The following is a 56,928-nucleotide window of genomic DNA, read 5'->3' on the forward strand; positions in this document are numbered from 1 at the left end:
GAACCGATATTGAGCAAAGAAGGCTTGCTGCGCGCCAACATGACGAACTGACCAAAGTTGTGCACGCCCAGACTGGGGTGTACCGAGAACACCGAGGCAATGGAGGTCAAGGCCACGATCGGCGCCAGGTCCTTGCTCGGATCTATGCGCGAGACATGGGCCAGCAGCACGGGGTTGACGGCCAGGGTACTGATGGTGCCCAGCCCGATGACGTAGCCGTCGGGTGCCGCATGGGCCACGGCTTCGGCACCGATCAGGCCGCTGGCGCCGGCGCGATTTTCGACAATCACGGCCTGCCCTAGCGGGGCCTGCATGGCATCGGCCACCATGCGGGCGATGATGTCGGCAGAGCCTCCGGGAGTGAAGGGCACGATCAGGCGCACCGGACGCTGCGGATAAGTGGCATGGCGCGCATCGATGGAGCTCTGCGCCCAGGCCGCCGGACCTGCCGAGCCCAGAATGCAGGCACTGACAACGCTAGCGAAGGCACGCCTGACCCTGGGGTATAGCTTGCTCCACTGAAGGCCTGTGGCCTGCTTCATGGCGAAAACTTCCTCATTGCAAAAATGACGACAGCCGCCCAACCCTCAGGGTTGCAGCGGCTGTCGGGATTGTCCATCAACGCTGGCGCCAGCGCGGACAAAAAGTACAGAAACCTCAGTCGTCCAGCAGCGACAGATCGCGCACGGCGCCGGTATCGGCACTGGTCACCAGCATGGCGTAGGCCTTGAGGGCTGCAGAAACCTTGCGGGGACGTGGCTTGACAGGCTTCCAACCCTTGGCGTTTTGCTCTTCGCGGCGACGGACCAGTTCTTCATCACTGACCAGCACGTTGATGGAGCGGTTGGGGATGTCGATGCGGATCCTGTCGCCGTTTTGCACCAAGCCGATCGCGCCGCCGGCAGCCGCCTCAGGCGAGCAGTGGCCAATCGACAGACCCGAGGTTCCGCCAGAGAAGCGGCCGTCCGTCAGCAGCGCGCAGGCCTTGCCCAGGCCCTTGGACTTGATGTAGCTGGTGGGGTAGAGCATTTCCTGCATGCCGGGGCCGCCCTTGGGGCCTTCATAGCGCACGATGACGATGTCGCCCGCCTTGACCTTGTCGGCCAGAATGTTCTCCACCGCTTCGTCCTGCGACTCGGTGACGTGGGCCGTGCCTTCGAACACCAGGATGGACTCGTCCACACCGGCAGACTTGACCACGCAGCCGTCCAGGGCGATGTTGCCGCGCAGCACGGCCAAGCCGCCTTCTTTGCTGAAGGCGTGCTCATAGCTGCGGATACAGCCTTCGGCGCGGTCCAGGTCCAGGCTGGGCCAGCGGGTGTTCTGGCTGAAGGCAACCTGCGTGGGAATACCAGCGGGGCCTGCCATGTAGAAGTGACGAACGGCTTCGTCTTGCGTGACGGTGATATCCCATTGGGCCAGCGCATCGGCCATGGTCTTGGCGTGCACGGTGGGCACATCGGTGTGCAGCTTGCCGGCCCGAGCCAGCTCACCCAGGATGGCCATGATGCCGCCTGCGCGGTGCACGTCTTCGATGTGGTACTTGGGCGTATTGGGCGCGACCTTGCACAGTTGGGGCACAACGCGCGAGAGGCGGTCGATGTCGGCCATGGTGAAGTCGATTTCGGCTTCCTTGGCAATGGCCAGCAGATGCAGGATGGTGTTGGTGGAGCCGCCCATGGCGATATCCAGCGTGATGCAGTTCTCAAACGCTTTGAACCCCACGGAGCGTGGCAGCACGCTGTAATCGTCCTGCTCGTAGTGCTGGCGGGCCAGCTCGACGATGCGACGACCGGCGCGCAGGAACAGCTCTTCGCGGTCAGCGTGTGTGGCCACCACGGTGCCGTTACCGGGCAGGGACAGACCCAGTGCCTCGGTCAGGCAGTTCATGGAGTTGGCAGTGAACATGCCCGAGCAGGAACCGCAAGTGGGGCAGGCCGAACGCTCGACCTGCGCGACCTCTTCATCCGAGTAGCGGTCATCTGCCGCAATCACCATGGCATCCACCAGATCGAGCTTCTTGAATTCGATCACCTTGGTATCGGGATTGGCCAGCTTGGTCTTGCCCGCTTCCATGGGACCGCCGGAAACGAAGATCACCGGAATGTTCAGGCGCATGGCGGCCATCAGCATGCCGGGGGTGATCTTGTCGCAGTTGGAGATGCACACCAGTGCATCGGCGCAATGCGCATTCACCATGTATTCCACCGAGTCGGCGATCAGATCGCGGCTGGGCAACGAATACAGCATGCCGTCATGGCCCATGGCAATGCCATCGTCAACGGCGATGGTGTTGAATTCCTTGGCAACACCGCCCGCCTTTTCGATCTCGCGCGCCACCAACTGGCCCAGGTCCTTCAGGTGCACGTGGCCGGGCACGAATTGCGTGAAGGAGTTGGCAATGGCGATGATGGGCTTTTCGAAGTCGCCATCTTTCATGCCAGTGGCACGCCACAGGGCGCGCGCACCGGCCATGTTGCGGCCGCCAGTGGAAGTTTTGGAACGATATGCGGGCATGGGGTTAACTAGGTCAGACGTTATCGTGGAATGAACAGCCAATTATGTCCCACTGCTTCCCGCATAGGTGCATGCATTGGTTTACGCGGCAGACAAACTGTCTTAAACAGTTTCGCCAGCCATCGTATTTCAAGACCCCCAGAGCGTGGATGCGTGCTCAGCGCCGGCGCGAACCGGGTGCCAACGCCTTCTTCTGGCGCTCAATACGCTCCTTCTTGCGCTGATCCATCTTGTCCATGGCCTTGCGCTTGGTATAGCCGCTGGCATCGGCCCAAGCCCACCAGGCCGCTGCAGCGCCGTAAACACCCAGGATGACCCACCAGCTCCAGACAGCCACAGGACCGATTTCTGCCACCTTGAGCAAAGACAACAGAATCGCCAGACCTAACAAATACATACACCCTCCTCACTTTTCTCAACAGTGCCTACATCAGTACATACACAATACCGCCACTACAATGCCGATGTAATCGAACTTTAACAACTGCACCCAGGATTACCTCATGATGAAGCAAACACTGATCGCCTTCGCCCTGTCCGCAGCGGCGGTGGCTCCTGCCATGGCTGACCAGGCTTTGGCTCAGTCCAAGAACTGCATGGCCTGCCACGCAGTTGATAAAAAGCTGGTCGGCCCTTCCTTCAAGGACGTGGCTGCCAAGTATGCCGGTCAAAAAGATGCTGTCGACAAGCTGGCTGCCAAGGTGATCAAGGGCGGCAGCGGTGTCTGGGGCCCCGTGCCCATGCCTGCAAACGCCCAAGTGAACGACGCCGACGCCAAGAAGCTGGTGACCTGGATTCTGACGCAGAAGTAATCACTACTGTTTGCATAGCAAAACAAAGCCGCACGGTATACGCCGTGCGGCTTTTTTGCATCTACCATCAGATTTGTGCCATGGAGCAAGCAGCCCCGCCCAAACAATAAAAAAGGCCCCTAAGGGCCTTTCATGGATCTGACCGGCGTCAAAGCGCAGATCAGGAGTCGCGGGAAGCACGCTTGCGGTCGTGTTCCTTCAGGTGACGCTTGCGCACGCGCAGGCTGGTGGGGGTGATTTCCAGCAGCTCGTCGTCTTCGATGAATTCCACGCCATATTCCAGCGACAACTCGATAGGAGGCGTGATCTTGATCGCGTCTTCCTTGCCGCTGACGCGGAAGTTGGTCAGCTGCTTGGTACGCGTGGCGTTCACCACCAGGTCGTTGTCACGGCTGTGGATACCGATGATCATGCCTTCGTACACAGGATCGTTGGCCTTGACGAACATGCGGCCACGGTCGTCCAGCTTGCCCAGGGCGTAGGTGAAAATTTCACCGTCGTCCATGGAGATCAGCACGCCGTTCTTACGGCCGCCGATGTCACCCTTGTGGGGTTCGTAGCTGTCGAAGATGTTGGCAATCAGACCGGAACCACGTGTCAGGTTCAGGAATTCGTTGGTGAAACCGATCAGGCCACGGGCCGGGATACGGTATTCCAGACGGACGCGACCGCGACCATCGGGTTCCATGTTCACCAGCTCGCCCTTGCGCTCGCCCAGGGCTTGCATCACGCCGCCTTGATGGCCTTCTTCGATGTCGACAGTCACCAGCTCGATAGGCTCGTGCTTGACACCGTCAATCATGCGCATCACCACGCGGGGCTTGGAAACGGCCAGCTCATAGCCTTCGCGGCGCATTTCTTCCAGCAAGATGGTCAGGTGCAGTTCGCCGCGACCCATCACTTCAAAGATACCGTCTTCATCGGTTTCCTTGACGCGCAGAGCCACGTTGGAACGCAGTTCCTTTTGCAGGCGGTCCCAGATCTGGCGGCTGGTCACAAACTTGCCTTCACGACCGGCCAGAGGCGAGGTGTTCACGCAGAAGTTCATGGTCAGTGTGGGCTCGTCAATCTTCAGCATCGGCAGAGGCTGGGGATTGGCAATGTCAGTCACTGTTTCGCCGATACCGATGTTTTCGATACCGCTGACCAGCACGATTTCCGAAGGACCGGCTTCGGTGGCTTGCACGCGATCGATACCCTGGAAGGTGTGAACCTGGTTGATCTTGCCGTTGTAAGCCTTACCGTCAGGGCCAGCCATGACAGCCACTTGCTGACCGGGCTTCAGAGTACCCTGGGTGATACGGCCCACGCCGATACGGCCCACGAAGGTGGAGTAGTCCAGAGCGGAGATCTGCAGCTGCAGAGGTGCAGAAGCGTCACCTTGCACCGAAGGCACGTGCTCGAGAATGGTGTTGAACAGGGCGGACATGTCCTCACCCCACTTGGCACCTGGCTCGCCTTCTTCCTTGGAAGACCAGCCGTTGATGCCCGAGGCGTACACCACGGGGAAGTCCAGCTGCTCGTCGGTAGCACCCAGCTTGTCGAACAGGTCGAAAGCGGCGTTCACCACCTTGTCGGGGTTGGCACCAGGCTTGTCCACCTTGTTGACAACCACGATGGGACGCAGACCCAGGGCCAGCGCCTTCTTGGTCACGAAGCGCGTCTGAGGCATAGGGCCTTCTTGCGCATCGATCAGCAGCACCACACCGTCAACCATGGACAGAGCACGCTCCACTTCACCGCCGAAGTCCGCGTGACCGGGCGTGTCGAGAATGTTGATGTGCGTACCTTGCCAGCTGACGGCGCAGTTCTTGGCCAAGATGGTGATGCCACGCTCGCGTTCGATGGCGTGGTTGTCCATCACGGTGTCCACGACTTTTTCGTGTTCAGCGAAGGTACCCGACTGGCGCAGCAGCTGGTCAACCATGGTGGTCTTACCATGGTCAACGTGCGCAATGATCGCAATGTTGCGGATTTGTTTGCTCATAATGTTTTCCCATTGCCGCAATTCGTTATTGCGGCGTGCCTTCCAAAATCTGTTGAATTTCGAGCGGACTGAGCAGGCGCTCGGGAATCAGCTCCCCTTGCTCCACACGGCCGACCCCCAAAAGGGCTTGCGGACGCTCACCATACACGGCCACAGCCTTGGCGTCAGGCCAAGTCCCTCTGCGACGCATGCCTGACAAAAATCGTCTTGCATCCTCTTCGGACAAAGTGACAACTGCATGGCGATGCAGCAGCGCCTGCGCAGGCAATACCTGCGCCAGACGGTCCTCTTCACTCATGGCTTCCAGCGCCTGCAATGTCACGCAGCGCGAGACATCAATGCCACCGGTTTCCACACGGCGCAAAAAACGCAGGTGTGCGCCGAAACCCAGCGCTTCACCCACGTCTTCACCCAGCGTACGGATGTAGGTTCCCTTGCTGCAGGACACTCTCATCTTGATAGCTGGATACGCTTGATCATCCTGCGTCAGCGTCAGTTCCAATGCATGGATCGTGACATTGCGTGCGGGACGTTCAACCTCTACGCCTGCGCGGGCGTATTCGTATAAAGCCTTGCCGTCTTTCTTGAGCGCACTGTGCATGGGGGGCACTTGCTGAATGTCCCCCGTGAACTGCGCCTGGACAGCTGCCAGACGCTCCGGCGTGATGGCTGCCAGATCGACAGCACGCTCGCGCACCACTTCACCTTCGGCATCGGCCGTAGTCGTGGTCTGGCCCAGTCGGGCAATGGCTTCGTATGTTTTTTCAGCTTCCAGCTGGAGCTGACTGAATTTGGTTGCAGCGCCAAAGCACAGCGGCAGCACGCCACTGGCCAGCGGATCAAGCGTGCCGGTATGCCCGGCCTTTTCGGCGCGCAGCAGCCACTTGACCTTCTGCAAAATATCGTTGCTGGACCATCCCAGCGGTTTGTCGAGCAGCAACACCCCATGCACAGGGCGCCGCTGCACCCGGGTGCGAGGGGCGTTCATGTGCTTAGCCTTCTTCAGGTCCGCGCGACGCCACTGCCTTGGCAATCAAGGCATTCATATCGGCAGCACGCTCGGTGGTGCGGTCGTAGATGAAATGCAGTGTGGGCACGGTGTGAATGTGCAGGCGCTTGAACAGGCCGTTGCGCAGAAAGCCTGCAGCCTGGTTGAGCGCCATTTGGGTTTGTTCAGGATCACCGACCAGCAAGCTGAAGAACACCTTGGCGTGGGCATAGTCAGGAGTCACCTCCACGCTTTGCAGCGTGACCATGCCAACACGCGGGTCCTTCAACTCACGGGCGATCAGCTCCGACAGATCACGCTGGATCTGGTCGGAGACTTTGAAGCTGCGGTTAGGCGCAGCAGATTTCTTACGAGTAGCCATTAGAAATTACAGCGCTCACAAGGTGCGGGCGATTTCCTTGATCTCGAACACTTCGAGCATATCGTTCTCACGAATGTCGCTGTAGTTCTTGAGCTTGATACCGCACTCGAAGCCTTCCTTGACTTCCTTGACGTCGTCCTTCAGACGGCGCAGCGATTCGATTTCACCCGAGTAGATGACCACGTTGTCGCGCAGCAGACGGAAATGTGCACCACGGGTGACATGACCTTGAGTGATGTAGGAACCAGCAATCGTACCGATCTTGGTTGCCACGAACACCGTGCGGATCTCGGCCATACCGATGATCTCTTCGCGCTTCTCGGGAGCCAGCATGCCGGACATCGCAGCCTTCACTTCATCTACGGCGTCGTAAATGATGTTGTAGTAGCGAACGTCCACGCCATTGCCTTCAGCCGTCTTACGGGCCTGGGCGTCTGCACGCACGTTAAAGCCGATCACGATGGCCTTGGAGGCAATCGCCAGGTTGATATCGGATTCGCTGATACCACCCACGCCGGAGTACACCAGTTGCACCTTGATCTCGTCGGTCGAGAGTTTGAGCAGCGAGCCGCCCAGTGCTTCTTGCGAACCCTGCATATCGGCCTTGATGATGATGGGCAGTGTCTGCACATCGCCAGCACTCATTTCGGCGAACATGTTTTCCAGCTTGGCCGCTTGTTGCTTGGCCAGCTTGGTGTGACGGAACTTGCCTGCACGGTAGGTTGCGATTTCACGGGCACGGCGTTCGTCAGCCAGCACCATGAAGTCATCACCAGCCTGCGGCACTTCGCTCAGACCCTGGATTTCCACAGGAATCGAAGGGCCAGCCGACTTGGTCTGCTTGCCGTCTTCATCCAGCATAGCTCGCACGCGGCCATAGGTCTGGCCAGCCAGTACCACATCGCCAACCTTCAGCGTACCGGACTGCACCAGCACCGTAGCCACGGTACCACGCCCCTTGTCCAGCTGGGCTTCGATCACGATACCCTTGGCAGCGGCTTCCACCGGGGCCTTGAGTTCCAGCACTTCGGCTTGCAGCAGCACTTGCTCCAGCAGCTCGTCGATGCCCATGCCGGTCTTGGAAGACACGGACACGAAAGGCGAATCGCCACCGTACTCTTCAGGCAGCACCTGCTCGGTCACCAGCTCTTGCTTGACGCGGTCTGCGTTGGCATCGGGCTTGTCCGACTTGGTGATGGCTACCACCATGGGAACACCAGCCGCCTTGGCGTGCTTGATGGCTTCCTTGGTCTGAGGCATCACGCCGTCGTCGGCTGCAACCACCAGAATCACGATATCGGTTGCCTGTGCACCGCGAGCACGCATGGCCGTGAAGGCCTCGTGACCGGGAGTATCCAGGAAGGTAACGATGCCGCGAGGCGTAGTCACATGGTAGGCACCGATGTGCTGGGTAATACCACCAGCTTCGCCCGACGCAACCTTGGTGCGACGGATGTAGTCCAGCAGCGAGGTCTTGCCGTGGTCCACGTGGCCCATGACGGTCACCACAGGAGCGCGAGGCAGAGCTTCGGCTTCCGACTGAGACACTTCGTCGTCCGTGAAGGCTTCCAGGTCGTCCAGTGCGGCAACCTTGGCCACGTGGCCCATTTCTTCCACCACGATCATGGCGGTGTCTTGGTCCAACGGCTGATTGATGGTGACCATCTGGCCCATCTTCATCAGCACCTTGATGACTTCCGATGCCTTGATCGCCATCTTGTGGGCCAGTTCGGCCACCGTGATGGTTTCGGGCACGTGCACCTCAATGGAGCGGAACTCGGCTGGTGCGTGCTGCTGGTGTTGCTGGTCGTCGCCACGGCCGCCACGACGGCCGCCCTTGGAACCACCACGCCAGTTAGAACGGGAACCCACGCCACCGGAGCTGTCGCCACGGGTCTTGATTTCCTTTTTCTTGCCGTTGGCGTCGTTGGACCAGCTCGAGGAGAGCTTGGCCGACTTGACTTCCTTGCCACCAGCATTGGCGTTGCGTGCCCCGGCGTTGCCAGAATTGGCACCTGCACCGGCAGCGCCGGTCTTGGGTGCATTCTTCTTGGCGTCCGCCGTGGTTGCAGCAGGTGCAACCTTCTTGGGCTCTTCCGGCTTCTTGGCAACCAGCACCTTTTTGGGTGCGGCCATCATGGCGCGAATCGCTTCAGCTTCAGCCAATGCCTTGCGGCGGCGGTCATCGAGGTCCTTGGCACGACCGGCTTCTTCCTCGGCCTTCGCCTTGGACTCCGCCTCAGCCTTGGCGCGAGCCTCGGCTTGTGCAGCAGCACGAGCAGCTGCACCAGCAGCATGCTCACGCTTGACTTCTTCCTTTGCAGCCTTGGCTTCAGCAACCTTGGCTACTTCTGCAGCTGCGTAGGCAGCTGCACGCTCTTCAGCTTCGCGCTCACGGCGCTCGCGCTCTTCGCGCTCTTGACGTTCTTTGGCCAATTCCACTTCCTGATGGCGCAAATGCTCTACCTCATGGCGAGCAACTTCTTCACGACGTACCAGCTCTTGAGCAGCGGCACGTTCCTGCACTGCCTTGGCCATGCTTTCAGCATTGGCCTGGGCTTCTGCGGGTGTGTCTTCCCGCTTGACAAAGGTACGCTTCTTGCGCACTTCCACCTGGATGGTTCGTGCGCGGCCAGTCGCATCCGCCTGCTTGATTTCGCTGGTGGATTTCTTGGTCAATGTAATTTTCTTGGCACCACTTCCGTGGCTGGCCTGCAGATGGCTGAGCAAGCGTTGCTTGTCGCCTTCAGTCAGCGCATCACCTGCACTGGCTATTTCCAGCCCTGCCGCCTTGAGCTGTTGCAGCAAGGTTTCAGGGGTCTTGTTGAGCTCTTTCGCAAACTCGGCAACCGTATTACTCGACATATATGCTCTGTACCTCCCTGACCTTACTCTTGCCCATCGGTGAACCAGTGCTCGCGCGCCTTCATGATCAATGCCTTGGCTTCATCTGCGGTCTGACCGGTGATATCGGTCAATTCGTCAATGGCCAGATCGGCAAGATCATCACGGGTGAGCACGCCTGAAGTAGCCAGCTTGTTCACTATTTCGGGCGTAATGCCGTCCAGTGCCACCAGATCTTCAGAAGCCTTGCTCACATTTTCCTCGCGGGCGATTTCCTGCGACAGCAATGCATCCTTGGCACGGCTGCGGAGTTCGTTCACCGTCTCTTCATCGAACGATTCGATTTCGAGCATTTCCTGCAGAGGGACATAGGCCACTTCTTCCAGGGTCTCGAAACCTTCGTCGATCAGGATGTTGGCGATATCTTCGTCCACATCCAGCTTTTCCATGAACAGGGTGCGGGCCACTACGGACTCGTCTTCCTGCTTTTGCGCCGATTCAACGGCGTCCATGATATTAATCTTCCAGCCAGTCAGCTCGGAAGCCAGGCGTACGTTCTGACCGCCGCGACCAATCGCGATGGCCAGGTTCTCTTCGTCCACCACCACGTCCATGGCGTGCTTTTCCTCGTCCACCACGATGGAAGAGACATTGGCAGGAGCCAGAGCACCGATCACGAACTGTGCGGGGTCTTCAGACCACAGCACGATGTCCACGCGCTCGCCGGCGAGCTCGTTGGTCACGGCATTGACGCGGGTGCCACGCACGCCGACGCAGGTGCCGATGGGATCAACGCGCTTGTCGTGAGAGATCACGGCAATCTTGGCGCGGGAGCCGGCATCACGTGCGCAGCTCTTGATCTCCAGCAGGCCTTGTTCAATTTCGGGCACTTCATTGCGGAAGAGCTCAACCATGAATTCAGGGGCCGAACGCGACAAGATGATGGGGGCGCCGCGCAAGGTGGCATCCACCTCCATGATCATGGCGCGCACACGGTCGCCGCTGCGCAGATTTTCCTTGGGGATCATCTCGCCACGGCGCAGACGGCCTTCCACACGGCCGGATTCGACAATGATGTCGCCCTTGTCCATGCGCTTGACGGTACCGGTGAAGATTTTGTCGCCGCGATCCAGGAACTCGTTGAGCAGCATTTCGCGCTCGGCGTCACGAATCTTCTGCAAGATGACTTGCTTGGCTGCCATGGCGCCGATACGGCCAATGGGCAGCGATTCGATCTGCTCTTCGATGTACTCGCCGACCTGAATGCCGGGCATGCGGTCTTCCGCATCCATCAGCATTTCTTCGGCTTCCGGGTTTTGCAGACCGGCATCATCGGGCACAACGAGCCAACGACGGAAAGTATCGTAGTCACCGCCGTCGCGATCAATGGCCACGCGGATGTCTACTTCACCTTGGTACAGTTTCTTGGTAGCCTGGGCCAGAGCGGACTCCACGGCACCGAACACCACATCGCGCTCCACGTTTTTTTCGCGCGAAATGGCTTCAACCAACATCAACAGTTCGCGATTCATGCGACGACTCTCCTATTTCAATCTCACAAAGAGGATTACATTGACGGCCTCTTTGTCCCAACGACTCGACACCCAAGCCAGCCTTAAACAGGCTTGGCCGCGCGCCCTTTGAAATTCACAATGGGGGCCAGACGAGCGTCCCTCAACTCATCCAGCGTAAAACCCAGAGCCTGCAACGGTGCAGGCTCGCGCTTCTTGCTGACGCGTACGCCCGGCTTGACGGGCGGCTCGTCACTCCAGACGATTTGCCAGCCACCTTCATCCGTACGTTCCAGTGTTCCGCGAAATTTTTTACGATTGGCATTGACCTGACCACCTGCAGCGCCACCAATGGGCTCCTTCAGGGTCAAATCAATCAAAGCACCGTTAAAACGGATGAAATCCTGTTCGTGACGCAGCAAGCGGTCGATACCCGGAGAGGAAATCTCCAGGCGTGCGTACTCGATGCCGTCGACCTCCAGCGCAAACTGCAGCTGACGCGTCACCTTCTCGCAATCTTCCACGGTCACGAACTGCTCGGGCAGCACAGGCGCACCTTCGACCGGTGCCTGCCAAGGCAAATCAATTGTGATGCGCAATAGGCCGCCCGCAGTGCGTTCTATTTCAACCAGGTCATAGCCCAGACCGGTCACGGTTTGTTCAACGATTTGCTGTAGTGCCACGTGTAATCAGTTCAGTCCCGAAATGTCCACCAATCCCTAAATAGCTGCTGTTGCAAGCTACTCACCAGGGAATTGCCCAAAAAAAACGGGCGGTAGTTACCCGCCCGTTTGGTCGTGAAGCAGCGATTGTAGCCGCAAACCGTTGTTTTCGCAAAAACGCTTTGCACAAAACAGGGCTCAACGCAAGACTTCGTCCAGGTCTCTGGCCGCCAGCAGCCTGTGCAGCAATTGCTGGGCTTCCAGCGCATTGGCAGCCCGGGCCGCCGGATCATTGGGCAAGGACTGCAGCATGCGCGCAAGCACCTGAATTTGCGGCAGCACCGGCCCCAGAAAACGGGCTTGATTTGCATCGTCGGCAACCAGAACCGAGGGAAAGGTTTCGATGTCCAGATCCCCGGTCACATCTTCACGATCCTCCACATCCACCCAGACAAAGCGCATCTGCGGAAACTGGGCCGCCAGCGCTTCAAAAGGCTGGCGGTACTGCTTGCAGGTACCGCACCAGTCGGCACAAAGGCAGACCACCTGCCAGCCCTGTGCGTTTGAATCGTTTTGCATTTGTGTCATTGGCAAGCCCGGCATGCAGCCCGGCGCATCTATCTGGATAGTTGCAGCACATCGCGCTGCTCTCATTGAGATGGTAACGACTATTGAATACACAAGAGGACGACCCACTTTTTCCATATCTGCCGGCAAGAGCTCTGGCAACGCCTGCTTTGGCTCTTGTCCCGCCAGGCAGGGCGAACTATGCTTTCCATAGCGTGTTTAGCGTGCTGCACTGCGGCATGAGCGCCGCCTGCGGCCTTTTCTTTCCGACGGACTCAACAATGGATGGATCCATGGATCACAAGGACTACTACCAGATACTGGGCGTGGACAAGCACGCCAGCGCTGACGACATCAAAAAGGCCTTCCGCAAACTGGCCCGCAAATACCACCCGGATATCAGCAAGGAAAAAAATGCGGCCCAGCGCATGGCCGAACTCAACGAGGCCAACACCGTGCTCTCGGACCCTGAAAAACGCGCCGCCTATGACAGCATGGCCGATGCACCGCGTTACGCCGGCGCACAAGGCGGCAGCGGAGGATTTCAGCCACCGCCTGACTGGGATCAGCATGACTTCCAGTTTCATAGCAGTACCCCTGGCAATGATGCCGACTACAGCGAGTTTTTCTCGCAAATGTTCGGTCAAGGCGCCCGTGCCAGACGCAGCCGCACCGGCAGCCGGGGCGACTTTGAGCAATCCACGCCCGATATGCGCGGCCAGGATCAGCACGCCAGCATCGAGCTGGAATTGCAGGACAGTTACCAGGGTGCGGTTCGCTCGCTGCACCTGCGTACCACCGCCATCGACGAGTACGGCCAGCCCATCTACAAGGACAAGGAGCTGCAGGTCACCATTCCCAAGGGCGTGCGCGAAGGGCAAATGATTCGGCTGGCCGGCCAGGGCGGTGCCGGCCTGGGCAAGGGCCCCGCGGGCGACATCTTGCTGGAGGTGCATTTCGTCAGCGACCCGCGCTGGTGGGCCGAGGGCAAGGATGTCTACCAACATGTCGCCCTCGCCCCCTGGGAGGCTGCCCTGGGCGGCCCGGTGCAAGTCAAGACTATTGCCGGCGAGCTGGAAGTGAACGTGCCTGCAGGCTACCGCGCCGGACGCAAACTGCGCGTCAAGGGCAAGGGTCTGCCGGCTGCCACGCCCGGCGACCTGTATCTGGTTCTGGATATTGCCATTCCCGCAGCCCAAACCGATGCCCAGCGCGCGGCCTACCGGGCATTTGCCCAGGCATTCCCCGGCTTTGACGCTCGCCAGCAAGGCCAAGGAGCATCACGATGAGCACCACACCCTACCCTTTTTATGAAGCCGCCGAGCTGCTGGACCAGGCAGCCCTGAGCCTGCAGGATCTGGCCCGACATTGCAGCACCAGCCCCGAATGGGTGATAGAGCATGTGCAGACCGGCGTGCTAACGCATGACGGCAGCACGGCATCAGGCTCCGCTGCCGAGCAGTGGCGCTTCAGCGCCCAGACCCTGGTGCGGGCCCGGCGCGTGGCCCATCTGGAGCACAGCTTTGATGCCGACCCCCAACTGGCAGCCCTGACCACCGACCTGATAGAGGAAGTCCAACAGCTGCGCCGCCAGCTCAAGGCCTTGCAGCGCTAGATCCAGGCCTAAAAAACAAAAGCCCTCGACGCATGGCATCGAGGGCTTTTATCAATCTGCGGCAACACCAGCCAACGCTGGCGCGACTGCTGATTAACCGTGGCGCTTGCCAGGGTTCTTCTTGCTGCGAGTGTGCGAACCACGCTCCAGGCTGTTGCGGTTGCCACGGCCGGGAGTAGGCAGAGTCACGCCGTTAGGAGTCTGAGGACGGGGAGTGGCCTTGCGGTCTGCTTCGGTAACGATCTTATTGCCCATGTCTGATTCTCAAGGGTAGGTTGAAAAACTTCAATTAGGCCACAGCCAGAGAATTCGCGCCGAAGAAACTCGGACTTTTGCATGGGGGTTCTTGAAAAAACCCAGAAAACCCATCAAAAACAGAGCTTAAAGCGCTTATCCCCCTTCAAGAAAGCAAGGAAATCACGGTTGATTGGATAAAAATCATGCGCTGGCAGCTATCAGTTTTGACTGTTTGCAGGCTTAAAGCGTCTGCTCCAGCACGCCGGCCGCTTCGACCAGCTTGCGGGTGTAGCTGTTTTGCGGTGCGCTCAGCACCTGTTGCACACTGCCGCTCTCCAGCACCTGCCCATCTTTCATCACCATCACCTCGTGGGCCATGGCGCGGATCACGTCCACATCATGGGTGATCAGCAGATAGGCCAGACTGCGCTCTTTTTGCAGGCGCTGCAGCAAGCTCAGCACCTGCTGCTGAATGGTCACATCCAGCGCACTGGTCGGCTCGTCAAGCACCAGTAGATCGGGCTCCACAATCAGCGCGCGGGCAATGGCCAGGCGCTGCCGCTGCCCGCCCGAAAATTCATGCGGGTAGCGCGCCAGCAGACCGGGAAACTGTGCCTCGGTCAGCCCAACGGCCTCCAGCACGGAGACGACCCGGGTCTGGCGCTGGGCATCGCTGAGTTCGGGCGCATGCACCAACAGCCCTTCGGCCACGATCTGCTCTACCGTCATACGCGGCGACAGCGAGGAAAACGGGTCCTGAAACACCACTTGCACCACGCGCCGCAGTGTCCGGTTATGCGGCAGATTGCGCATGGCCGGCTGCTGCCACTGCTGGCCTGCAATCTGCAGGCTGCCGCCAAAGGGCAGCAGACCCAGAACTGCCTGGGCCAGCGTGGACTTGCCCGAGCCCGACTCCCCCACCACCCCCAGGGTGCGACCGGGCAAGATGCGGACATCGGCAGCTTGGAGCGCCACAAACTCGCCTTGCTTGAACCAGCCTTTGATGCCGGGCAGCGGCGTGGGGTAGCTCACCCGCAGGCCCTGGCCTTGCAACACCGGCTGCGTACCTTCCGCCACTGGACCCTCCAGCACATCACGCCGGGGACGGCTGGCCAGCAACTTGCGGGTATAGGCATGGCGGGGCTGCTGCATGACCTCGGCCACAGGCCCCTGCTCCACCAGCAGACCACGCTCCATCACCGCCACCCGGTCGGCAAAGCGGCGTACCAGGTTCAGGTCGTGGGTGATGATCAGCACAGCCATACCCGTCTGGCGCTGCAGATCGCCCAGCAGATCCAAAATCTGGCCACGCAGCGTGACATCCAGCGCCGTGGTGGGCTCGTCTGCCAGCAAGAGCTTGGGCCGACTGGCCAGGGCCATGGCAATCATGGCGCGCTGACGCTGGCCGCCGCTGAGTTGATGGGCATAGGCGGCGGCGCGGCGCGCCGGCTCGGGAATGCCGGTAGTGGCCAGCAGCTCCACCGCCTGCGTCCAGGCTTGCGCCGGGCTCAGCGCCTGCTTGAGCTGCAGCACTTCGGCAATCTGCGCCCCCACCGTCATCAGCGGGTTGAGCGCCGTCATCGGCTCCTGAAAAATCATGGCGATGTCGCCACCGCGCACGGCACGCATCTGACGCTCCGACAATGCGAGCAGATCGCGCCCGTCAAACAAGGCTTGGCCTTGCAATTGAGCGTCACCCACCAGGCGCAGCAGCGCCAGCGCAGTAATCGTCTTGCCCGAGCCCGACTCCCCCACCAGCGCCAGCTTCTCGCCGGCGGCGATCTCGAAACTCACATCGCGCACCACGGGCTTGCCGGCAAAGGCCAGCTGCAGATTGCGCACGGACAGCAAGGGTTGGCTCTCTGTCATGCTCATGCGCCCTCCTTGGCTGCAGGTGTTTGCGCCGCCTTGCGCGGGTCCAGCGCATCGCGCAGCGCATCACCCATGAAAGTCAGCAGCAGCAAGGTAACGACCAGCACGGCAAAGGTGGTCAGCGAAATCCACCAGGCATCGATATTGTTCTTGCCTTGCGAGAGAAGCTCGCCCAGGCTGGGCGTGCCCGGCGGAACCCCGAGACCCAGAAAGTCCAGCGAGGTCAGCGCCAGAATGGCGGCACTCATGCGAAACGGCAAGAAAGTGACCACGGGCGTCATGCTGTTGGGCAGGATATGGCGCCAGATGATTTGCCCGTTGCCCACGCCCAGGGCCCGGGCGGATTTGACGTAGTCGAATTGGCGATTGCGCAGAAATTCGGCCCGCACATAGTCGGACAGGCCCATCCAGCCAAACAGCGACAGCAGCACCAGCAGCAGGGAAACGCTGGGCGCAAACACGGCGCTGAAGATGATGAGCAGATACAACTCGGGCATGGAGCCCCAGATTTCAATGAAGCGCTGAAAGATCAGGTCCGTCTTGCCACCGAAAAAACCTTGAATGGCGCCGGTGATCACGCCCAGCGCCACGCCAATCACCGTCAGCGCCAGCGCAAACAGCACGCTGACCCGAAAGCCATAGATCAGCTGCGCCAGCAGATCACGCCCCCGGTCGTCGGTTCCCAGCCAGTTGGCGCGGGACGGCGCTGCCGGATTGGGCTGGTCGGCAAAGTAGTTCAGCGTATTGGGCCCGTAGGGGTTGAGCGTGAACAAGGCCCAGTTGCTGCCCGCAGTGAGCTTGTCGCGAATAAAGGGGTCTAGATAGTCGGTAGGCGTGTCAAAGTCGCCGCCAAAGGTTTTTTCGGGATAGTCCTGCCACAGCGGCCAGTACATCTGCCCCTCATAGCGCACGGCCAGCGGCCTGTCGTTGCTGATCAGCTCCGCCCCCAAGCTGAACACCACCATCACGCAAAACAACAGCAGCGAGACAAAACCCAGGCGGTTGCGCTTGAAGCGCTGCCAGGCCCGCCTGCCCGGAGATACCGAAGCCGGCACGGCAGGTGCCACCGGTGGTTCAGACTCTGTTTTGATAGCTGCTTGCGCAGTCTGCACTTGCGTTTGAGCCATTTTTTAATCAAATTTCACGCGCGGATCAACCCAGACGTAGCAAAGGTCGCTGACCAGCTTGGTCACCAAACCGATCAGGGTGAACAGGAACAAGGTGCCCAGCACCACGGGGTAGTCCCGGCGAATCACGCTCTCATAGCTGAGCAGGCCCAGACCGTCGAGGGAAAACAGAGTCTCTATCAGCAGCGAACCGGCAAAGAAGGCGCCAATGAAGGCCGCCGGAAAGCCCGTGACGATGGGAATCAGCGCATTGCGCAGCACATGCTTGTAGAGCACCTGCCGCTCCGACAAGCCCTTGGCCCGGGCCGTCAGCACGTACTGCTTGCGAATTTCTTCCAAAAAGGAGTTCTTGGTCAGAATGGCGGTGACGGCAAAACTACCGGCCACCATGGCAATCACCGGCAGGGTGATGTGCCAGAGGTAGTCGGTGATGCGGGCCACCCAGCCCAGTTCTTCCCAATTCGTTGACGTCAGCCCTCTGAGCGGAAACCACTGCAACTGGCCGCCAAAAATCACCAGCAGCGCCACGCCCAGCACAAAGCCGGGTATGGCATAGCCCACCAGGATCAGCAGCGTGGTCAGCAGATCGAAGCGCGAACCGGCGCGCACGGCCTTGGCAATGCCCAGCGGCACGGCCACCAGATAGCTGAGGAAAAACGTCCACAACCCCAGACTGGCCGAGACGGGCAGCTTTTCCTTGATCAGCTCCCACACTTCCTTGTTCTGAAAAAAGCTGCGCCCCAGATCAAAGCGGGCAAACTGGCCCAGCATCTGAAAGAAACGCTCATGCGCAGGTTTGTCAAAGCCGTACAGAGCCTTGATCTGCTCAATGCGCTTGGGGTCCACCCCCTGCGCACCGCGGTAGGCCATGCCCCCGCCTTCTGCGCCGCGACCGGGACCGGCTTTGGCCTCGGCCAGGTACTGCTCCACCGGGCCGCCCGGCACGAACTGCACCACCACAAACGTCATAAGCAGCACGCCCAGCAAAGTGGGAATCATGAGCAGCAGGCGTTTGAGGATGTAGGCAAACATAGGTTCAGAAAGCAGTCACAGACAAAAAGCCAGCACCATCATGCCAGCGAATACGCCAGCCGGGCACGCTGCAGCAGGCGGCGCTTTTCAAGCACATGCGGCGTCTCTCACTTGGCGGGCGGGCCCGGCGGCTGCCTGGCCCACCAGGTGTAGATGGCCCACAGCTCGCCGGTCGAATACGCCGGGGTCTGCACCGGCCGCGCCAGCCGCCAGTCGTCATACACCATGCGGTGCGTGGTGGAGTACCACTGCGGAATCAGATAGTGGCCGTGAACGATGATGCGCTCCAGCGCATGGCAGGCCGGCAGCAGCTGCTCCTGGGTCTTGGCAGACGCCATGGCGGCAATCATGGCATCCACGGCCGGGCTCTTGAGCCCCACGTAATTGGATGCACCCTCCTGATCCACGGCGGCACTGCCAAACAGGTCGGCATACTCCTGACCCGGGTTGTGGGTGCCGGGCACGTTCAAAGAAATGATGTCGTAGTCGTACTTGTCGGCCCGCTGCTGGTATAGCGCGTAGTCCACCACGCGCAGCTTGAGCGTGATGCCCAGTTTTTCCAGATTGCGCATCCAGGGGCTGAGCACCCGCACGCTGCCTTCGCTGCTATCGAGGTACTCCAGCACCATGGCCTGCCCCTGGGCATTGCGCAGCGTGCCGTCCTTTACGGTCCAGCCCGCTTCGCGCAGCAGTTGCTGGGCACGCCGCAGATTGACGCGCAGACTGGAGTCGCCATCGGTTCGAGGCGGCTCGGCCATGGGGCCCAGGGTGCCTTCTGGCAAGCCGGACTTGAAGGGCTCCAGCAAGGCCAGTTCGGCCGCACTGGGCTCGCCACGGGTTTCGCAATCCGTGTTGCCGAACAGACCGCGCACGCGCCGGTAGGCGCCGTAGAACATCTGGCGGTTCATCCACTCGTAGTCCATGGCCAAGCCCAGGGCCTCTCGCACCCGCTGGTCTTGCAGCATGGGCCGGCGCACATTGAGAAAGTAACTTTGAAAGCCCGAGGGCAGCTGGGTCTCGAACACGCCTTTTTTCAGCTCGCCCGAGTCAAAGCGCTTGCCATAGAGGCGCCGCGCCCAGTCTCCGGCGCTGTTGAAGCGCATCAAATCGAACTCACCGGCCTTGAGCGCCTCCAGTCTGGCCGTGTTGTCCTTGTAGATATTGACCGTGATGCGCTCGAAGTTGGCAGTGCCCACCCGTACCGGCAAGGCATTGCCCCAATACAGGGGATCGCGCACATAGGTGATGTCCTTGCCGAACTTGACCGGGCCTATCTTGTAGGGGCCGCTGCCAATCGGGGTATCCATCACCACTTGATCAAAAGGCTTGGGTTTGCCCTGCTCCATGCCCCATTCACGGCTGAAAACCGGGATCGCCCCCACGATCAGCGGCAGATCGCGGTTGGGCTTTTTGAAGCGAAAACGCACCGTGCGATCGTCCAGCACGTCACAACCGGCCACCTCGATCAGCAGGCTTTGATAGGCGGGAGCCACATATTTGCTGTTGAGCGTTTCAAAGCTGTGCTTGACATCCTGAGCCTGCACGGGCTTTCCGGTATGAAAGCGCGCCTGCTTGCGCAGCTTGAAGGTGGCCGAAAGCCCGTCTGGCGCCACGGACACATCCTCGGCCAGCAAACCATAGCCTGTGGCTTTTTCATCCAGGCTGAGCGTGAGCAAGGTCTCGAACAGCATCTCCGACAGATAGGCCGGGGGCGAGCCCTTCAAGGTGAACGGGTTGTATTTGTCAAAGGTGGAGTAGCGCAGATTGCTGACCAGCCTCAGCTCGCCGCCCTTGGGCGCCTGCGGATTGACATAGGAAAAGTGGCTAAAGCCCTGCGGATACAGCGGTTTGCCCCACAGGGCATAGGCGTGATCGGCTCTGGCAGGAGCACTGAGCGAGGTGCTGGCAAGCAGCAGCGAACAAATCATCCAATGGCGCATGCGACAATTCTGCACCACACAAAGGTTTGCGTGCACTGCAAGCCGCGACGATTGCCAGGGCTGCCACCAATTGCCAGCGCCGGGCGACGCCGAATTCCACTCATCTTTTTTGGAGAACAACAATGGGTTTTCTCGCCGGTAAGAAACTGCTGATCACGGGCGTGCTGTCCAACCGTTCCATTGCCTACGGCATTGCCAAGGCCTGCCACCAGCAAGGCGCCGAGCTGGCTTTCAGCTATGTGGGCGAGCGTTTCAAGGACCGTATCACCGAATTTGCAGCCGACTTCGACTCCAAGCTGGTGTTTGACTGCGACGTGGGCAGCGATGAACAGATCGAGAAGCTGTTTGCTGATCTGGGCCAGACCTGGGGCAAATTCGACGGTTTTGTGCACTCCATCGGCTTTGCTCCCCGCGAAGCGATTGCCGGCAACTTCCTCGACGGTCTGTCGCGCGAATCCTTCAAGATCGCCCACGACATCAGCGCCTACAGCTTCCCCGCCATGGCCAAGGCAGCCATGCCTTACCTGAACGACAAGTCCTCGCTGCTGACTCTGTCCTACCTGGGCGCGCTGCGTTCCATCCCCAACTACAACACCATGGGTCTGGCCAAGGCCTCGCTGGAAGCTTCCGTGCGCTACCTGGCCGAAGCCGTGGGTCGCACGGCCGACGGCCGCGCCATCCGCGCCAACGGCATCTCCGCCGGCCCCATCAAGACCCTGGCTGCCTCGGGCATCAAGGACTTTGGCAAGCTGCTGGGCCGCGTGGCCGATGCATCGCCTCTGCGCCGCAACGTGACGATTGAAGACGTGGGCAATGTCGCAGCCTTCCTGCTGTCCGACCTGGCCTCCGGCGTGACGGCCGAGATCACTTATGTGGACGGCGGCTTCAGCCAGACAGCCGGCCTGTCTGCCGATCAGGTCTAAAAGACTCAGCCATCAAACGGGTCATCGCCCTCTGGCGACCCAGCCCCAAGGCCAAGCGCCACCGGTCCATTCCGGCAGCCCCGGCCCCCACAGCCCCGCAGCTTGCAAAGCCTGCGGGGCTGTTTTTATTTGCACGGCCTCAGGCGTATTTCAGCTCGCCACGAGCCGGCCAGGCATCAAAGACGGCGACACAGGCATTCGCCCCCCTGCTCACGCACATGCCATGGCGACTTGCGTGGTTAATATTAAATGAGAATAATTCTCATTAATGAATGGATTGTTTTCACCACTGCCTATCCATCTGAAAGAAGCTTGAGATGCAAACAGCACCTGCAATTACAGACTCCCTCTCGCCCATGCCTCAGGAATCGGCCAGCCTGCGCGCTTGGGAATATCTGGCGCAACGCGCCAGGCAGTTGGCGATCGCCGACAAGATCGAGTACGCGCTGCTGATTCAATCGCAGGCCTTGCAGCTGATACGTCGCCTGCTGTGCTGCCCCATATTGCAAACCCACCCCGACCGCTGCCTGGATGCCTGGGTGGCCAGCCACCACCATATCGCCCACTTGCTGACTAAGCGCCAGCAGCTGGCACTGGCCGCCAACTATCTGTGCGATGCCCATATGGGCTTGCTCAGCCTGATACAGCCGGACTCTCCTTGCATCGCGGTGCAGCAAGCCCTGTGGCGCCATCTGCGCGACACCCATGTCGCCCTGCTTCACTGGCAGCGCCAGCACGGCCACTCGGCGGAGGTGGATGCGGCATTGCAAGCCTCGGTGCGCGAAAGCGATGCCGCAGTTTGCCGCTGCACGGCCCGCAACAGCCGAGACTGCGATGCACTGCGCAAGGAGTCAAGCAGATCAAACGTCGAATTCACCGATTTCGCACCGATTTCGCTCCACTGACCTGCGCCCCAAAGCGGCCCTGCTTGCCTACCCTGAGATCGCCCGCCCATGAACTCTGCCTCCTCTGCTGAATACTCCTCGGACAACACGGCCCAAGATCCGGCGGTGAACCCCGGCGAGAGCGCCGCCCCTGCAGGCCGCTGTGCTTCAGCCCGCCCTCCCAGCCTGAAGGCCAGCATTCGATTGTGGATAGGCCTAGCCATCATGATGCTGGGCGCATGGGCGCTGTGCCGCCAGTTCTGGGGCTACGCCCAGAATCATCCGGTGCTGCTGCAAGCGCTGGCGGGCGGCTCGGCAGCGGCGCTGGCCACGGCACTGGGCACGGTGCCGGTGATGCTGTCCCAGCGCATGTCGGCCAGAACCCAGGACAGCCTCTTTGGCTTTGGCGCCGGCGTCATGCTGGCCGCCTGTGCTTTCTCCCTGATCCTGCCCGGCCTGGCCTCAGCGCGCGAGCAAGCCTTGTTTGGCGGCAGCGGCTGGGCGGCTGGCGGCGTCATAGGCAGCGCCATCTTGCTGGGCGCAGCAGCCCTGATGCTGATGGACAGGTTGCTGCCGCACGAACACTTCATCAAGGGCCGCGAAGGCCTGGATGTAGCCATGGCCCACAAGCTGCAACGCACCTGGCTTTTCGTGTTTGCCATCGCTTTGCACAACCTACCCGAAGGCCTGGCCATTGGCGTGGGCTATGCAGGCAACGATGGTCTGCGCGCCAATGCGCTGGCCACTGGCATTGCCATACAGGATGTGCCCGAGGGCCTGGTCGTGGCCGTGGCCTTGCTGGCTGCGGGCTACAGTCGCCGGTTTGCCGTGCTCCTTGGCATGGCCAGTGGTTTGATCGAGCCCATTGGCGCCGTGCTGGGCGCCAGCATTGTCAGCGGCTCGGCCCACTTGCTGCCCTGGGGCCTGGGCTTTGCGGCCGGTGCCATGCTGTTCGTCATCAGCCATGAAATCATTCCCGAGTCGCATCGCCAGGGCCATGAGACCTGGGCCACCGGCGGCCTGATGCTAGGCTTTGTACTGATGATGGTGCTGGACACCGCCCTGGGCTGAAGCCCAAGACCGCCATCTCCTTACAAGCGACCGGCCGCACAGCCGCTATGGTGCACGGAGAAAAGCCATTCCTAACCAGAGAAAGAGGATGACCATGCCCTACCGTTTCTTGCTTCTAGGTCTTGCCAGCGCCGCACTGGTAGCCTGCGGTACGCCCCAGCCCAAGCCGCCCCAGGCCATTGCCAAGCTGCAGGCCATCTCCGGCAGCAAGGTTCGCGGCGATGTGAAATTCACCCAGAGCGAGCAGAAAGTGATGGTCAGCGCCGTGATCCACGGCCTCAAGCCCAATTCCGAGCACGGCTTTCACATTCACGAAAAAGGCGATTGCGCGGAAAACGGCAATGCCGCCGGCGGCCACTTCAACCCGCTGGGCAACAACCATGGCAAATACGATAGCCCGCAGCACCATATGGGCGATCTGCCCAGCTTGATGGCCGATGCCAACGGAGTGACCACCGTGAACGTGGAGTCGCCAGACATCAGCCTGTTGGAAGGCCAGGGCAATATCATCGGGCGCGCGGTCATCGTCCATGCCCAGGCTGACGACTTCGTGACCCAACCCACGGGCAACTCCGGTGCGCGCATTGGCTGTGCCGTCATCACGCGCAACTGATCGCCACAGATAGGACGGGCGGTCAATCTGCCGCCAAACCACGGCCGCTGCCCAGTGCAGCGGTTTTTTCATATTTTTTGGTCTGAAGCGCTTATCAAGCAAGCGCTGAACGCTATTAAATTCATATCACATCGACAGAACACCAGCCCTTTATTAGCATCAGCGTCTAGCCTTTCCCGGAGCTTGCCATGCATCTCATGCTTCGCTGCTTGCGTCATTGCTTGTGCCTGCTGCTAGCCGCTGCGCTCTGCATCCCGGCGTTTGCGCAAAACACCGCCCCGCCGCTGATGCTGGCCCAGGTTTGGCGCAGCGGCATGCCGCTGCAAGACTACTGGGTCAGTGAAAAGCTCGATGGCGTGCGCGGCTACTGGAACGGTCATCAGCTCATCAGCCGTGGCGGCCGTGTGATTGCGGCACCGCCCTGGTTTACCCAAGATTGGCCCGCCACGCCCCTGGACGGCGAGCTTTGGGCCGGGCACGGCCAGTTCGCCCATGCGCAGGCCACCACGGCACAGGCCACGCCCAATGACGCGGCCTGGCGGCGCATGCAATTCATGGTGTTTGATCTGCCCACCGCCCCAGGCAGCTTCGATGAACGCCTTCCCCTGCTGACCCAGGCGATTGCCGCCATTAAGCAGCCATGGGTACGCAAAGTGGAGCAGCAAAAACTGAGCAGCGAAGCACAGCTGCAGGCCCTGCTTCGCAAAACCGTCAAGGCCGGCGGCGAAGGGCTGATGTTGCACAAGGGCAGCGCGGCCTATCGCAGCGGGCGCAGCGACGACCTGCTCAAGCTCAAGCCTTATGAAGACGCCGAAGCCCGCGTGATTGGCTACAAAAGCGGGCGCGGCCAATGGCAGGGCATGACGGGTGCGCTGGTGGTGCAAACCGCTGACGGCAGGCAGTTTGCCCTGGGTTCCGGTCTTGATGCGGCGCAGCGCCAGCAGCCGCCAGCCCTGGGCAGCTGGGTCACCTACCGCTACCAGGGTCTGCACGAAAAAACCGGCCTGCCGCGCTTTGCCCGCTTCATACGGGTGCGCGATGAACTCGATTTTCAGCCCCCGCAATAAGACCGGGCACAAGCCTTGCTGCGCCAAAGAGATTCTCGAATTTCATAGCAATCTGCGCTTTCTCTTAAAGCGCTTCAGGCAGTTTTCATTCAAATCACCGATTTTTGAATACCGTACTCGCGACTTAAGACGAGGGCAGCAGCGCACCCAGCTCCCGCGCCGCCGCCAGCACGTTTTTCACATAGCGCTCGTCATAGCGGTGCACCGGCATGGTCAGCGTCAGCGCGGCCGCCAGATCGCCATCACGGCGAAACACCGGGGCGGAAATCCCGGCAATCTCGCTATGGCGGTCGCCCACCAGGGCCTCGTAGCCGTCGGCGCGCACCCGCGCGTAGTGGGCTCGTTCCTTCTTGAGCCAGTCGCCCAGTTCCGGGTCAAAAGCCACCAGCACCCGACCGCCAGCGCCTTTGCCCAACGGTAACAAATCGCCCGCCCGCGCGTGGTCGCGCACGGGGTGGGGGGAATCAACGCGGTACAGGCACAGCCTCTCCTTGCCTTGGCGCACGTGATAGGCCGCACTCTCGCCCGTGGCCTGCACCAGGGCTTTGAGCACCGGCATGACCACGCTGTCCAGCGAGAAGTTCTGCGCATACACCATGTGCAGCCGCGCCACAGCCGGCCCCACGGCGTAGCGGCCATCGTCCAGCCTGGAGATCCAGCCGCCGTGCTCCAGCGACGCCAGCAGACGCAACACCGTGCTCTTGTACAAGCGCGTGCGTTCGGCCAGCTGGGCCAGACTCAAGCCGTCATCGCCGGCGCCAAAAGCCGCCAGCAAGCTCAAGGCGCGGTCGACCGCCGCCACACCACCCGGCGCGGCATTTTCGTCGGCAAGAGATTCCGTTTGGGATTTACGCGGCATGCAAACTCCGGCCCTGCCGCTTGACAGGAGATCAAGACGCAAGGCAATATTTCAACAGAGAGAACTTAGTTCTATTAGATAGAACTCATTACAACATTACCGCTGCTGCAAAGCAAGCATTGATTTCAGGTCAGGCACCCCATGTCATCTCAACCCCGTTTCGACGTCTTGATCAGCGAAGTCGGCCCGCGCGACGGTCTGCAATCGGTCTCCGCCACCATGAGTACGGCCCATAAATGCGCATGGATAGATGCTCTGGTTGCCGCAGGGCTGCAGGAGATCGAAGTCGGCTCCTTTGTCTCGCCCAAGCTCTTGCCGCAAATGGCCGATGCCGCAGAGGTCGTCGCCCATGCCATCGGGCACAGCGGCGTTACCATCATGGCGCTGGTGCCCAACCTCAAAGGGGCCGAAGCAGCCATGCGCGCCGGCGCGCACAAGATCACCCTGCCCGTATCGGCCAGCCCGGCCCACTCCATGGCCAATGTGCGCAAGACGCCGCAGCAGATGGTCGAAGAAGTGCGCTCCATTGCGGCGCTGCGCGATGCAATCGCACCGCAGGTAAATATCGAAGCCGGCATCTCCACCGCCTTTGGTTGCACGCTGCAAGGCCTGGTACCCGAGGACGACGTGATTGCGCTGGCCGTTGCCTGCGTCGCAGCGGGCGCCAATGAATCTGGCCTGTCGGACACCACAGGCATGGCCAACCCGGCCCATGTCAAGCGCTTGTTCACCCGCTTGCGCAGCGAGCTGGGCGACAAGGCCGGCGCCGCGCACATGCACAACACGCGCGGTCTGGGTCTGGCCAATTGCCTGGCCGCTTACGAAGCGGGCGTGCGCACCTTCGATTCGTCGCAGGCTGGTTTGGGCGGCTGCCCCTATGCGCCCGGCGCTTCGGGCAATGTGGTGACCGAGGATCTGGTCTTCATGTTTGAAGCCATGGGTCTGCGCACCGGCATTGATATTGAGCGATTGCTTGCTGCACGAAATGCGCTGGCCGCTGGCCTGCCGGGCGAAGCTCTCTACGGCATGCTGCCACCTGCAGGCCTACCCAAAGGGTTTGTGCCGCATCCGTATTTCACGCACTGACCCGAAAACAACAAACGAGATTCACATGCACTCTTCCAAGCAATCCCCCAGCTCTGCCACAACCCTGCCCTATTCAGGCATTCGCGTGGTCGAATTCACCCATATGGTCATGGGACCCAGCTGCGGCCTGATGCTGGCCGACCTGGGAGCCGAAGTCATCAAGGTCGAGCCCGTCGGCCACGGCCGCTCGGGCGATGCCACACGCAAGCTGCTGGGCTCGGGCTCGGGCTTCTTCCCACTGTTCAATCGCAACAAGAAAAGCCTGACCCTGGATTTGCAGACCCCCGAAGGCAAGGAAGCCGCCCTCAAGCTGATTGCCACGGCCGATGTAGTCACCGAAAACTTCAAGCCCGGCACCATGAAAAAGCTGGGCCTGGACTATGAAAGCCTCAAGCAGCAGTTCCCTCGCCTGATCTACGTGAGCCACAAGGGCTTTCTGCCAGGCCCTTACGAGCACCGCACGGCACTCGATGAAGTGGTGCAGATGATGGGCGGCCTGGCCTATATGACGGGACGCCCCGGCGATCCGCTGCGCGCGGGCACCAGCGTCAACGACATCATGGGCGGCATGTTCGGCGCCATGGGTGCCATGGCGGCGCTGGCCCAGCGCGAGAAAACCGGCCTGGGCCAGGAAGTGCAAAGCGCCTTGTTCGAGAACAATGTGTTCCTGATTGCCCAGCACATGATGCAGTACGCCGTCACCGGCAAGCCCGCCGCCCCCATGCCGGCGCGCATCTCGGCCTGGGCTATCTACGACGTGTTCGAAGTCAAGGACGGCGAGCAGATCTTTCTGGCCGTGGTCAGCGACGGTGCCTGGCGCGAATTCTGCAATGCCTTTGACCTGGGCGAGCTGCACAGCGACCCGCGCCTGAACAGCAACAACGACCGCGTCCAGGCCCGCGACTGGCTGATGCCGCTGCTGCGCGAAAAAATGGCGGCCTACAGCGCCGCACATATCGCCCAGGTATTCGAGGAAAAAGGCCTGCCGTTTGCGCCCATTGTGCGGCCCCATGATCTGCTGGACGACCCGCATCTGAATGCCACGGGTGCACTGGCACCCATCACCTTGCCCGATGGCCGCGACAGTAAAACCGTGTTGCTGCCGCTGACCCTGGACGGCAAGCACCTGGAAGTGCGCCTGTCGCCACCCAAGCTGGGCGAGCACAGCCTGGAGATTCTGACTGCCCTGGGCTATAGCCAGGAACAGGCGCAGGAACTGGCACAAGGCCAGGCCGCCTGAGCAAACCCCGTCAGTGAAAAGCGGGTGATGCCACCACAGCTGAAGCACCCGCGTCACTGAAAACCGCGCGAGCCCATCGCGCTCCCCCAACCCAACCCTTGAACAGGACGCTTGCCGTGCCTGAAGGGATGGCTATTACCCAAAATTTCTAGATCTCAGGAGACAAGACCATGAAGCGCAACGCCTCTTCTCACCTCATAACACCTGGCATCAGCCGCCGAAAAGCACTGGTTGCAGCCACCTTGATGGCTATTGCCGCCGGTTCTGCACTGGCCCAGAGTGCTCCATGGCCCGTCAAGACGATCCGCATGGTCGTGCCCTACACCCCGGGCGGCGGCACCGATGCGGTGGCCCGCCTGATCAGCGAGCGCGTAGGCACAGCCAACCACTGGACGCTGGTGGTGGACAACAAGCCCGGTGCCGGCGGCAATATTGGCCTGGACGCGGTGGCCAAGGCAGCACCCGACGGCCATACCTTCGGCATGGGCCAGACGGCCAATCTGGCCATCAACCCCGCCCTGCTGCCCAGCATGCCCTTCAATCCCAAGACGGATCTGCTGCCCGTAGCCCTGGTGGCGGCACAGCCCGTGGTGCTGGTGGTGCCCACCGATTCGCCATGGAAATCCATACAAGATCTGATCAAGGCCGCCAAGGCGGACCCCGGCAACATCAAACAAGGTCTGGCTTCCACCGGCACCGTGGGCCATCTGGCGGGCGAAATGCTGTCCTTCAAGGCCGGCATCAAGGTGCTCAATATTCCCTACAAGGGCGCAGCGCCGGCCGTGACGGACTTGCTGGGAAAGCAGACGCATTACATGTTCGGCACGCCGCAGGCGGTCTACCCTTTGCTCAAGGGCAAGCGCCTGCACGCGCTGGCCGTCAGCTCGGCCAAGCGTCTGTCCATACTGCCTGAGGTACCCACCGTAGCCGAATCCGGCTTTCCCGGCTTTGAAGCCGTGGACTGGAAGCTGATCGTCGCTCCCAAGGGTACGAATGCCGAGATTGCCAAAAAGCTCAATGCGGCCGTCAACAAGGCCTTGCAGGATCCTGCCGTGCTCAAGCAACTGCAGGAAGAAGGCAGCACGCCCATGGGCGGCAGCATGCAGGATGCGCTGAACTATCTGCAAAAAGAACAAAGCAGCTGGGCCACGCTGATTCGCGACGCCAGGATTCAGCTGGAGTAATGCTCTGGCCTGACTCATCAATCCATAGCTAGCAGCGTCAAACAGCAATGGATTTCAAGCATCAAAGACCTTGAAATCCATTATTTACATGCGCCAGCTGCTGGCTTTTACAGAAAACCTCAATCAATTTTTTGACTTCACGCCTTGGTTTTTGTCTTGCTTTGCACGCATGACATTGCCGCCTGCCAGAACCCCACAGTCAAGCCGGCACCGGTCGCATTGGCCAAGGCATCAATCCATTCAGCGCTACGCGTGGCCGTAAACGCCCATTGCAAGCCTTCGATCAAGGCGCCAAAGCAGGCACAAAAAACCATGATCTTGAGCGCATCTCGCCCGCAGCCGAACTTATGCATAGCGCGCAAGCGCAGAAACTGACTCCACCACAGCAGCGTTGCCAACACCGCATGCAGGCCACCATGCACCAGCTTGTCGGTATAGGCAAAGTCCGCCAGAAAAGGCAACAGGCGCAGCACCAGTCCGCCACTGGTCCCTGACTCATTGAGACAGCCCCAGAGCATGAAGACCATCCACAAAAGGCTGGCAACGGCCATGAATTGCCATGCTCTCGAGCCGCTGGCATTTGAATGTTCGCAGTGCGTCATGACAGGGTATGAAAGCGCCGCCCACACAGAGCAGCCAGATGTGAAAAAGCCCGAAGCTTTAAGACTTCGGGCTGAGTGCGCATGGCGAATTATCACAGGGACTGGCCCTGCTTCTTACTCTGCCTTAACGCTCTTTTTACTGACCTTTTTTGCAGCAGCGGCTGGCTTGGCTGCAGGGCTCTTGGCCACAGCCTTGGTCGCCGATGCAGCCGGCTTCTTGGCAGCGGGCTTGGCGGCCGCAGTCTTGGCAACAGAAGCCTTAACCGCGGAGGCCTTGTCAGCCGACACTTTGGCAGACACAGTTTTGGCAACAGGCTTTACCGCCACTTTCTTGGCGGCAGGCTTTTTCGCAGCCGGCAGCTTCTTCTGAGCCACAGGCTTGCTTTCGGCCACGCAGTCGGCGTAGTAGCGGATTTCTCCGTGCTGGTCTTCCAGCTCCACCAGGCCGTGGATATCGGTCTCAAAGCCTGGAGCCAGCTTGGCAAATTCGCGCGCGAACAGCAGGTAATCCACGATCTTCTTGTTGAAGACTTCGCCGGGGATCAGCAATGGAATGCCGGGTGGGTAAGGCGTGACCAGACCCACGGTGGTGCGACCGACCAAGTTGTCGATCTCCACGCGCTCGGTCTTGCGCTGGGCAATATGGGCGTAGGCATCCGAGGGCTTCATGGCGGGATTGAGATCCGACAAATACATCTCGGTCGTCAGGCGCGCAATGTCGTACTTGGCATACAACTCGTGCACGTGCTGGCAAAGGTCCTTCAAACCCATGCGCTCGTAGCGACGGTGCTGCTGAATGAACTCGGGCAGGATGCGGGCCAACGGCTGATTGCGGTCGTAGTCGTCCTTGAACTGCTGCAGCGCCGTCAGCATGGTGTTCCAGCGGCCCTTGGTGATGCCGATGGTGAACATGATGAAGAACGAGTACAGACCCGTCTTTTCAACCACCACGCCGTGCTCGGCCAGGTATTTGGTGACGATGGAGGCGGGAATGCCGGTGTCGTCAAAGTCGCCATCCAGATCCAGACCGGGCGTGACGATGGTGGACTTGATGGGGTCCAGCATGTTGAAGCCGTCGGCCAGATCGCCAAAGCCGTGCCAGTTGTCGAACTCCTTGCCGCTCTTCTTGGCACGGGTCTTGGTCGATTCATCCGTACCCCGGATGATCCAGTCCTGAGCCCGGCCCACGCCTTCTTCGGCCAGCGCTTCGGGGCCCCAGACTTCGAACCACCAGTCGTCGTCGCCAAATTCTTCCTCCACCTTGCGCATGGCACGGCGGAAATCCAACGCTTCCAGAATCGACTCTTCCACCAGCGCCGTGCCGCCGGGCGGCTCCATCATGGCTGCCGCCACGTCGCAGCTGGCAATGATGCTGTACTGCGGGCTGGTCGAGGTGTGCATCAGATACGCCTCGTTGAACAGCGGGTGGTCCAGCTTTTCGGTCTGCGAATCCTGCACCAGCACATGCGAAGCCTGGCTGATACCGGCCAGCAGCTTGTGGATGGACTGGGTGGCATACACCACCGAGTGCACGGGACGCTTACGCTTCTTGCCCATGGCGTGATAGCTGCCATAGAAGGGGTGGAAAGCTGCATGGGGCAACCAGGCCTCATCGAAATGCAGATTGGCCACATAGCCGTCAAGCATGCCCTTGATGGTTTCGGTGTTGTAGAGCACGCCGTCGTAGGTGGACTGCGTCAGCGTCAGCACGCGCGGCTTGACGGTCTTGGCATCCACGCCCTTGAGCAGCGGGTTGGCCGCGATCTTTGCCTGGATGGACTCGATCGAAAACTCGCTCTGTGGAATCGGGCCGATGATGCCGAAGTGGTTGCGCGTAGGCTTCAAAAACACCGGAATCGCACCCGTCATGATGATGGAGTGCAGGATGGATTTGTGGCAGTTGCGGTCCACCACCACCACGTCGCCCGGGGCCACGGTGTGGTGCCAGACGATCTTGTTGGAGGTCGATGTGCCGTTGGTCACGAAGTAGCAGTGATCGGCATTGAAGATGCGGGCGGCATTGCGCTCGGACTCGCCAATCGCACCGTTGTGGTCCAGCAGCTGACCCAGCTCTTCCACGGCATTGCAGACGTCGGCGCGCAGCATGTTCTCACCGTAGAACTGGTGGTACATCTGGCCCACAGGGCTCTTCAGGAAGGCCACGCCGCCTGAGTGACCGGGGCAGTGCCAGCTGTAGGAGCCGTCTTCGGCGTAATCGAGCAGCGCCTTGAAAAACGGCGGCTGCACGCCTTCCAGATAACCCTTGGCTTCGCGGATGATGTGCTTGGCCACAAATTCGGGAGTGTCCTCGAACATGTGGATGAAGCCATGCAGCTCGCGCAGGATGTCGTTGGGCAAGTGACGGCTGGTCTTGGTCTCGCCGTAGATATAGATGGGCACATCCTCATTCTTGCGACGCACTTCACCGATGAAGCTGCGCAGGCTGTGAATGATGGGGTCCTTGTCGCCACCCAGAGTGAACTCCTCGTCGTCAATCGACAGGATGAAAGCACTGGCGCGGCTTTGTTGCTGGGCAAATTGAGAAAGATCGCCGTAACTGGTCACACCCAGTACTTCAAAGCCTTCTTCTTCAATGGCTTGAGCGAGGGCGCGAATACCTAGACCCGAGGTGTTCTCGGAACGATAGTCCTCGTCGATGATGACGATGGGAAAGCGAAATTTCATGGACAGCCTCCGTACCAACCGGGCCTAAAAAACGAAACAGCCGCGAAGTGTAAGGAATATCCTTATTGCGGCTTTGAAAGCGGGTGTTTTTAACCCAGAATGTGGTGCACTAAACACACGAAAAGCAAGGGAGTCAAGGTATGGAATATTCCACCTTCTGGTGGTTGCTCGCAGGATTGCTGGTGATTGCAGAGTTGCTGACCGGCACGTTCTATCTTCTCATGCTCGCCCTGGGTGCCGTGCTGGGAGCCTTGACCGCCTATGCAGGCCAGACCCTGACCACCCAGATCGTGGTGGCTGCCGTACTGGGCGCAGCCGCCGTCTTTGCCTGCCACCTGCTGCGCAAGCGCAGCCCCAGCCGCCAACCGGCCTCCAGCAATCGCGATGTCAACATGGACGTGGGCGAAACCGTCATGGTGGAGCAATGGAACTCCGACGGCACGGCCCAGGTTCGCCACCGTGGCGCCATCTGGACTGTCATCGGGCGCCCCGGCGGCATGCCCACGCCGGGCCCGCATCGCGTTGCCGAAGTCATTGGCAACCGCCTGCTGGTGGACAAAGTCTGACGATTCGCTCGCTCTTTCGCCCTCTCATGTGCAACCATGCTGCACCAAGGCATGCAAGCACCCGCCTGGCAACACTTGCCTGTTTGTACGACCCTAGCCAATGCCCTCGCGGGCAGGAGACACCATGGAATTTGCCATCCCCATTGCTATCGCCATCATTGCCATCATCTTTATCTCGCGCTCCGTCAAGGTCGTGCCCCAGCAGCACGCCTGGGTCAAGGAGCGCTTGGGCAAGTACGCAGGCACACTCACACCCGGCTTGAATTTTCTCGTGCCCTTTGTGGACCGTGTGGCCTACAAGCACAGCCTCAAGGAAATTCCACTGGATGTGCCCAGCCAGGTCTGCATCACACGCGACAACACCCAGCTGCAGGTGGACGGCATTCTGTACTTTCAGGTGACCGACCCCATGCGCGCCAGCTACGGCTCATCCAACTACATCATGGCCGTGACGCAACTGGCGCAGACTTCGCTGCGCAGCGTGATCGGCAAGCTGGAGCTGGACAAGACCTTTGAAGAGCGCGACATGATCAACGCCCAGGTGGTTTCCGCCATCGACGAAGCGGCGCTGAACTGGGGCGTGAAAGTGCTGCGCTACGAGATCAAGGATTTGACGCCCCCGGCAGAAATCCTGCGCTCCATGCAGGCCCAGATCACCGCCGAGCGTGAGAAACGTGCACTGATTGCCGCCTCCGAAGGCCGCCGCCAGGAGCAGATCAATATCGCCACCGGCGAGCGCGAGGCTTTCATCGCCCGTTCCGAAGGTGAAAAGCAGGCCGTGATCAACAAAGCCATGGGTGAGGCCGAATCCATCAAGGCCGTGGCCGAAGCCACGGCCACCGCCATTGAGCGTGTCGCCACGGCCATCCGCCAGCCCGGCGGCGAGCAGGCCGTACAGCTCAAGGTGGCAGAAAGCGCCGTGCATGCCTATAGCAAGGTGGCAGCAGACTCCAACACCACCCTGGTGGTGCCGGCCAATATGACCGAAGTCTCGGGCCTGATCACCTCTGCCATGAAGATGATGCAGGTCGGCAAGAGCGCCTGATGAAGCCACCACAAGCAAGATGCTGCAAAGAACTTGTAGCACTTTGCTTTTGAGGCTCAAATTTCTGGTTAGAATAGCGGCTTCATCACACGGAGCGGTGGATGAGTGGTTTAAGTCGCACGCCTGGAAAGCGTGTGTGGGTTAATAGCCCACCGCGGGTTCGAATCCCGCCTGCTCCGCCAGGTTTGGAGACCAAGCTGAAAAGCTTGGTTTTTTGTTTCCCCTCCAAAGGAAGCAAGCGTTAGTTGTTGATGTGGAGCGGTGGATGAGTGGTTTAAGTCGCACGCCTGGAAAGCGTGTGTGGGTTAATAGCCCACCGCGGGTTCGAATCCCGCCTGCTCCGCCACAGATAAAAAGGTCTTGAGAAATCAAGACCTTTTTTGTTTTGTGCCGTCAATTTCAGCCCCTGACTTCACAGTTACGGACGACTCAAACAGCTTTGATACAGTTTTAGCGGGTATTGGGCTTTAAGCTTTCAACTTCCTGAATTCCCTCCCGCAGAACAATGAAGATATCGAATTTTCTGGCACTGTGTCTGCCATTGACCTTCGCGCTCGCTCCTCTGTCGGCCCTGGCGGACCGCGACGATGACGACCGTCACCATCATCACCGTCATCACCACCACCGCAAGCACAGCTACAAGCAGGAGTTCTGGGACGGTCACTGCAAAGTGGAGCGCAAATGGAAAAACGGCAGCTACAAGGAAAAGCGCAAGTGCCGGGAGCAGCCCATGGGCTACTACGCGCCGCCCCAGCCAGTCTATATCGCGCCTCAGCCACAAGGCCTGATCATCAACTCGCAAATCCATATCCGCCCCTGATCGAAGCAACATTGCATGCAGCGGCCGAGCCTGCGGGACAGCTTGGCCTGGTTTTTTGACATCAAGCTTCAGAAGCTGTGATTGAATGGGCGCTTTGTTTTTCGCAGAGCTTCCAAAAACGATGTCGCGCCCCCGTTTTCTCCCAGACAACTTCACCCTGACCCTGATGGCAACCGTTGCGTTGGCCAGCCTGCTGCCGGCCACCGGCCACTTTGCCGCGTATATGGAATACGCCACCACAGCCATTGTCAGCGTGCTTTTCTTTCTGCACGGCGCCAAGCTGTCTCGTCAGGCTATCTGGGCGGGCATAGGCCACTGGAAACTGCATCTGTGGATTTTCCTGGCCACTTTTGTGATGTTTCCGCTGCTGGGCCTTGGGCTGCGCCCCGTGCTTGAGCCTCTGGTAACGCCCGAGATGTATATCGGCGTGCTCTTTCTCTGCGCCCTGCCGGCCACCGTGCAGTCGGCAATCGCCTTCACCTCGATTGCGCGCGGCAATGTACCTGCCGCCGTATGCAGCGCCTCGGCATCCACTTTTCTGGGCATTGTCTTCACGCCCATTTTGGTGAGCCTGCTGCTGCACAAGAATGCCGAAAGCGGCGGCGCCTTGCAGGCCATTGGCAAGATTTCTCTGCAACTGCTGCTGCCCTTCATCGTCGGCCACCTGCTGCGCCCGGTGATCGGCGGTTTTCTGACGCGCCGCGCATCCATCATCAAACTGGTGGATCAAGGCTCCATCTTGTTCGTGGTGTATTCAGCTTTCAGCGCTGCCGTCATCAGCGGCCTGTGGAAGCAAACCCCCCTGCCCGCGCTGTTCGGTCTGATTGCCCTTTGCTGCATCTTGTTGGCCGTGGTGCTGGCAATCACCACGTTTGGAGCCAGACGCCTGGGCTTTAGCAAGGAAGACGAAATCACCCTGGTCTTTTGCGGCTCCAAGAAAAGCATGGTCAGCGGCATTCCCATGGCCAATGTGCTGTTTGCCAGCAGCGCCGTCGGCGCGGTGGTGCTGCCGCTGATGCTGTTTCATCAGATTCAGCTCATGGTCTGCGCCGTGATGGCTCAGCGTTATGCCAAGCGAGCCCAGAGCATCGCCCAGGAATAAAAAATGGCGCGTAATGCGCCATTTTTGATGGAGAAAAAGCAGCCGCCTTTGAACTGCCAGGCACCGCAGCGCATGGCTATTGCAGTGCCAAACGCATGGTGATGTGGGGAATGCCAGCTTCCTCATAGGGCTCGCCCACGATGGAAAAGCCCGCGCGCAGATAAAAGACTTCGGCGTGGCGCTGAGCGTGCAACACGACCTCCTTATCCCCGCGCTGACGCGATGCCTCAACCAGGCTATCGAGAACCATACGCCCCCAACGGCCACCACGCACGCTGCGATCCACAGCCATGCGGCCGATGCGACCCACGCCCGGCGCATCGCTGACCAGACGCCCCGTAGCCACCGGCTGATTCAAGCCGTTGAACAGGACCACATGGCGTGCCACAGGATCGAGTTCATCGATTTCTATCTCACGCGGCACGCCTTGCTCTTGCACAAACACCGCCAGGCGCAAGCGCTCGGCGTCACGCATCAGATCGTTCCAGCTACCCGATTGCAGTTTCACCACTTCCTGCCCCGCCTCATAGGCGGTCACCACATCGCGCAGCGCTTGCGGCACAGGCTTAGGGGTTTGCGCCCGGGCATCGGCAAAGACATAGACCAGCTCCACTGAATTGAGCAGCTGCATGCCTCTGAAGATACCGGCCTCGAACACCAGCGAGGTATTGCCCTGCTTGACGCAGCGAATACCCACATCCAGCACATCACCCAGAGTCGCCGATCCGTGATAGGTGGTCGTGGCTTTTTTCACAAATAGCTCTCCGCCCAGGGCCGAGAAACCGCTCTCATAAGGAATGGCCAACTGACGCCAGTAGCGGGTGATGGCCACATCGGCGTACATCAGATAGTGAGCGTTGAACACAATCTTCTGCGCATCCACCTCCGCCCAGCGAACCTCGATACGTTGAAAACTCTGGAAATCGTCTCTTTGCATAGTTGCCATCTTTTTTCTTTAAAAATTCAAGCCAGACCGAAGGCCGAGCGCAGCGCTGCCGCCATGTGGGCATGGGCCTGGCGGGCCTCGGCTATCACCCGCCCCATTTTGACAAACTCATGCGTCACACCCTTGTAGATTTCAAGCTCCACGGGCACGCCGGCCATTCGCAGCTTGTCCGCATATTCCACCCCTTCGTCCACCAGCGGGTCGCACTCTGCCAAACCTATCCAGGCGGGAGCCACATTGTCCACATCGGCGGCCAGCAAAGGGGCAAAGCGCCAGTCCTCGCGATCTGCAGGATTGGTAATGTATTGGGCGAAAAACCAGGTAATGGCCGGCTCATCGAGCACCAGGCCATGGGCGTAACGACGATGGGACTCCGTATCCTGATGAGCCGTGGTGCCCGGATAGATCAGCAGCTGCAAAGCCAATGCCAGCCCGATATTGCGCGCCTCTATGGCACACACAGCAGCCAGCGTGCCACCTGCGCTATCGCCCCCCACAGCAATGCGCCGGATGTCCACACCCCATTCGCCACCATGCGCGGCCACCCATTGCAGTGCATCCCAGGCATCGTTATGGGCGATAGGAAACTGGAATTCGGGTGCCAGGCGGTAATCGAGAGAAATCACCATGCAGCCCGCCAGATGCGCCAGCTGGCGGCATAGCTGATCGTGAGTGGCCACACTACCCACCGTAAAGCCGCCGCCATGCAGATAAAGCAGCGCCGGCAAACCTGCTGCCGGTGTTTCCTCCCTGCCAAGCGATGCATACAGCCGTGCGGGCAACTGCGCGCCATCGCGCGCCGGAATCTGCAAATCCTCCACGCGGGCCAAGGCCTGTTTGGGAATTTCCAGCACGCCGGCGCCTGCCTCATAAGCGGCCTTCGCTGCCGCAGCCCCCAGTTGATGCATGGGGGTACGCGCCGCCCTTTCCATGCGCCTGAGCACATCACGCATGGAAGGGGTGAGCTGTTCATGGCCGCTAGGACCTGCCGGAATGGACACGTTCAAAACCTCTAGGCAAAAAATCTCAAGCACGCATTGTGCCGCCATGAACAGCTACTTCCACAGCTCGGTCTGCCCAGAACGCCCACATCCCTCATTCCGTATAAGCAAGTTATCAGCACAAGCCTATGCCTTCATGCATCAGCCTCGGTATCGCCTGCAGCGAACCGTCATCGCAAAATTTGAAGCCGAACTCAGACACCTACACTTGACGCATGAATGCTGGTCAGTGCTTTGCCCAAACCTGCACCGTCGAACGCCTGCTCCAGATCCGCCATCAAATCCCGCGGATCTTCCAGACCGATGTGCAGCCGCACCACCGGGCCTCGCTGGCTCCAGTCGGTCACGCTACGCGCCTGCGTCATCTGCGCGGAAGTCACCAGGCTTTCATAGCCTCCCCAGGATGCCCCCAGGCCAAACAGCTTGAGGCCGTCTATAAAGCTATCCACCACACTGGTAGGAGTACCAGGCGGCAACTCAAAGGAGAGCAGGCCATTGGTGCCCGCGCAATCACGCTGCCACAGAGCATATCCCTGATGGCTGGGCAGAGCCGGGCAAAACACCGTTTGCACTGCTGGCTGCTGCTCCAGCCAATGGATCACGGCCAGAGCATGCTCCTCATGCATGCGCAGCCGCGCCGACAAGGTACGCAGGCCGCGCAACACCAGCCAGGCATCGTCGGGACTGACCGTCATGCCGAAAGCGTCGCAGTGATCGGCCAATGGCTTCCAGGCAGCTTGCGTGGTGGCGACCGTACCCATCATGACGTCCGAATGTCCGGACAGATATTTGGTCGCCGCCATGATGGAGATATCCGCGCCCAGCGCCAGCGGCCGGTACTGCACGCCCGAACCCCAGGTGTTGTCGACAGCAACCAAAGCTCCGTGTGCATGGGCCATGGCAGCAAGCGCCGGTAGATCGCACATCTCGTAGACCAGCGAGCCCGGGCACTCGGCATACAGCATGCGGGTGTTAGGCCGCATCTTGGCCTGAGCATCGTTGCCATCTGCCGCAAAGAAGCTGTATTCAATACCGTAGGGCTGCAGAAACTGCTGGACCAGATGCCGCACCGGCTGATAGGCACTATCGGTGATGAGCACATGATCGCCTGGCTTCAGATAACTGAGCAAGACCATGCCTGCGGCGGCCAGCCCGGTGGGCAAGAGCCGCGTGCGGTAGGCACCTTCCAGTTCGCTGACTGCATCTTCCAGCGCAAAGCTGGTCGGCGTCCCGCGCGCGCCGTAACTGAAGATGCGCTCCTGCCCACGCCTGGCACGCATCTCGCGCTGCTGGGCACTGCTTTCAAACACCACGGTACTGGCCCGCACAATGGGTGGGTTGACGGCACTGCCACCCACATAGGCGGGAGAGGTGCCCATGTGAGACAGGCGCGTGCGCAGGCCGGGGGTCGACGCTTGTGGATCTTTGTTCGTCATGATGATGCCCCGAGATTCGGGTCAGTCCAGTTTGGCGCCGGACAGTTTGACCACATGGCTCCAGCGCTTGATGTCACTGCTCAGTTGAGCAGCAAAGGCCTCAGGGGTGCTCGCGACCACTTCGCTGCCGCCATCGGTGACCAGCTTGCTGACCTCGGGCTTTCGCAGCGTTTTGACAATCGCTTCGTTCAGATAGGCTACGCGCTCGGGCGGAGTTCCCGCAGGGGCAAAAAAGCCATACCAGTCTTCAAAAGTGGTGTTTTTATAGCCCAGCTCTTCCAACGTAGGCACCTTGCCGAAAACACCTACCCGACGTGGACTGGTCACGGCCAGGGCGCGCATCTGGCCGCCTTGAATCATGCCGGCAACTGATGAGGTCGAAGTGATCAGTACATCGACCTGATGGCCTAGCAAGTCATTGATGGCCGGGCCGGCCCCCTTGTAAGGCACATGGGTCATGGTCACGCTGCTTTCCTTGGCCAACACCACGCCGACCAAGTGCGACAGGGTGCCATTGCCGGGCGTGGCATAGGTGACCCTGCCCGGTTCAGCCTTGGACTTGGCCGCCAGATCGGCAAAGCTTTTGAGCGTTGATCCTGCGGCAACCACGATTGCAAGAGGTGCCGCATTGACCTGAGCGACAGGAATGAAGTTTTTCAGCGGATCAAAGCCTGGCGCGCTGTACAGCGTGGGATTGACGGCCATCAGAGAGACTTGCCCGGTCAACAAGGTGTATCCATCGGACTTGGCCTCGGTCACGGCCTTGGCACCGATGTTGCCACCCGCCCCTCCCTTGTTCTCCACCACAGCCGGTTGTCCAGTGACCTCCGGCAGACGTGTGGTGACCCAGCGCGTGGTGGCGTCGTTACCACCACCCGGGGGGAAAGGCGAGACAAAGCGGATAGGCTGGCTGGGAAAGCCATTGCGCTGCGGCAAGGTTTGCGCATATCCCTGCGCAACCAACACGACACCCATGAGAACGGCAGTCAGAGAACGAGTAGCAAGCATGGTTTTCTCCCGGAAGATGTGAAGCGGATTGCGCACTCAGATGGCGCTTGAATGGGTAGATTCAGCAGTCGGCAGCTGAAATGCCGCCAGCTCCTGCGCATCGAGCTGCTGCACCAACCCGGTTTCCCAAGCTAGGTACTGGCGGGCGGCATCCTTGTTGCCGTCATGGCGGTCATGCACAAAGAACAGGTAGTCAATGCAATCGCGATCGGCAGGGATGTCGGCACTGCCCATTACCGGCAAACCGGCTTGCTCCCATGCAGCCATACCTCCTTGCAGCAGGGCTGCCGGCTGCGGCAGATCCAGCGATGCCCATTGCGCCAAAGCTGGATCGTCGGCCACCAGCACAATGGCGCGTTTTTCATTTCGCAAGTTCTGGGCCAGGTGTGGGCGAATCGACCAGACCGCTCCGGGAATATGGGCAGCGCGGTACTTCATGCTGGCCCGTAGATCAACCAGCATCACCTCGTCGCGCTCAAGACGCGCCTGCAGCTCGGCAACCGTTACCAAGGGCAGTTGCGGCCTGCTTAGTTCCGAGGGTACCGCCAGCTTCAGGCCGCTGTGCACGCCATCAATCAGCACATAGGCATCCTGCCCCATCTGGCGCAGCCAGCTGGCGATCACGGCAGCGCGCACGCCATCGCTATCGAAAAGCACCAGCCGTGCACCACGCACGCCGACAAATTGATCACCAGCCTGCACCAATTGGCCACCAGGTGTGTGCTGGGCACCAGGCAGGCTGCCGGCCTCGAATTCCTCAGGCGTGCGCACATCGCAGAGAAACAGGCTGCGTTCGCTGTCCGCAGCCCATTGACTGACCGTCTGGACATTGACCAAAGGTACACCGAAACGCTGCGCCAGCTGCTGCGCCTGAGACTTCAGTGCGCTACTGCCTGAATCATCGGCATAGCGCTTGCTACCGCCATGCTCCAGCGTCAGATCGGCCAAAAACCAGCCCTGGGTGCCGTTTTCCAGAGCGTAGACGGGGTTGGCGATCCCCAGATTGATCAGCGTCTGCGCTCCCAGAATGGAGCGCGTGCGACCTGCACAGTTGATGACGATGGGCGTGCTGTCATCGGGCACCAGCGAACGGATGCGGTAGGCCAACTCGCCATTGGGGCAGCATAAGGCTCCAGGCAGGTTCATCTTGTGGAACTCGGACACCGGGCGACCATCAAGCACCACCAGGGGCTCGCCCGACGCCTGCTTGGCCGCCAGCTGCTGGGCCGTGATGCGCGGCGTGGCATAAGCATGCTCCACCAACTCTCCAAAGGTTTTGGAAGGTAGATTCACTCCTGCGAACAGCACATAGCCTGCGGCCTTCCAGGCCTTGGCACCGCCTTCCAGCACATGGACATCGGTGTAGCCCAAAGCCTGCAAGCGTTGCGCCGCCCGCAAAGCCACGTTTTCCGTATCGGCTTCGCCGCTGTCATACACCACCACACGCACCTGTTTGCTCGGTACCAGGCGTGGTACATCGATTTCAAGGCGGCTATAGGGCAGGGGTGTGCCGTAGAACAGATGCGCCTCGCCGTACTGGCCATGCTCGCGCACATCAAGCACGGCGATTTCCTGGCCATCATGTAGCCATGACTTGAGTTTGGAAGCGGTAACAAATTGGGTCATAACAGGTGATTTGGCAAATTTCAGGCAAAGCTGTGCCCGCGCACATCAAATTGCGCCGCAAAGCAAAGAGGAATCAGGCTTGGCTGATCAGCAGCGTGTCAGCGCCGTGTCTGCACGCCAATCGACATGGTTTGACATGTCCCGGCCTGCAGGTCGTAGCCGGTTCGGCCGTTCAGCGTCTCCAGGGCCTTGCCATACATGTGCAGATGACGGATCACCTGCTCACCCTGAATTTCCACGGAGTGGATGTCCTCCGGCATCAAGGCAATGCCCGTACCTGGCTTCACGACGACCAGATCTACCTCCCTGAGCGTGCCCTTGCCAGGCACCGAACCATCGTCGGTTCGCTCGTAAACCCGGTTGTGCTCCGTGCCTTGCACGGCTGCAATGCAGGCCCAGGTCGTGTGGTTGTGCGGCACGATGCGCTTGCCGGGGCGCATGACGTTCAGATACAGCGCATAGCTCTGATCCTCATCCTCGGCAATCAGGTAGCGCGCCTGATGCTCATCACCCTCGGGTGGCGGAAAGTCCTCGGCTCCCCATAGCTGGCTTTGCTCGGCCAAACCTATTAGCTGAGCCAGAACTTTGTCTAGACTCTGGCGTGTTTCAGGGTCACTACCAATGGCGCTCTTCATTGCCGAAATTGCTGTCTGTACAGTGCTATAACGTTGTTCTGTCATCGTGGTCAAAGCTGGCTCCTTGGTTGAATCACAACCAATGTAGCCAGCGACTTTAATGCGAACAATCCCATAAAATCAACCATATACTTAAGACAAACTTATATATGGACACACTGGATCTAGACCAGTTGCGCACACTTGCGACCATTGCTCGCCAGCAAAGCTTTGCCGCTGCCGCCGTGCAGCTGGGCTGCACGCAATCGGCAATCACCCAGCAGATGCAAAAGCTGGAGGAAAGAGTTGGCCACACGCTTTTTGAAAAGCAGGGTCGCCAGAAGCGCTTGACCGAGCATGGCCAGCGCCTACTCGGTTATGCCCAGCGCATGCTGGCTATTCACGATGAAGCACTCAGCAACCTTAGACATCAGCATCTGGAAGGCCTGGTACGCATTGGCGCACCCCACGATGTATCAGACACCATGCTGCCGCCGGTGCTCAAAGAGATGGCACTGAAATTTCCCGGCATGCAGATCGACATTCATATGGGACGCAGCCCGTTTTTGATGGAGTCGCTAAAGCAGGGTGAACTGGACATGGTGATCTCCAACCGCGACGACACCACGTTCGAGAGCTTTGCTCTGCGCTCGAGCCCTACGGTCTGGCTGTGCGGCGCTAACTATGTGCATGACCCGAGCAAGCCTTTGCCCCTGGTGCTGGCGAGTGGGCCCAGTATTTTTCGCCGCCTCGCCTGTGATGCACTAGATGCCGCCGACATCCGCTGGACTCCACGCCATACCTGCACCAGCCTGGTCGGCATACGTGCAGCACTGCGCGCCGACCTGGGAATCACGGCGCGCGGCGTAGAGCAGCTGGACCCTGGTCTGCGGGTGCTGGGCAGTGGCGACGGCATGCCCCCCCTGCCCGATTTGGTCTACAAGCTCTATATACGCAGCCATGTGGTCAACCCGATCACACGCCAAGTGTTCGAAAACCTCAAAGCGCGCATGCGACTGGCAGGCGCTTGAGGCACCACAAGGCCCTCTTGCACCAAACTAAAGCAAGGTACTCCCGCACAGTTCGTTGAGGCGCCTACTACCGGCGAACTTCACCGGCAATCAATTCATCCCAAAAAATTAGACTTGCCAGCTCAACACTGGCAGGTCTATTGGGAGCTGCTCAGTCTTTCACTCCCACTCACTGCTCCACACCTCATATCACCACACTTGCCTCAGGTTAGCTTATATCGACCCTAGTACCACCCGAGCCGTCAGCAGCGTGCGACCAGGTCGGGAGTCAATGGCAAGTTCACCCCCTACCCGGGCAATGCGCACTGACATGGAGCTCATCCCTATGCCCAAGCCCGAGGCTTTGACAGCGGTCACATCAAAGCCCACGCCGTCGTCTTCAATCTCCAGCACCAGTTCGTTGGAGTCAGCCTGAACAAAAGACAGACGTACATGCTGTGCCTGGCTGTGCTTGATAACATTGGTCAAAGCCTCTTCAATCAGCCGAGTTAGCGCCAAGTACTGCAAGGCATTGGGAGCTGTGTGCCAACTGTGTGCGAAGTGCCAGTCGACAGTGATGTCCAGCGCATCGAACAGGTTGTTGAACCTGTGGCGCAGCGGGGCCAGCCATTCTTGAGGTGATGCCGGTACATGCACCTGGGTTGAGGAATGGCTATCGATGGTCTGACGCAAATCATTGCGGATGAGCTTGAGCATGGACAACACCCGAGCTTGTGTAGGCGTGTCCTTGCTCTGCTCCACCGAGGTAATCATGTGCACCAGCGCGCCGCCCAGTCCGTCATGCAGATCATGGGTCAGGCGCAGGCGCTCTTGCAGGAGTGCATTGGAGAGTTTCTGCGCCTCCAGCTCGGCATGCAATTGCTCGGCCTTCTTCTGTTCGGTGATATCAAAGGTAAAACCGATCAGCGCCGAAGTTTGCCCCTGCTCATCGCAGAGCACATGCACGACCTCCTTCACCCAGACAAAGCCGTTGTCCTTGGTCAGCGCTCGGTACTCGGCCTCATGATCCACCCCGGCCAGAGATAGCTCCACGCAGCGAGTGACGGTTTGCTCACGTTCATCGGGATGAATACGGTTAATCCAATCGTCCACCGTTTGCCAACTTTCCACGTTCCAGCCCAGCAGATCCTCAATCTGCGGACCGACATAGACGTACTTTTTACTTGCCCAATCAATCTTGAACGGGATCGCCAGGGTGGACTCCAGCAGTGTCTGGTAGAGGCCATTGTCGGTATCTGGCTCCAGCGTGCGCAAGCGGGGACGTGTATCAAGCATAGGGCGTGTAACTCAGGTCAGGAGAGGATGGTTCGAAGGCAGATCATTCCAGAACCAGTGAAAATAAGCACCCTTTGTCTGCAACAATGTCTGGGTTTTTACGCTGGCTTGCCCGATACCCTGCCAGCAAGCCAGGGCCGAATTGCGGTTGCCGTGCAAGTCTAGGCAAGGCTGACACTTCAGCTTGGGTCTGGGCGGAACGTACAAAGCTTTGCCACGGGGCACCCAGAGGTCTGCCAGACAGATCTTTTGCAGCCCTGGCCAATAGCGTCCTACTGAAATTACCAGCGGAAGCTGTGGGTCCACAGAGGCAAAGACATGCGGAAAATTGTGGTGTTCCAGATCGGTGCAGACCACACCTAGCAAGCGGTAGCCCGTTCCTTGATAAGGCGACATATGCCCGGCATACATACCGTACTCATAGTCAATCTGCTCTAGCTCAGATTCCGGACTGCTCATGCGAACGCCCTGGTTCTCTTCAACCAGTGTCATTCCGAACGCAGCCGCAATCTCACGCGTAGCGTACAAGGGTTCGTACTCGATCCGATCAGCAAGAAACTCCAGCTGCGTCTGATCGCCATACTGGGGACTGGGCTGGGTCGTGGTCGCCGCAGTGACCCGGTACTCCCTGCCGATGGCGACATGAGGATCGCTGCTGGCGGGCTCAAGCAACCGAACGCCAGTTGGAGGCTCTTTGAAATATTGCGGACGCCCGCCGATATTGCAGAAAAACGGTGTCCGCAAAAGATTCACGGCAATCGTCTCGCCCTCTTTGATGAAAAGAAGTGGATCAAAATATTCTTGTGCCATCAATGTAAACCTGACAAAGCCTCATCTAATTGTGAAATGACTGGCCAGGACAAGCGCCCTCCCAACCGCCAGTGCCGAAATGGTGCTGTCACCCCTGGCCCACTATCCAGATAAAAACTGCAAAGCCGTCACTCAATGAACAAGCATACGCACCCGTTGCATATGCCTGCTCCATAGTGCTTGTAAGAAGAAATCCGCTCAAGGACCTGACTCAGCAAAGGTGATGGTCGAGTGCTACCCATAAGCTCTTTCGTATCGCCTGGCCGCACCGCTACCGTATGAGAGCAGACTGTCTTTCAATAGCAAATATGAGATCCAGCTGCTCTCACAGGTGTACTGGTGGCCGGCGCTTTTCAATGAAGCTGCCAATCACTTTAGCAAGACGTTTCTCTTCAAATTCTCTGAAGGCAATGCTTTCCTCCTCGCCATTGGATTGCTAAAACAGTTCCTGCTGAGAGGAGGTCAGAGTGGTGAAATCTTCCCCCAAGGGCAGAAGGATCGAGTCGGCAATAGGTTTAATCTGTTTTGTCAGGTAGTGCTCGTAGTCGATGCGTGAGCGGCGGATTTCCAGCGGCTCCGGTCCATTGTGGGTCATGACGTACTGGATCCAACCGCCATTCTGGTACTGCATGGGCCGTTCCATGCGTACGTTGTATTCATCGGCAATGCGGGCCGCACGCACCTGCGGCGGTACGTTCGCCACGTAAGCATCCAGGCGGTGGCGCAGGCGCTTGCGGTAGATAAGCAGATCATCCTTCTTGCCTGCCAGTGTTGCGTGCGCGTACTCCATCACGAACTCCCGATAAGGAGCGCCTTGGAAGATGCGCGAGAGCAAGCCCTCCTGGAACTGCCGTGCCAGGGGCGTCCAGTCGCTGCGTGCCATCTCCAGGCCACGATAGACCATGGCCTCTTTGCCCGCCGCGTCGATGCTCAGGCCGGCATATCGCTTCTTGCTGCCGACGTCCGAGCCTCGGATGGTGGGCATGAAGAACTTCTTGTAATGCGTGTCGAACTCGATTTCGAGAAAACTTTCCAGGTCCTGTTCTTCCCTCAGGGTTTGCGTCCACCAAGCGTTGATATCCCTGGCCAGCTCTGCAGCCACAGCATGTGCCTCTGCGTTGGTGTGAGTACGTTTGAGCCAGATGAAAATGGAGTCTGTATCCCCGTAGATGGCTTCGTACCCACGCTTCTCCACGAAGTCCCGGGTGACCTTTACCATCTCATGACCACGCAAGGTGATGGCTGAAATCAAATCCGGATTGAAGAACCTGCACTCGGATGCGCCCAGTACCCCGGCAAACGAATTCATCACTAGTTTGAGAGCCTGTGACAGTGGCTCGTTCCGCACTCGCTTGGCCTCATCACGGGCACGCCAAAGAGTGGTCACGATTTCTGGCAGGCAATGTTTCTCACGCGAAAAGAGTGTGGCCCTTGGACCCTTGATAAGTCGCTCAGGATCGCTGGCATGTTCGCCCTCGGCCAACCCCACGGGATCCACAAGAAAGGTGCGGATGATCGAGGGATAGAGGCTCTTGTAGTCCAGGACAACCACGGAGTCGTAGAAGCCAGGCTTGGAGTCCATCACGTAGCCGCCAGGGGATGATTTCCCTTGAACATCGCCGACGTTGGGTGCCACATAGCCCAGACGGTGCATGCGCGGCAGATAGTGGTGGCTGAACGCAGCGATAGAGCCCCCGAAGTGGTCGATCTGCAGGCCCGTCGTATGGGCGCGCTCCATCGCAAACTGCAGCAGTTTCGCTTTCTCGAAAATGCGCAGAACCAGCTCGCAGTCCCGGATGTTGTAGACGGCGAGTGCGGGCTTGTCTTCTTGGTAGCGCCGCTCGATCTCCGCCATCTTGTCGTAATCATCCCCGATGTACTTGCCTTCGCCAAGGAGCTCTTGAGAGACGTTTTCGAGGCTGAATGAGGGGAAGCTCCAGACAGCCGCCCTGAGCGCTTCAATGCCATCGATGACCACCCGGCCGGCCATGGGAGCAAATAGATAACCTTGCTTGCCAGGATGGGTTCGCCATGCGATGGGCTTGCGCTCCCGCCCCAGAAGCAAAGGAGTCGCGCAGTCATCTGCTGTTTTTTGCAGCACGCGCAGGTCGAACTGAATGACGCTCCAGCCAATGATTACGTCCGGATCATTGCGGGCAAACCACTCGTTGAGCTTGCCAATCATGGACTTGCGGGTCGGGCAATAAATCAGCGCGAAATCCGGCGGCGGCACCGGCGTGGAAGAAGGTTCTCCGAGCATGAACACCACGCGCTCCACCATACCGTCCAACGCTATGGAATAGAGGTCTTGGTGCTGGCTTGTCTCGATATCCAATGACACCACCTTCAGAGCAGGCCTGAAATCGGGCGCAGGCAGGAGCTTGCAGTCCACAAGCGTTGAGTTTTCGATCCGCCCGCCTTCCAGCCTCACGCCTGCTGTGATGAAGCGCTCCATCAAGTAGCGCTCGTGCGGGCGAACATCAGCCTCCAGAAGCGATATGCCGAGCGGTTGCAGGGAGCGAGCAAGTCGCCCTAACTGGCGAAAATGCTTGGCGTAGACCCCAAAAACGGGCTCTTGCTGAAAGTTCCTCAGCTCCAGTTCACGCAGCTGCACATCTGACATGCCCACAAGCGTAGCTTGCACCGCTGCCTTGTGCCGGATCTCGACGAAAGCCACTGAAGTCTGGGCAGTCAGAAGTACCTTCAGAGGCCCGGAATCCGTCGCCAACCAATACTCGATCTCGGTACCAGCCGGCGTGTCTCGCCAATTGCGGGTAAGGATGAATCCTTGGCGTTTGTTGGATGGCACGAAAGTTGGGAAAGAAAAAGCAAAGCGAAAGTTTGACAGACTTGAGTCTCAATTCTTGACCATGAAAGCCGCGGACATGCAGAGCAAGCTGGAAGAATAATGTGCTTGTGCGATACCTCGCGGTTGAAATGACACTCTGCAGCCGGCAACGCCCTTCCCAATGGCGCTATTTCAGTGACTGCAACGTAGGCGAGACTGCGATTTCAAGATCACGCCGCTAGGGAGAGGGGGCACTGCAAAGCCTGCTTTAGGCTGAAAACCATCATCAAGTTCTGGCTGATCGATGTCCATGCCACTGCGCCCTCGCGCCGCCAAGCTTACACATACACAACGGGCTCATCCGGGCCCATTTGGACTGCCCCACTGCAGTAGATAAATCCCAGCCTCGCGCCCGGGCGCGCTCAAACGTCCCGGAACTGAAACAGCCCAGATGACTGGGGCGGCATGTTTCATCGCTAACAACCAGGCGTAGCTCTCGTGAAAAATGTCCGCAGCCGCTTCACCGTCACGCACTTTGCGTAGGCAAAAGTCCAGCAGCTCTCGGTCATGGTGGATGAACACGAAGTTTCGATGACAAACCTGGGCTCTCTAGCTAAGCCTCGAATTCGAGTCAAAATCGAGAATGAATCTCATTACAAACAGTTTGACATCAAAGCTTGCATCCATCTCTGATGCGGCATGAATGCAGACCAAATCTAGTCAAACAATATAATACGAATTACTCTCATTCTCCTTTAAAGAAATGCAAACTCTTCAGAGTAGAAGCGAGCGATGGCTATACACGACTTCTGAGCGGCAGCACAACCATGAAAGCATGCACCTGAAAATGGACACACTCACCAGCTATCGAGGCCCCCGCATGCTGATCGCGCTGCGAATCGGCGCCGCCATTTTTGCGGGCTACGGTTTCACCTGGGGTTTTATCGCTCTGACAACCGCAGTGTTGTTTGCGCTGGGCATGGCATTTCATGATGCCGAGCATCTGAGCGCCATTCTTGGGCTTCTGATTTATCTGTGCGCATTTTTGTGGGCCTTCGCGGTCCGCAGTCTTGGCCGTGTGTGGGCTGTTCTGGTGGGCAGTGGCGCAGTGATGGGCATTGCCGCTTCGCTACTGCAGCACAACTTAATCTGAGGAAAGAGACGATACCCATGTTCCAGAATTTCCGTCTCTCCATGGCATGGCTACACACCTGGTTCGGACTTGCGCTTGGCTTTGTGTTGATGGCCTGCTTCTTCTTTGGATCGCTGTCGGTGTTTGACCGCGAGATTGATCGCTGGGCGATTCCATCATCGCGCTTTGAACCGCAACCCATGCCCTCGTTCGAGAAGGTGTTACGCCCCGCTTTCGAGCAGATGCAACCAAGCAAGGCAAGCCTTGATTTCATGCGGGATCGCATCAACGGCCCTATGCCGGAGCGGTTTGACACGGTGAAAAGTTGGGCCGCTTACACTACACACCGCGACCCGGTGCTCAGTCTTTTTTCAGGCTACGAAGTGCCCAACGCCAAAGACCCGGAAGAAGGCGTCTGGGGCAATCGCACCATCGATCCGCGCAGCGGCGTTGCGCTGCCAGATGATCAGCTCAAAATCGGCAGCCGCTTTTTCTATCCATTGCACTACAGCCTGAACTTGCAATGGAAAAGCATCGGCTACTGGATCGTCGGATTTGCTGCGCTGGTAATGCTCGCTGCCTTGGTCAGCGGCGTTGTCATGCATCGCAAAATCTTTCGCGAATTCTTTACCTTTCGCCCGAAAAAATCCACGCAACGCAGCACGCTTGATCTGCACAACATGACCGGCGTGCTCGCCCTTCCCTTTCACTTTTTCTTCGCATTCACGGGCTTGGTGATTTTTGCTGGCATCTACTTTCCAGTCACACATACGCAACTCGAACCACTGCATGAACTGCACGAAAAAATCGAGGCACAAGAGACCGGCCTACCGCATGATCGCGCAAGCGTTGCCGCTCCGCTGGCGTCGGTCGATGACATGATGAACGAAGCGCGCCGCCGTTGGGCCGACAAAGGCATGGCAGGTGAAGTGGGCCTTCTCTCACTCAACCATGTTGGCGATGCCAATGGCTACGTCAGCGTCTTCCGCGCAGGCACCGATCGCATCGCGCTGGTGGGCGACGGCATCCACTTCAAGGCCAGCACGGGGGAGGTGCTACGCGAAGACCCGCCACGCACCGCCGTGGACAGCATCAACACGTTTTTGACAGGTCTGCACCTGCAGCATTTCCGCCACTGGTTGCTACGCTGGATGTATGTACTGGGCGGGCTAATGGGCTGTGTGTGCATCGCCACCGGCTTTATTTTCTTTGTGGAGAAGCGCAAGAAGCAGCATGCCAGAACAGGGAATCAAGGTGCTCGGATTGTGGATGCGCTGGCTGTCACCACAGTCACCGGCATGGTGATTGCAACCCTTGTCATCTTAATCGCCAACCGCTTGCTGCCGCAAATGCTACCTACAAGCTGGCCCGCTCGCGGCGACCTGGAACAATACCTGTTCTGGGCGGGATGGAGTCTAGCAATGGCTCACGCGTTTATGCGCAGCGCACCCGTTGCCAAAGGGCTGACGAATCCCGCATGGCGCGAGCAATGCTTGGCGATTGTGATTCTAGCGGTACTGACAGTGCTGCTGAACTGGTTCACCACGGGTGATCATCTCATCAAAACCGTTTGGACCGACACCTACTGGCCCGTTGCTGGCGTGGATCTATTCCTGCTCTCGGGCGCCTGGTTGGCGTGGGTATCCGCGCGCAAATTGAACCAGCGCACCGCAGCGGCGGGTTCCGCCTCCCACATCAGGACCAGCCATGCGTGAAGCCATTTGTCTCGCAGGGGCGCTGATCACTAGCTTGATCGGCATGGGCTGGCTTTCTCTGGCCATGGACACGCACTGGCAGCAGGTGCGAAGCGATCCGATCTCGCATCCAACCACCGTGCGTCTGCGCATTCTCGGAGCGCTGCTGCTCGCAATCAGTCTGGGCTTATGCCTTGCAGCGGATCACGCATCGATGGCCATGCTGGTTTGGGTAATGGCACTGGCCGCCTCAGCGCTCTCCATCGCGTTCACACTCACATGGCGACCAAAGTGGCTTAGCGTTTTGACGCGAGGTATCCAGCCCTGCTCGCACCACAAATGATATTGAATATCATTTGCATCGTATACTTTCCCCCAAAGTGGTGACCGGTCGGACTGGCCGGAATACGCTACGAAGACGCTGACATCCATCCCTGATCTTCTTGTGCTGGCACACTATTACCGAGAGTTGTTGAGGTTCCTGCAAGGAACTGTCAGAGACCGCGATACGGCAGCAGACCTGGCGCAGGAAAGCTATGCCCGAGTGTTGGCTGTGCAGCAGTCTGGCGAAGTCATCACCGAGCCGCGTGCGCTACTGTACCGAACCGCTCGCAACCTGGTGATTGATCAATACCGCCGCAGCGAAGTGCGCGGCGCTTACGCAGCGGCGGAAGGCGATTCTTCCATCGACGCAGTCGATCTGGCTACTGGCCCTGAAGCCCTCGAACCAGAGGTGGCCGCGATGTCGTCTCAAACGGTAGATGCGCTGTTGACTGCTATCGGCGAGTTACCTCTGCGCTGCCGCGAGGCGTTCATCTTGCACAAGTTCGATGGGTTATCTCAGTCCGAAGTGGCCCGGCAGATGGGTATTTCCGTGACCATGGTGGAACGCCATATCAAACTGGGAATGCAGGCTTGTCGAGTCTGTCAGGAACAAATGCTGGGCGGCGTAGACGCCTCCCCTCCTGAAGTTCAGTCCAGGAGCAGCAAATGAGAATTTGCGCTTTCTTTTCTTTTCCGGCATTGGGTTTTGGCAGACTCGTGCGTCTACCTTCATATCGCCTCTGGCTTTTCGCATGACTGATCGCACCATTGCCCAATCGCCAAACATCGACCCTGATGTCGAGGCCCTGGAGTGGTTTGCGCGCTACAGCGATGCACCCGATGCGGCCTATTCAAACGCGGCCTTTCGCAGTTGGCTGGCTGGGCACCCGGATCGTGAAACCGCATTCAACCGCTGGCAGGTCGATTGGCGGCAATTGGATGCTCTACCGCAATCGGGCGTTGAGCGCTTGCGCCTCCAACTGAAGAAGGACCAGGCAGAATCATCAAAAATGAGCCGCGCCTCGGAGCATCAACCATCGCGGTGGTCTGCGCTGATTCCGCAAGCGGCACTGTCAGCCGTGGTGATGGCGCTTGTGGTCGGCAGTGGCTATATGGCCTGGGACCATTGGCAACAGCAACCCGTGTTTGCGCACATGTACCAAACAGAGCGCGGGCAGCAACTGAGCGTGCAGTTGCCGGATGGCAGTCGCCTGAGGCTAGATACCGCGACACGCGTCGAAGTCAGTTTGTACCGCCAACGCCGCGAGGTGAAGTTGCCGCAAGGACAGGCCATGTTCGAGGTGCAAAAAGATGCTGCCCGACCATTCGACGTCGTGGCCGGCAACACCAAGGTGACGGTGGTCGGCACGCGCTTCTCTGTGCGCAACACCGCAGGGAGCCCCGTGCAAGTTGCCGTAGAGGAAGGCAAGGTGCGTGTGAGCCCGCTTCAATCTGCTGGCGGCAACGCGCCCGAGCCTGCTGCCGTGCTGCTGACGGCTGGCCAGCAGGTGGTTGCTGGTGCCGATGGACATGTAGGCCCCGTGGGCGCGATTGCGGCTGCCGGCATTGCCTCCTGGCGCGACGGCCGGATCACCCTGGAGAACGTGCCGCTCTCCGAGGCTTTGGCAGAGTTCGAACGCTACGCGCCTACGCACATGGTGGTGCGCGATGCGTCGGTAGGTGCACTGCGCCTGTCGGGCACCTTCGATCCGCAAAGATTGGCCCATTTCCGCTACGCCCTGCCCAAGGTGCTTCCCGTTCGTTTGAAGGAAAGCGGGGATCTCACGGAAATCGTGGCTCGCCACTGAAGCGAACCTTGGGCGCCGCGCGACATGGTTGCGGAATGGGCCCTCGCGATACATTTTCAAAAAAATGCTGCGTGCAGGTTGGGGTTTTTCATTGTCATGCGTCTTCCTGAGAACGATTCTTGTTTCGAATCTTTTGGAGAATGTTTGCATGTCCCGTTTTCGATTCCATCTTGCGCCGCTGGCAGCAGCTGTTACTGTGCTTTTGGCGACCTCAGGTGCTCAGGCGCAATCGGTCAGCGCGCCCGCCGCGCTGACCGCGCCAGTTGAAATCCAGATCACCGCGCAACCGCTGTCGCAAGCTCTGGTGGTTCTCGCCCGCCAGGCGCACCTGGAATTGATGGTGCAGCCAGCCCTGGTCGAAGGCCGAAGCGCGCCCGCAGTTCAAGGTCGCTTCACTGTGCGGGAAGCGCTGAATCGCTTGCTCGCAGGTACTGGCCTGCATGCCGAAGTGGAGGGAAGGTCTGTAGTTGTGCAACGCCTGTCGCAAAGCTCGGAGACTGCCACCATGCCGATGGTGACCGTTTCGGCCCTAGAAGAGCGTGGCTCCACCACCGAAGGCACAGACTCTTTCGCCACGCGTGCCGTGAGCATCAACAAGGGCGATCAGGCACTCAAAGACATCCCGCAATCCATCAGCGTGATCACGCGCAAGCAGCTCGACGAACAAGGCATCACGGACCTCAAACAGGCCGCCAACATAGCCACCGGCACCGTCGGCGTAACAGGTGTCGGACAGGGTATGGTTTTAGCCGCACGCGGCTTTCAGATCGACAACTGGCAATACGACGGCGTCGCGATTCCCCGCAACATGTACTCGCTCGGCAACTGGGCGGCAGAAGGCATGGCCTTTTATGACCGACTGGAAGTCCTGCGAGGCGCATCGGGCCTGTTGCAAGGCACTGGCAGCCCCGGCGGCGCTGTCAACCTTGTTCGCAAGCGCGGCCAAAACGAGAAGACCGTGACACTGACCACGCGTGCTGGTTCATGGGATCGCTACGGCGTTCAACTGGATGCCGGAGGCCCGCTCAATGCGGAAGGTACGCTGCGCGGTCGAGTCGTCGTGGACGAGGCCCGCAGCCGTTCCTTTGTCGACTATGTGAACGAGCGCGCTCGATCACTGTATGCCGCGCTGGACTATGACATCAGCCCGGATACGACAGTAGGCATAGCAGTGAGTCAGCTGGACAGCAAAGGGCGGCCCTTCATCTACGGCGTGCCTCTGCGTGCTGACGGCAGCGATGTGGGACTGCCCCGCTCCACATTCACGGGTGCCTTGTGGAACCGCGACAACCTCAAGCAGACCACGGTTTACGCCGATCTGAATCACCGCTTCAATGCGGACTGGAAGCTCAAGGTTTCGGCCTTGCACATGAGCGAGACGAACAACTCCACGCACCAACGCATGCACGGCGCCGTGGCTGCGGACGGAAGCGGAATGACCTACGCTGACTGGATCACCCACTTTGACTCCGACAAGGTCGGGCTCGATGCGTTTGTGAATGGCCGCTTCGATGCCATGGGGCTGCGCCATGAAGTCACGCTGGGTGCGGATTACTCCAAGTACAAATCGGACGACATGTACGCCAGCAACTTCACGTCGGGCGGCAACCTCTTCGACATCAATCACAACCGCCCCAAGCCAACCGTGGACAGTCTGCTGGCGGCCGGCGGCCGTAAAGCCTATTCTTCCTACGACGTGCAGCAAAAGGGCGTCTATGCCAGTTGGCGTGCTCAACTCACCGAGCCGCTGACTGCCATCGTGGGTGCCCGCGCCAGCTGGTATGACCTGCTCTACAAAGGGTCGCTGTTCGACACTCGCGAAGTCATGCGCGCATCGGGCGAAATCATCCCGTACGCCGGTTTGGTCTACGCGCTGACTCCCCAGTGGTCGGCCTACGGCAGCTACACCAGCGTGTTCGAACCCCAATCGGCACGCACGGCTGCAGGCAAGGTGCTTGATCCCATCATCGGATCGAACTACGAGCTGGGCATCAAAGGCGAGTTGATGGACAAGCGCGTCAACACCTCGCTCGCTGTATTCCGCTACGACCACAAGAACCGCGGCGTCAACGATATCGCATCCGGTTATGCCTGCGACGGCTGGTTCTGCTCCACTGCGTCCGGCAAGGTTCGTAGCCAAGGCCTTGAAGCCGAGGTGAGCGGTGAAGTGCTGCGCAATCTGCAATTGGTGGCGGGCTACACCTTCAATACCACCAAATTCTTGCGCGACCCCGATAACCAGGGCAAAGTCTTCAGCACTTGGACCCCCAAGCACATGCTGCGCGTCTGGGCGTCTTATCGCCTGCCTGGCGACTGGAGCCGCCTCACCACAAGCGCCGGCTTCGCCACGCAAAGCCATACGCTCGGCTATGACCGCTCATTCGACATTCCCGGCTTCACAACCTGGAACATGCGAATCGCGTATCAAGTCACGCCCGAGGTCAACGTAGCGATGAACCTGAACAACATCTTTGATAAACGCTACATAGTTCCCGGCTACACCGGGTACACAGGCGCCAACTACGGCGATCCGCGCAACATCATGCTCACCTTGAAATACACCCCTCGCCTTTAACGACTCACGAGGTACCAGGGCCAAGGAATTGAGCAACTTCTGCGGCCATTTTTCAACGACGCTTCAATTAACGCTCCCGCATCAGTGTCTTCTGGCTGTCCATGTAGAAGATTCGAGTCCGATACTTCATCAGCAACACTCCGTCTGCTACGCAGCTTTTCGTGCGCTGCATGGACCGCTTGAACCCGCTTAGCGGCCTCGCGCTTGACCGCAAAAACTCACCCAGGGATCCGCATCTCAGGCGGTACGGGCTGAGCCAGCGGCTTGACTCGGCAAGGGCGTGGAAGCGAGCAGGTTTTGCTTGGACCGTTCCGGATGCATGAGCAGTACGCACACAGCGCCACCGATCAACAGCAATACGCCGCTGAGCGCGAAGCCGTGGCGGTAAGCCGTGGCGGCGGCAGCCCCGCCGTCTTGCAGCAGCTTGCCCATGACCACGGGTGCCAGCAGCCCGGCGATCGAACCGAAGACGGCATTCTCGACAGCGAGCATGGCACCACGCTGCGCTGGCGGTGTGACCTCGCTGATCGTCGTCTGGGCAAAAGTGAAGGTGGCCACCGCCAGGCCGATGGCGAGCGCAATCACAACGACTTCCGCGAGGGTGCCGTAACTGACCAGCTGGAGCGATCCGAACAAGGCGCCAGCCACCAGCAGGGCACCACAGGCCACCAGCACGCGTCCTTGGCGCGATGATGCGCCTTGCGTCAGACGCCGCTGCGACAAGCCGGAGACGGCAAAGCTCACCGGAACACCCAGCACCACGATCAGCGCAAAGATGCCGCCGGCCTGCTTGGCCTCGAAGCCAAGGCCCGTGCGCAGGTAGGCGGGCAACCAGGTGAGTGCCAGAGCCACCACCCAATACGCCACGAAATGCATGATGAAGACGCCGATGACGGTCGGATCCGTCAGCAGTCGAGCATAGGGAACCCGTCCCGTCTCGCCCGCGGAAGCATTCGTCTTCTTGTCGTCTTCCAAGGTGCCCTCGGCCCCGAAAACCAGCCAGACTGCGGCCCAGACGAA

The 56,928-nt window shown here is 59.5% G+C and carries 50 protein-coding genes and 2 tRNA genes (2 of these 52 only partly in view); 24 read left to right on the forward strand and 28 right to left on the reverse strand.

The features are described from left to right. From ACNAZA_RS15095 to ACNAZA_RS15105, 3 genes are all read right to left on the reverse strand, one after another. Positions 1-542, reverse strand: the 5' portion of a protein-coding gene (locus tag ACNAZA_RS15095) for a Bug family tripartite tricarboxylate transporter substrate binding protein (protein ID WP_415797359.1). 523 nt of this gene lie to the left of the window's left edge; only the first 542 of its 1,065 coding nucleotides appear in the window; the start codon lies at positions 540-542; its stop codon lies beyond the left edge, outside the window. A 115-nt stretch (positions 543-657) separates the two neighbouring features. Next, the gene (ilvD, locus tag ACNAZA_RS15100) at positions 658-2,517 is read right to left on the reverse strand and encodes a dihydroxy-acid dehydratase (RefSeq protein ID WP_415797360.1); all 1,860 of its coding nucleotides are present in this window, start codon (positions 2,515-2,517) and stop codon (positions 658-660) included. 157 nt (positions 2,518-2,674) lie between these two features. Beyond that, a complete protein-coding gene (locus tag ACNAZA_RS15105; protein ID WP_415797361.1) occupies positions 2,675-2,914 on the reverse strand; it encodes a TIGR04438 family Trp-rich protein in 240 nt (79 codons plus the stop codon). Positions 2,915-3,023: 109 nt separating this feature from the next. On the opposite strand from ACNAZA_RS15105, the gene ACNAZA_RS15110 reads away from it, so the two are divergent. Further along, positions 3,024-3,329, forward strand: coding sequence for a c-type cytochrome (locus ACNAZA_RS15110; RefSeq protein ID WP_120970918.1), 306 nt, complete (start codon positions 3,024-3,026; stop codon positions 3,327-3,329). A 160-nt stretch (positions 3,330-3,489) separates the two neighbouring features. On the opposite strand, the gene typA is transcribed toward ACNAZA_RS15110, so the two are convergent. From typA to ACNAZA_RS15145, 7 genes are all read right to left on the reverse strand, one after another. Beyond that, on the reverse strand, positions 3,490-5,316 hold the full coding sequence (typA, locus tag ACNAZA_RS15115) for a translational GTPase TypA (RefSeq protein ID WP_415797362.1): 1,827 nt from the start codon (positions 5,314-5,316) through the stop codon (positions 3,490-3,492). A 25-nt stretch (positions 5,317-5,341) separates the two neighbouring features. Continuing rightward, on the reverse strand, positions 5,342-6,304 hold the full coding sequence (truB, locus tag ACNAZA_RS15120; RefSeq protein ID WP_415797363.1) for a tRNA pseudouridine(55) synthase TruB: 963 nt from the start codon (positions 6,302-6,304) through the stop codon (positions 5,342-5,344). Between the two features lie 4 nt (positions 6,305-6,308). Beyond that, positions 6,309-6,686 (reverse strand): 30S ribosome-binding factor RbfA, encoded by a 378-nt coding sequence (gene rbfA / locus ACNAZA_RS15125; RefSeq protein WP_120967283.1) that lies wholly within the window; start codon positions 6,684-6,686, stop codon positions 6,309-6,311. A gap of 15 nt (positions 6,687-6,701) precedes the next feature. Then, entirely contained in the window at positions 6,702-9,551 is a 2,850-nt protein-coding gene (gene infB / locus ACNAZA_RS15130) for a translation initiation factor IF-2 (RefSeq protein WP_120967282.1), read from the reverse strand. A 23-nt stretch (positions 9,552-9,574) separates the two neighbouring features. Next, the gene (gene nusA, locus ACNAZA_RS15135) at positions 9,575-11,062 is read right to left on the reverse strand and encodes a transcription termination factor NusA (protein WP_120967281.1); all 1,488 of its coding nucleotides are present in this window, start codon (positions 11,060-11,062) and stop codon (positions 9,575-9,577) included. An 83-nt stretch (positions 11,063-11,145) separates the two neighbouring features. After that, positions 11,146-11,724 (reverse strand): ribosome maturation factor RimP, encoded by a 579-nt coding sequence (gene rimP / locus ACNAZA_RS15140; RefSeq protein ID WP_120967280.1) that lies wholly within the window; start codon positions 11,722-11,724, stop codon positions 11,146-11,148. A 177-nt stretch (positions 11,725-11,901) separates the two neighbouring features. Then, complete coding sequence (locus tag ACNAZA_RS15145; protein WP_415797364.1) at positions 11,902-12,282, reverse strand: thioredoxin family protein; 381 nt, start codon at positions 12,280-12,282, stop codon at positions 11,902-11,904. 281 nt (positions 12,283-12,563) lie between these two features. On the opposite strand from ACNAZA_RS15145, the gene ACNAZA_RS15150 reads away from it, so the two are divergent. Both ACNAZA_RS15150 and ACNAZA_RS15155 read left to right on the forward strand, forming a co-directional pair. Then, positions 12,564-13,559 carry a DnaJ C-terminal domain-containing protein gene (locus tag ACNAZA_RS15150; RefSeq protein ID WP_415797365.1) on the forward strand — a complete coding sequence of 332 codons (996 nt, stop codon included), beginning with the start codon at positions 12,564-12,566 and terminating at the stop codon, positions 13,557-13,559. Next, a complete protein-coding gene (locus ACNAZA_RS15155; RefSeq protein WP_415797366.1) occupies positions 13,556-13,885 on the forward strand; it encodes a chaperone modulator CbpM in 330 nt (109 codons plus the stop codon). The genes ACNAZA_RS15150 and ACNAZA_RS15155 overlap by 4 nt, the downstream gene beginning before the upstream one ends. Before the next feature lie 93 nt (positions 13,886-13,978). Here ACNAZA_RS15155 and ACNAZA_RS15160 read toward each other — a convergent pair whose 3' ends face one another. The 5 genes from ACNAZA_RS15160 to ACNAZA_RS15180 all read right to left on the reverse strand — a co-directional run bounded on the left by ACNAZA_RS15160 (position 13,979) and on the right by ACNAZA_RS15180 (position 20,093). Then, positions 13,979-14,140, reverse strand: a complete 162-nt coding sequence (locus tag ACNAZA_RS15160; protein WP_162989521.1) for a hypothetical protein — start codon at positions 14,138-14,140, stop codon at positions 13,979-13,981. 222 nt (positions 14,141-14,362) lie between these two features. After that, a complete protein-coding gene (locus tag ACNAZA_RS15165; RefSeq protein WP_415797367.1) occupies positions 14,363-15,991 on the reverse strand; it encodes an ABC transporter ATP-binding protein in 1,629 nt (542 codons plus the stop codon). 2 nt (positions 15,992-15,993) lie between these two features. Continuing rightward, positions 15,994-17,121 (reverse strand): ABC transporter permease, encoded by a 1,128-nt coding sequence (locus ACNAZA_RS15170; RefSeq protein ID WP_415797368.1) that lies wholly within the window; start codon positions 17,119-17,121, stop codon positions 15,994-15,996. Positions 17,122-17,124: 3 nt separating this feature from the next. After that, the gene (locus ACNAZA_RS15175; RefSeq protein ID WP_415797369.1) at positions 17,125-18,153 is read right to left on the reverse strand and encodes a microcin C ABC transporter permease YejB; all 1,029 of its coding nucleotides are present in this window, start codon (positions 18,151-18,153) and stop codon (positions 17,125-17,127) included. Between the two features lie 107 nt (positions 18,154-18,260). Further along, positions 18,261-20,093: an extracellular solute-binding protein gene (locus ACNAZA_RS15180; RefSeq protein ID WP_415797370.1), complete on the reverse strand. Its 1,833-nt coding sequence runs from the start codon at positions 20,091-20,093 to the stop codon at positions 18,261-18,263. A gap of 122 nt (positions 20,094-20,215) precedes the next feature. Between ACNAZA_RS15180 and fabI the strand changes: the two genes are divergently transcribed. The 5 genes from fabI to ACNAZA_RS15205 all read left to right on the forward strand — a co-directional run bounded on the left by fabI (position 20,216) and on the right by ACNAZA_RS15205 (position 24,651). Then, on the forward strand, positions 20,216-21,016 hold the full coding sequence (fabI, locus tag ACNAZA_RS15185; protein WP_120967274.1) for an enoyl-ACP reductase FabI: 801 nt from the start codon (positions 20,216-20,218) through the stop codon (positions 21,014-21,016). A 317-nt stretch (positions 21,017-21,333) separates the two neighbouring features. Continuing rightward, on the forward strand, positions 21,334-21,921 hold the full coding sequence (locus ACNAZA_RS15190; protein WP_415797371.1) for a hypothetical protein: 588 nt from the start codon (positions 21,334-21,336) through the stop codon (positions 21,919-21,921). 204 nt (positions 21,922-22,125) lie between these two features. Beyond that, positions 22,126-22,971, forward strand: a complete 846-nt coding sequence (locus tag ACNAZA_RS15195; protein WP_415797408.1) for a ZIP family metal transporter — start codon at positions 22,126-22,128, stop codon at positions 22,969-22,971. 94 nt (positions 22,972-23,065) lie between these two features. Beyond that, positions 23,066-23,584, forward strand: coding sequence for a superoxide dismutase family protein (locus tag ACNAZA_RS15200; RefSeq protein ID WP_415797372.1), 519 nt, complete (start codon positions 23,066-23,068; stop codon positions 23,582-23,584). Positions 23,585-23,781: 197 nt separating this feature from the next. Next, positions 23,782-24,651, forward strand: coding sequence for a DNA ligase (locus ACNAZA_RS15205; RefSeq protein WP_462936556.1), 870 nt, complete (start codon positions 23,782-23,784; stop codon positions 24,649-24,651). A gap of 124 nt (positions 24,652-24,775) precedes the next feature. Here ACNAZA_RS15205 and ACNAZA_RS15210 read toward each other — a convergent pair whose 3' ends face one another. Next, entirely contained in the window at positions 24,776-25,510 is a 735-nt protein-coding gene (locus tag ACNAZA_RS15210; RefSeq protein WP_415797374.1) for an IclR family transcriptional regulator, read from the reverse strand. Positions 25,511-25,651: 141 nt separating this feature from the next. On the opposite strand from ACNAZA_RS15210, the gene ACNAZA_RS15215 reads away from it, so the two are divergent. The 3 genes from ACNAZA_RS15215 to ACNAZA_RS15225 all read left to right on the forward strand — a co-directional run bounded on the left by ACNAZA_RS15215 (position 25,652) and on the right by ACNAZA_RS15225 (position 29,020). Beyond that, positions 25,652-26,596 (forward strand): hydroxymethylglutaryl-CoA lyase, encoded by a 945-nt coding sequence (locus ACNAZA_RS15215; RefSeq protein WP_415797375.1) that lies wholly within the window; start codon positions 25,652-25,654, stop codon positions 26,594-26,596. A 25-nt stretch (positions 26,597-26,621) separates the two neighbouring features. Further along, positions 26,622-27,836: a CaiB/BaiF CoA transferase family protein gene (locus ACNAZA_RS15220; protein ID WP_415797376.1), complete on the forward strand. Its 1,215-nt coding sequence runs from the start codon at positions 26,622-26,624 to the stop codon at positions 27,834-27,836. Between the two features lie 245 nt (positions 27,837-28,081). Then, positions 28,082-29,020 (forward strand): Bug family tripartite tricarboxylate transporter substrate binding protein, encoded by a 939-nt coding sequence (locus ACNAZA_RS15225; RefSeq protein ID WP_415797409.1) that lies wholly within the window; start codon positions 28,082-28,084, stop codon positions 29,018-29,020. A 137-nt stretch (positions 29,021-29,157) separates the two neighbouring features. Here ACNAZA_RS15225 and ACNAZA_RS15230 read toward each other — a convergent pair whose 3' ends face one another. Beyond that, positions 29,158-29,571, reverse strand: a complete 414-nt coding sequence (locus ACNAZA_RS15230; protein WP_415797377.1) for a VanZ family protein — start codon at positions 29,569-29,571, stop codon at positions 29,158-29,160. A gap of 165 nt (positions 29,572-29,736) precedes the next feature. Next, entirely contained in the window at positions 29,737-32,307 is a 2,571-nt protein-coding gene (locus ACNAZA_RS15235) for an Orn/Lys/Arg family decarboxylase (protein ID WP_415797378.1), read from the reverse strand. 140 nt (positions 32,308-32,447) lie between these two features. On the opposite strand from ACNAZA_RS15235, the gene ACNAZA_RS15240 reads away from it, so the two are divergent. The 6 genes from ACNAZA_RS15240 (at position 32,448) to ACNAZA_RS15265 (ending at position 35,840) form a co-directional block, all read left to right on the forward strand. Continuing rightward, entirely contained in the window at positions 32,448-32,873 is a 426-nt protein-coding gene (locus ACNAZA_RS15240) for an NfeD family protein (RefSeq protein ID WP_415797379.1), read from the forward strand. Positions 32,874-32,997: 124 nt separating this feature from the next. Next, entirely contained in the window at positions 32,998-33,918 is a 921-nt protein-coding gene (locus ACNAZA_RS15245; RefSeq protein WP_415797380.1) for an SPFH domain-containing protein, read from the forward strand. A gap of 91 nt (positions 33,919-34,009) precedes the next feature. Next, a tRNA-Ser gene (locus tag ACNAZA_RS15250) sits at positions 34,010-34,100 on the forward strand. A gap of 73 nt (positions 34,101-34,173) precedes the next feature. Continuing rightward, positions 34,174-34,264, forward strand: a tRNA-Ser gene (locus ACNAZA_RS15255). 159 nt (positions 34,265-34,423) lie between these two features. Then, positions 34,424-34,738 (forward strand): hypothetical protein, encoded by a 315-nt coding sequence (locus ACNAZA_RS15260; protein ID WP_415797381.1) that lies wholly within the window; start codon positions 34,424-34,426, stop codon positions 34,736-34,738. A 121-nt stretch (positions 34,739-34,859) separates the two neighbouring features. Continuing rightward, on the forward strand, positions 34,860-35,840 hold the full coding sequence (locus tag ACNAZA_RS15265; protein WP_415797382.1) for a bile acid:sodium symporter family protein: 981 nt from the start codon (positions 34,860-34,862) through the stop codon (positions 35,838-35,840). A 76-nt stretch (positions 35,841-35,916) separates the two neighbouring features. Here the strand turns inward: ACNAZA_RS15265 and ACNAZA_RS15270 are convergent, their stop codons facing one another. The 6 genes from ACNAZA_RS15270 to ACNAZA_RS15295 form a co-directional block, all read right to left on the reverse strand. Beyond that, positions 35,917-36,777: a GNAT family N-acetyltransferase gene (locus ACNAZA_RS15270; RefSeq protein WP_415797383.1), complete on the reverse strand. Its 861-nt coding sequence runs from the start codon at positions 36,775-36,777 to the stop codon at positions 35,917-35,919. Positions 36,778-36,803: 26 nt separating this feature from the next. Continuing rightward, on the reverse strand, positions 36,804-37,739 hold the full coding sequence (locus tag ACNAZA_RS15275; protein ID WP_415797410.1) for an alpha/beta hydrolase: 936 nt from the start codon (positions 37,737-37,739) through the stop codon (positions 36,804-36,806). Between the two features lie 242 nt (positions 37,740-37,981). Further along, positions 37,982-39,223: a cystathionine beta-lyase gene (gene metC / locus ACNAZA_RS15280; protein WP_415797384.1), complete on the reverse strand. Its 1,242-nt coding sequence runs from the start codon at positions 39,221-39,223 to the stop codon at positions 37,982-37,984. 21 nt (positions 39,224-39,244) lie between these two features. After that, positions 39,245-40,198, reverse strand: coding sequence for a Bug family tripartite tricarboxylate transporter substrate binding protein (locus ACNAZA_RS15285; RefSeq protein WP_240467089.1), 954 nt, complete (start codon positions 40,196-40,198; stop codon positions 39,245-39,247). A 69-nt stretch (positions 40,199-40,267) separates the two neighbouring features. Continuing rightward, positions 40,268-41,857, reverse strand: coding sequence for a rhodanese-like domain-containing protein (locus ACNAZA_RS15290; RefSeq protein ID WP_415797385.1), 1,590 nt, complete (start codon positions 41,855-41,857; stop codon positions 40,268-40,270). 98 nt (positions 41,858-41,955) lie between these two features. Then, on the reverse strand, positions 41,956-42,546 hold the full coding sequence (locus tag ACNAZA_RS15295) for a cysteine dioxygenase family protein (RefSeq protein WP_415797387.1): 591 nt from the start codon (positions 42,544-42,546) through the stop codon (positions 41,956-41,958). Positions 42,547-42,641: 95 nt separating this feature from the next. Between ACNAZA_RS15295 and ACNAZA_RS15300 the strand changes: the two genes are divergently transcribed. Further along, positions 42,642-43,502 carry a LysR substrate-binding domain-containing protein gene (locus tag ACNAZA_RS15300; protein ID WP_415797388.1) on the forward strand — a complete coding sequence of 287 codons (861 nt, stop codon included), beginning with the start codon at positions 42,642-42,644 and terminating at the stop codon, positions 43,500-43,502. A 213-nt stretch (positions 43,503-43,715) separates the two neighbouring features. On the opposite strand, the gene ACNAZA_RS15305 is transcribed toward ACNAZA_RS15300, so the two are convergent. From ACNAZA_RS15305 to ACNAZA_RS15315, 3 genes are all read right to left on the reverse strand, one after another. Next, positions 43,716-44,777 (reverse strand): sensor histidine kinase, encoded by a 1,062-nt coding sequence (locus ACNAZA_RS15305; RefSeq protein WP_415797389.1) that lies wholly within the window; start codon positions 44,775-44,777, stop codon positions 43,716-43,718. 12 nt (positions 44,778-44,789) lie between these two features. Then, complete coding sequence (locus ACNAZA_RS15310; RefSeq protein ID WP_415797390.1) at positions 44,790-45,587, reverse strand: hypothetical protein; 798 nt, start codon at positions 45,585-45,587, stop codon at positions 44,790-44,792. A 436-nt stretch (positions 45,588-46,023) separates the two neighbouring features. Then, on the reverse strand, positions 46,024-48,396 hold the full coding sequence (locus tag ACNAZA_RS15315) for a DNA polymerase II (RefSeq protein WP_415797392.1): 2,373 nt from the start codon (positions 48,394-48,396) through the stop codon (positions 46,024-46,026). 814 nt (positions 48,397-49,210) lie between these two features. On the opposite strand from ACNAZA_RS15315, the gene ACNAZA_RS15320 reads away from it, so the two are divergent. The 6 genes from ACNAZA_RS15320 (at position 49,211) to ACNAZA_RS15345 (ending at position 55,908) form a co-directional block, all read left to right on the forward strand. Continuing rightward, positions 49,211-49,528, forward strand: a complete 318-nt coding sequence (locus ACNAZA_RS15320) for an iron uptake protein (RefSeq protein WP_415797393.1) — start codon at positions 49,211-49,213, stop codon at positions 49,526-49,528. Between the two features lie 17 nt (positions 49,529-49,545). Next, complete coding sequence (locus ACNAZA_RS15325) at positions 49,546-51,222, forward strand: PepSY-associated TM helix domain-containing protein (RefSeq protein ID WP_415797394.1); 1,677 nt, start codon at positions 49,546-49,548, stop codon at positions 51,220-51,222. Continuing rightward, the gene (locus ACNAZA_RS15330; protein WP_415797395.1) at positions 51,215-51,544 is read left to right on the forward strand and encodes a DUF3325 domain-containing protein; all 330 of its coding nucleotides are present in this window, start codon (positions 51,215-51,217) and stop codon (positions 51,542-51,544) included. Before ACNAZA_RS15325 ends, ACNAZA_RS15330 begins: the two co-directional genes overlap by 8 nt. 102 nt (positions 51,545-51,646) lie before the next feature. Further along, on the forward strand, positions 51,647-52,195 hold the full coding sequence (locus tag ACNAZA_RS15335; protein WP_415797396.1) for a sigma-70 family RNA polymerase sigma factor: 549 nt from the start codon (positions 51,647-51,649) through the stop codon (positions 52,193-52,195). 82 nt (positions 52,196-52,277) lie between these two features. Beyond that, positions 52,278-53,333 (forward strand): FecR family protein, encoded by a 1,056-nt coding sequence (locus tag ACNAZA_RS15340; RefSeq protein WP_415797397.1) that lies wholly within the window; start codon positions 52,278-52,280, stop codon positions 53,331-53,333. Between the two features lie 148 nt (positions 53,334-53,481). Beyond that, positions 53,482-55,908 (forward strand): TonB-dependent siderophore receptor, encoded by a 2,427-nt coding sequence (locus tag ACNAZA_RS15345; protein WP_415797398.1) that lies wholly within the window; start codon positions 53,482-53,484, stop codon positions 55,906-55,908. A gap of 237 nt (positions 55,909-56,145) precedes the next feature. On the opposite strand, the gene ACNAZA_RS15350 is transcribed toward ACNAZA_RS15345, so the two are convergent. Then, positions 56,146-56,928, reverse strand: partial view of an MFS transporter gene (locus ACNAZA_RS15350; protein WP_415797399.1) — the 3' portion only. Its footprint extends 528 nt past the window's final position; 783 of the gene's 1,311 nt are visible here — the last part of the coding sequence; its start codon lies beyond the right edge, outside the window; the stop codon is at positions 56,146-56,148.

Source organism: Comamonas aquatilis (assembly GCF_965139575.1).
Taxonomy (GTDB): domain Bacteria; phylum Pseudomonadota; class Gammaproteobacteria; order Burkholderiales; family Burkholderiaceae_C; genus Comamonas; species Comamonas aquatilis.

What these genes read in the sequence shown, in the direction of transcription:
- ACNAZA_RS15190 (WP_415797371.1), top strand. Translation starts at nt 21,334, where the DNA reads ATGCAAACAGCACCTGCAATTACAGACTCCCTCTCGCCCATGCCTCAG.
- ACNAZA_RS15240 (WP_415797379.1), top strand. Translation starts at nt 32,448, where the DNA reads ATGGAATATTCCACCTTCTGGTGGTTGCTCGCAGGATTGCTGGTGATT.
- ACNAZA_RS15340 (WP_415797397.1), top strand. Translation starts at nt 52,278, where the DNA reads ATGACTGATCGCACCATTGCCCAATCGCCAAACATCGACCCTGATGTC.
- truB (WP_415797363.1), bottom strand. Translation starts at nt 6,304, where the DNA reads ATGAACGCCCCTCGCACCCGGGTGCAGCGGCGCCCTGTGCATGGGGTG.
- ACNAZA_RS15145 (WP_415797364.1), bottom strand. Translation starts at nt 12,282, where the DNA reads ATGCAAAACGATTCAAACGCACAGGGCTGGCAGGTGGTCTGCCTTTGT.
- ACNAZA_RS15215 (WP_415797375.1), top strand. Translation starts at nt 25,652, where the DNA reads ATGTCATCTCAACCCCGTTTCGACGTCTTGATCAGCGAAGTCGGCCCG.
- ACNAZA_RS15195 (WP_415797408.1), top strand. Translation starts at nt 22,126, where the DNA reads ATGATGCTGGGCGCATGGGCGCTGTGCCGCCAGTTCTGGGGCTACGCC.
- ACNAZA_RS15155 (WP_415797366.1), top strand. Translation starts at nt 13,556, where the DNA reads ATGAGCACCACACCCTACCCTTTTTATGAAGCCGCCGAGCTGCTGGAC.
- ACNAZA_RS15320 (WP_415797393.1), top strand. Translation starts at nt 49,211, where the DNA reads ATGCACCTGAAAATGGACACACTCACCAGCTATCGAGGCCCCCGCATG.
- ACNAZA_RS15110 (WP_120970918.1), top strand. Translation starts at nt 3,024, where the DNA reads ATGAAGCAAACACTGATCGCCTTCGCCCTGTCCGCAGCGGCGGTGGCT.
- ACNAZA_RS15230 (WP_415797377.1), bottom strand. Translation starts at nt 29,571, where the DNA reads ATGGCCGTTGCCAGCCTTTTGTGGATGGTCTTCATGCTCTGGGGCTGT.
- fabI (WP_120967274.1), top strand. Translation starts at nt 20,216, where the DNA reads ATGGGTTTTCTCGCCGGTAAGAAACTGCTGATCACGGGCGTGCTGTCC.
- infB (WP_120967282.1), bottom strand. Translation starts at nt 9,551, where the DNA reads ATGTCGAGTAATACGGTTGCCGAGTTTGCGAAAGAGCTCAACAAGACC.
- ACNAZA_RS15220 (WP_415797376.1), top strand. Translation starts at nt 26,622, where the DNA reads ATGCACTCTTCCAAGCAATCCCCCAGCTCTGCCACAACCCTGCCCTAT.
- ACNAZA_RS15235 (WP_415797378.1), bottom strand. Translation starts at nt 32,307, where the DNA reads ATGAAATTTCGCTTTCCCATCGTCATCATCGACGAGGACTATCGTTCC.
- ACNAZA_RS15290 (WP_415797385.1), bottom strand. Translation starts at nt 41,857, where the DNA reads ATGACCCAATTTGTTACCGCTTCCAAACTCAAGTCATGGCTACATGAT.
- ACNAZA_RS15270 (WP_415797383.1), bottom strand. Translation starts at nt 36,777, where the DNA reads ATGCAAAGAGACGATTTCCAGAGTTTTCAACGTATCGAGGTTCGCTGG.
- ACNAZA_RS15210 (WP_415797374.1), bottom strand. Translation starts at nt 25,510, where the DNA reads ATGCCGCGTAAATCCCAAACGGAATCTCTTGCCGACGAAAATGCCGCG.
- ACNAZA_RS15245 (WP_415797380.1), top strand. Translation starts at nt 32,998, where the DNA reads ATGGAATTTGCCATCCCCATTGCTATCGCCATCATTGCCATCATCTTT.
- ACNAZA_RS15325 (WP_415797394.1), top strand. Translation starts at nt 49,546, where the DNA reads ATGTTCCAGAATTTCCGTCTCTCCATGGCATGGCTACACACCTGGTTC.
- ACNAZA_RS15330 (WP_415797395.1), top strand. Translation starts at nt 51,215, where the DNA reads ATGCGTGAAGCCATTTGTCTCGCAGGGGCGCTGATCACTAGCTTGATC.
- ACNAZA_RS15200 (WP_415797372.1), top strand. Translation starts at nt 23,066, where the DNA reads ATGCCCTACCGTTTCTTGCTTCTAGGTCTTGCCAGCGCCGCACTGGTA.
- ACNAZA_RS15165 (WP_415797367.1), bottom strand. Translation starts at nt 15,991, where the DNA reads ATGACAGAGAGCCAACCCTTGCTGTCCGTGCGCAATCTGCAGCTGGCC.
- ACNAZA_RS15160 (WP_162989521.1), bottom strand. Translation starts at nt 14,140, where the DNA reads ATGGGCAATAAGATCGTTACCGAAGCAGACCGCAAGGCCACTCCCCGT.
- ACNAZA_RS15205 (WP_462936556.1), top strand. Translation starts at nt 23,782, where the DNA reads ATGCTTCGCTGCTTGCGTCATTGCTTGTGCCTGCTGCTAGCCGCTGCG.
- ACNAZA_RS15150 (WP_415797365.1), top strand. Translation starts at nt 12,564, where the DNA reads ATGGATCACAAGGACTACTACCAGATACTGGGCGTGGACAAGCACGCC.
- ACNAZA_RS15260 (WP_415797381.1), top strand. Translation starts at nt 34,424, where the DNA reads ATGAAGATATCGAATTTTCTGGCACTGTGTCTGCCATTGACCTTCGCG.
- ACNAZA_RS15305 (WP_415797389.1), bottom strand. Translation starts at nt 44,777, where the DNA reads ATGCTTGATACACGTCCCCGCTTGCGCACGCTGGAGCCAGATACCGAC.
- ACNAZA_RS15345 (WP_415797398.1), top strand. Translation starts at nt 53,482, where the DNA reads ATGTCCCGTTTTCGATTCCATCTTGCGCCGCTGGCAGCAGCTGTTACT.
- ACNAZA_RS15265 (WP_415797382.1), top strand. Translation starts at nt 34,860, where the DNA reads ATGTCGCGCCCCCGTTTTCTCCCAGACAACTTCACCCTGACCCTGATG.
- ACNAZA_RS15175 (WP_415797369.1), bottom strand. Translation starts at nt 18,153, where the DNA reads ATGTTTGCCTACATCCTCAAACGCCTGCTGCTCATGATTCCCACTTTG.
- ACNAZA_RS15105 (WP_415797361.1), bottom strand. Translation starts at nt 2,914, where the DNA reads ATGTATTTGTTAGGTCTGGCGATTCTGTTGTCTTTGCTCAAGGTGGCA.
- ACNAZA_RS15225 (WP_415797409.1), top strand. Translation starts at nt 28,082, where the DNA reads ATGGCTATTGCCGCCGGTTCTGCACTGGCCCAGAGTGCTCCATGGCCC.
- ACNAZA_RS15300 (WP_415797388.1), top strand. Translation starts at nt 42,642, where the DNA reads ATGGACACACTGGATCTAGACCAGTTGCGCACACTTGCGACCATTGCT.
- rbfA (WP_120967283.1), bottom strand. Translation starts at nt 6,686, where the DNA reads ATGGCTACTCGTAAGAAATCTGCTGCGCCTAACCGCAGCTTCAAAGTC.
- ACNAZA_RS15285 (WP_240467089.1), bottom strand. Translation starts at nt 40,198, where the DNA reads ATGGGTGTCGTGTTGGTTGCGCAGGGATATGCGCAAACCTTGCCGCAG.
- ACNAZA_RS15310 (WP_415797390.1), bottom strand. Translation starts at nt 45,587, where the DNA reads ATGGCACAAGAATATTTTGATCCACTTCTTTTCATCAAAGAGGGCGAG.
- ACNAZA_RS15170 (WP_415797368.1), bottom strand. Translation starts at nt 17,121, where the DNA reads ATGGCTCAAACGCAAGTGCAGACTGCGCAAGCAGCTATCAAAACAGAG.
- ACNAZA_RS15180 (WP_415797370.1), bottom strand. Translation starts at nt 20,093, where the DNA reads ATGCGCCATTGGATGATTTGTTCGCTGCTGCTTGCCAGCACCTCGCTC.
- metC (WP_415797384.1), bottom strand. Translation starts at nt 39,223, where the DNA reads ATGACGAACAAAGATCCACAAGCGTCGACCCCCGGCCTGCGCACGCGC.
- typA (WP_415797362.1), bottom strand. Translation starts at nt 5,316, where the DNA reads ATGAGCAAACAAATCCGCAACATTGCGATCATTGCGCACGTTGACCAT.
- ilvD (WP_415797360.1), bottom strand. Translation starts at nt 2,517, where the DNA reads ATGCCCGCATATCGTTCCAAAACTTCCACTGGCGGCCGCAACATGGCC.
- nusA (WP_120967281.1), bottom strand. Translation starts at nt 11,062, where the DNA reads ATGAATCGCGAACTGTTGATGTTGGTTGAAGCCATTTCGCGCGAAAAA.
- ACNAZA_RS15275 (WP_415797410.1), bottom strand. Translation starts at nt 37,739, where the DNA reads ATGCGTGATGTGCTCAGGCGCATGGAAAGGGCGGCGCGTACCCCCATG.